The organism is Bacillus sp. AFS037270, from assembly GCF_002585305.1.
The window spans coordinates 1-57,671 of record NZ_NUNF01000006.1 but is presented as its reverse complement, the minus strand read 5'-3'; the positions used below and the strand labels follow the sequence as shown (position 1 = coordinate 57,671).

46 protein-coding genes (1 of these 46 running past the window's edge) are annotated in these 57,671 nt (G+C 38.9%); 39 read left to right on the top strand and 7 right to left on the bottom strand.

The features are described 5' to 3' along the window. From COD92_RS02745 to COD92_RS02680, 15 genes are all read left to right on the top strand, one after another. Positions 1–650 carry the end of a class I adenylate-forming enzyme family protein gene (locus COD92_RS02745; protein WP_098528096.1) on the top strand. The gene continues 913 nt to the left of window position 1, outside the view, so the window shows 650 of its 1,563 coding nt (coding positions 914–1,563); the start codon falls outside the window, past its left edge; the stop codon is at positions 648–650. Between the two features lie 15 nt (positions 651–665). Beyond that, positions 666–1,085, top strand: a complete 420-nt coding sequence (locus COD92_RS02740; protein WP_098528097.1) for an acyl-CoA thioesterase — start codon at positions 666–668, stop codon at positions 1,083–1,085. A 2-nt stretch (positions 1,086–1,087) separates the two neighbouring features. Continuing rightward, on the top strand, positions 1,088–2,791 hold the full coding sequence (locus COD92_RS02735; RefSeq protein ID WP_098528098.1) for an acyl-CoA dehydrogenase family protein: 1,704 nt from the start codon (positions 1,088–1,090) through the stop codon (positions 2,789–2,791). Between the two features lie 45 nt (positions 2,792–2,836). Beyond that, entirely contained in the window at positions 2,837–3,964 is a 1,128-nt protein-coding gene (locus COD92_RS02730) for a cupin domain-containing protein (protein WP_098528099.1), read from the top strand. Then, entirely contained in the window at positions 3,964–4,836 is an 873-nt protein-coding gene (locus tag COD92_RS02725; protein ID WP_098528100.1) for a fumarylacetoacetate hydrolase family protein, read from the top strand. The genes COD92_RS02730 and COD92_RS02725 overlap by 1 nt, the downstream gene beginning before the upstream one ends. Before the next feature lie 43 nt (positions 4,837–4,879). Then, positions 4,880–6,109: an FAD-dependent oxidoreductase gene (locus tag COD92_RS02720; RefSeq protein WP_098528101.1), complete on the top strand. Its 1,230-nt coding sequence runs from the start codon at positions 4,880–4,882 to the stop codon at positions 6,107–6,109. 40 nt (positions 6,110–6,149) lie between these two features. Continuing rightward, on the top strand, positions 6,150–6,707 hold the full coding sequence (locus COD92_RS02715) for a hypothetical protein (RefSeq protein ID WP_098528102.1): 558 nt from the start codon (positions 6,150–6,152) through the stop codon (positions 6,705–6,707). 210 nt (positions 6,708–6,917) lie between these two features. After that, complete coding sequence (locus COD92_RS02710) at positions 6,918–8,093, top strand: acetyl-CoA C-acetyltransferase (RefSeq protein WP_098528103.1); 1,176 nt, start codon at positions 6,918–6,920, stop codon at positions 8,091–8,093. A 223-nt stretch (positions 8,094–8,316) separates the two neighbouring features. Further along, complete coding sequence (locus tag COD92_RS02705) at positions 8,317–9,543, top strand: GGDEF domain-containing protein (RefSeq protein WP_098528104.1); 1,227 nt, start codon at positions 8,317–8,319, stop codon at positions 9,541–9,543. Between the two features lie 320 nt (positions 9,544–9,863). Then, a complete protein-coding gene (locus COD92_RS02700; protein ID WP_098528105.1) occupies positions 9,864–11,072 on the top strand; it encodes a multi antimicrobial extrusion protein MatE in 1,209 nt (402 codons plus the stop codon). Between the two features lie 120 nt (positions 11,073–11,192). After that, on the top strand, positions 11,193–12,629 hold the full coding sequence (uxaC, locus tag COD92_RS02695) for a glucuronate isomerase (protein ID WP_098528106.1): 1,437 nt from the start codon (positions 11,193–11,195) through the stop codon (positions 12,627–12,629). Between the two features lie 157 nt (positions 12,630–12,786). Next, positions 12,787–14,253, top strand: coding sequence for a tagaturonate reductase (locus tag COD92_RS32615; RefSeq protein WP_098528107.1), 1,467 nt, complete (start codon positions 12,787–12,789; stop codon positions 14,251–14,253). A gap of 12 nt (positions 14,254–14,265) precedes the next feature. After that, the gene (locus tag COD92_RS32610; RefSeq protein ID WP_098528108.1) at positions 14,266–15,759 is read left to right on the top strand and encodes a UxaA family hydrolase; all 1,494 of its coding nucleotides are present in this window, start codon (positions 14,266–14,268) and stop codon (positions 15,757–15,759) included. A 308-nt stretch (positions 15,760–16,067) separates the two neighbouring features. Beyond that, the gene (locus COD92_RS02685) at positions 16,068–19,265 is read left to right on the top strand and encodes a glycosyl hydrolase (protein ID WP_176550385.1); all 3,198 of its coding nucleotides are present in this window, start codon (positions 16,068–16,070) and stop codon (positions 19,263–19,265) included. Positions 19,266–19,393: 128 nt separating this feature from the next. After that, entirely contained in the window at positions 19,394–20,200 is an 807-nt protein-coding gene (locus COD92_RS02680) for a polysaccharide deacetylase family protein (RefSeq protein ID WP_098528111.1), read from the top strand. Between the two features lie 46 nt (positions 20,201–20,246). Here COD92_RS02680 and COD92_RS31750 read toward each other — a convergent pair whose 3' ends face one another. Beyond that, positions 20,247–20,414: a hypothetical protein gene (locus COD92_RS31750; protein ID WP_176541082.1), complete on the bottom strand. Its 168-nt coding sequence runs from the start codon at positions 20,412–20,414 to the stop codon at positions 20,247–20,249. Between the two features lie 38 nt (positions 20,415–20,452). After that, on the bottom strand, positions 20,453–20,965 hold the full coding sequence (locus COD92_RS02675; RefSeq protein WP_098528112.1) for a DUF3231 family protein: 513 nt from the start codon (positions 20,963–20,965) through the stop codon (positions 20,453–20,455). A gap of 279 nt (positions 20,966–21,244) precedes the next feature. Between COD92_RS02675 and ltaS the strand changes: the two genes are divergently transcribed. From ltaS to COD92_RS02655, 4 genes are all read left to right on the top strand, one after another. Next, a complete protein-coding gene (gene ltaS, locus COD92_RS02670) occupies positions 21,245–23,212 on the top strand; it encodes a lipoteichoic acid synthase (protein ID WP_098528113.1) in 1,968 nt (655 codons plus the stop codon). 126 nt (positions 23,213–23,338) lie between these two features. After that, on the top strand, positions 23,339–25,366 hold the full coding sequence (locus tag COD92_RS02665) for a YhgE/Pip domain-containing protein (RefSeq protein ID WP_098528114.1): 2,028 nt from the start codon (positions 23,339–23,341) through the stop codon (positions 25,364–25,366). Positions 25,367–25,515: 149 nt separating this feature from the next. Further along, entirely contained in the window at positions 25,516–27,393 is a 1,878-nt protein-coding gene (htpG, locus tag COD92_RS02660) for a molecular chaperone HtpG (RefSeq protein WP_098528115.1), read from the top strand. Between the two features lie 167 nt (positions 27,394–27,560). Continuing rightward, positions 27,561–28,445, top strand: a complete 885-nt coding sequence (locus COD92_RS02655; protein ID WP_098528116.1) for a YitT family protein — start codon at positions 27,561–27,563, stop codon at positions 28,443–28,445. Between the two features lie 61 nt (positions 28,446–28,506). On the opposite strand, the gene COD92_RS02650 is transcribed toward COD92_RS02655, so the two are convergent. Further along, the gene (locus tag COD92_RS02650) at positions 28,507–29,751 is read right to left on the bottom strand and encodes an MFS transporter (protein ID WP_098528117.1); all 1,245 of its coding nucleotides are present in this window, start codon (positions 29,749–29,751) and stop codon (positions 28,507–28,509) included. Positions 29,752–30,033: 282 nt separating this feature from the next. Here COD92_RS02650 and COD92_RS02645 point away from each other — a divergent pair, with 282 nt between their 5' ends. The 3 genes from COD92_RS02645 to COD92_RS02635 all read left to right on the top strand — a co-directional run bounded on the left by COD92_RS02645 (position 30,034) and on the right by COD92_RS02635 (position 33,806). Then, the gene (locus COD92_RS02645) at positions 30,034–30,462 is read left to right on the top strand and encodes a MarR family winged helix-turn-helix transcriptional regulator (RefSeq protein ID WP_098528118.1); all 429 of its coding nucleotides are present in this window, start codon (positions 30,034–30,036) and stop codon (positions 30,460–30,462) included. Between the two features lie 451 nt (positions 30,463–30,913). Further along, positions 30,914–32,332 (top strand): aspartate ammonia-lyase, encoded by a 1,419-nt coding sequence (gene aspA / locus COD92_RS02640; RefSeq protein WP_098528119.1) that lies wholly within the window; start codon positions 30,914–30,916, stop codon positions 32,330–32,332. Between the two features lie 148 nt (positions 32,333–32,480). After that, complete coding sequence (locus COD92_RS02635) at positions 32,481–33,806, top strand: GntT/GntP/DsdX family permease (RefSeq protein ID WP_098528120.1); 1,326 nt, start codon at positions 32,481–32,483, stop codon at positions 33,804–33,806. A 103-nt stretch (positions 33,807–33,909) separates the two neighbouring features. Here the strand turns inward: COD92_RS02635 and COD92_RS02630 are convergent, their stop codons facing one another. Further along, positions 33,910–34,257: a hypothetical protein gene (locus tag COD92_RS02630; RefSeq protein WP_098528121.1), complete on the bottom strand. Its 348-nt coding sequence runs from the start codon at positions 34,255–34,257 to the stop codon at positions 33,910–33,912. Between the two features lie 302 nt (positions 34,258–34,559). Between COD92_RS02630 and COD92_RS02625 the strand changes: the two genes are divergently transcribed. Next, positions 34,560–35,552 carry a VanW family protein gene (locus tag COD92_RS02625; RefSeq protein ID WP_098528122.1) on the top strand — a complete coding sequence of 331 codons (993 nt, stop codon included), beginning with the start codon at positions 34,560–34,562 and terminating at the stop codon, positions 35,550–35,552. A gap of 65 nt (positions 35,553–35,617) precedes the next feature. Here the strand turns inward: COD92_RS02625 and COD92_RS02620 are convergent, their stop codons facing one another. Continuing rightward, the gene (locus COD92_RS02620; RefSeq protein WP_098528139.1) at positions 35,618–35,824 is read right to left on the bottom strand and encodes a DnaJ-like cysteine-rich domain-containing protein; all 207 of its coding nucleotides are present in this window, start codon (positions 35,822–35,824) and stop codon (positions 35,618–35,620) included. A gap of 253 nt (positions 35,825–36,077) precedes the next feature. Further along, a complete protein-coding gene (locus COD92_RS02615) occupies positions 36,078–37,496 on the bottom strand; it encodes a sigma-54 interaction domain-containing protein (RefSeq protein WP_098528123.1) in 1,419 nt (472 codons plus the stop codon). Positions 37,497–37,705: 209 nt separating this feature from the next. Here COD92_RS02615 and pruA point away from each other — a divergent pair, with 209 nt between their 5' ends. The 11 genes from pruA to COD92_RS02565 all read left to right on the top strand — a co-directional run bounded on the left by pruA (position 37,706) and on the right by COD92_RS02565 (position 48,886). Beyond that, a complete protein-coding gene (gene pruA / locus COD92_RS02610; RefSeq protein WP_098528124.1) occupies positions 37,706–39,250 on the top strand; it encodes an L-glutamate gamma-semialdehyde dehydrogenase in 1,545 nt (514 codons plus the stop codon). Positions 39,251–39,309: 59 nt separating this feature from the next. Continuing rightward, a complete protein-coding gene (locus COD92_RS02605) occupies positions 39,310–40,509 on the top strand; it encodes an ornithine--oxo-acid transaminase (RefSeq protein WP_098528125.1) in 1,200 nt (399 codons plus the stop codon). Between the two features lie 61 nt (positions 40,510–40,570). Further along, positions 40,571–41,836 (top strand): Glu/Leu/Phe/Val family dehydrogenase, encoded by a 1,266-nt coding sequence (locus COD92_RS02600; RefSeq protein ID WP_098528140.1) that lies wholly within the window; start codon positions 40,571–40,573, stop codon positions 41,834–41,836. A 52-nt stretch (positions 41,837–41,888) separates the two neighbouring features. Then, positions 41,889–42,143, top strand: a complete 255-nt coding sequence (locus tag COD92_RS02595; RefSeq protein ID WP_098528126.1) for a biotin/lipoyl attachment domain-containing protein — start codon at positions 41,889–41,891, stop codon at positions 42,141–42,143. A gap of 321 nt (positions 42,144–42,464) precedes the next feature. After that, a complete protein-coding gene (locus COD92_RS02590) occupies positions 42,465–43,907 on the top strand; it encodes an amino acid permease (RefSeq protein WP_098528127.1) in 1,443 nt (480 codons plus the stop codon). Positions 43,908–44,000: 93 nt separating this feature from the next. Further along, the gene (locus COD92_RS31745) at positions 44,001–44,174 is read left to right on the top strand and encodes a hypothetical protein (RefSeq protein WP_176541083.1); all 174 of its coding nucleotides are present in this window, start codon (positions 44,001–44,003) and stop codon (positions 44,172–44,174) included. A 205-nt stretch (positions 44,175–44,379) separates the two neighbouring features. After that, complete coding sequence (locus tag COD92_RS02585; RefSeq protein WP_098995872.1) at positions 44,380–44,727, top strand: PadR family transcriptional regulator; 348 nt, start codon at positions 44,380–44,382, stop codon at positions 44,725–44,727. Continuing rightward, entirely contained in the window at positions 44,708–45,346 is a 639-nt protein-coding gene (locus COD92_RS02580) for an HAAS signaling domain-containing protein (RefSeq protein ID WP_098528129.1), read from the top strand. Before COD92_RS02585 ends, COD92_RS02580 begins: the two co-directional genes overlap by 20 nt. A 72-nt stretch (positions 45,347–45,418) precedes the next feature. After that, positions 45,419–46,879 (top strand): DUF4153 domain-containing protein, encoded by a 1,461-nt coding sequence (locus COD92_RS02575; protein WP_098528130.1) that lies wholly within the window; start codon positions 45,419–45,421, stop codon positions 46,877–46,879. Positions 46,880–47,003: 124 nt separating this feature from the next. Next, positions 47,004–47,879, top strand: coding sequence for an ABC transporter permease subunit (locus COD92_RS02570; RefSeq protein ID WP_176541084.1), 876 nt, complete (start codon positions 47,004–47,006; stop codon positions 47,877–47,879). Further along, positions 47,876–48,886, top strand: a complete 1,011-nt coding sequence (locus COD92_RS02565; protein WP_098528132.1) for an ABC transporter permease — start codon at positions 47,876–47,878, stop codon at positions 48,884–48,886. The genes COD92_RS02570 and COD92_RS02565 overlap by 4 nt, the downstream gene beginning before the upstream one ends. An 82-nt stretch (positions 48,887–48,968) precedes the next feature. Here COD92_RS02565 and COD92_RS02560 read toward each other — a convergent pair whose 3' ends face one another. Continuing rightward, entirely contained in the window at positions 48,969–49,763 is a 795-nt protein-coding gene (locus tag COD92_RS02560; protein ID WP_098528133.1) for a TIGR00266 family protein, read from the bottom strand. A 503-nt stretch (positions 49,764–50,266) separates the two neighbouring features. Between COD92_RS02560 and COD92_RS02555 the strand changes: the two genes are divergently transcribed. From COD92_RS02555 to COD92_RS02535, 5 genes are all read left to right on the top strand, one after another. Beyond that, positions 50,267–52,012 (top strand): SulP family inorganic anion transporter, encoded by a 1,746-nt coding sequence (locus COD92_RS02555; RefSeq protein WP_098528134.1) that lies wholly within the window; start codon positions 50,267–50,269, stop codon positions 52,010–52,012. Positions 52,013–52,031: 19 nt separating this feature from the next. Next, positions 52,032–52,388, top strand: coding sequence for an ArsR/SmtB family transcription factor (locus tag COD92_RS02550; RefSeq protein ID WP_098528135.1), 357 nt, complete (start codon positions 52,032–52,034; stop codon positions 52,386–52,388). Between the two features lie 408 nt (positions 52,389–52,796). Then, positions 52,797–52,997: a cold-shock protein gene (locus tag COD92_RS02545; RefSeq protein ID WP_007083969.1), complete on the top strand. Its 201-nt coding sequence runs from the start codon at positions 52,797–52,799 to the stop codon at positions 52,995–52,997. 283 nt (positions 52,998–53,280) lie between these two features. Further along, positions 53,281–54,426, top strand: a complete 1,146-nt coding sequence (locus COD92_RS02540; RefSeq protein WP_098528136.1) for an exonuclease SbcCD subunit D — start codon at positions 53,281–53,283, stop codon at positions 54,424–54,426. After that, positions 54,423–57,560, top strand: a complete 3,138-nt coding sequence (locus COD92_RS02535; RefSeq protein WP_098528137.1) for an AAA family ATPase — start codon at positions 54,423–54,425, stop codon at positions 57,558–57,560. The genes COD92_RS02540 and COD92_RS02535 overlap by 4 nt, the downstream gene beginning before the upstream one ends. Positions 57,561–57,671: the final 111 nt, after the last annotated feature.

The window sequence follows — 57,671 nt, the reverse complement described above, 5'->3', positions numbered from 1 at the left end:
TTAACCTTTGCCAATCGTTCGGTATTACTGAGACAGTTTCGGTAACACTTACCCCTTATAGTGATAATGAAAAAAATATTACAGAAACACTTGGAAAACCACTTCCAGGAGTAGAGTTAAGTATCGTTGATGATAATCGCCAAGCCTTACCAGCTGGTGAAAAAGGGGAAATTGCGATTAAGAGCTTTGGTACGATGAAAGGCTACTATAAACTCCCAGAGCAAACAGTTGCAGTAATCGATCACGAGGGTTGGTATTATACTGGCGATTTAGGCACACTTGATGACCAGGGTTATTTGAAATTTATAGGCAGAAAAAAAGAATTGATTATCCGAGGCGGGTTCAACATTTATCCTCAAGAAATTGAAGCTGTCCTTGCCAAAAATCCAAAAGTGGTTGATTCCGCAGTAATTGGCATCCCAGATGAAACGTTAGGAGAAATTGTTTGTGCCGTTGTTCAGCTGAAAAGCGGGGAACTAAGCAGTGAAGAAGAGATTAAAGCCTATTTAAAAGAGCAGATCGCCATTTACAAAGTCCCTGGAAAGGTTATTTTTACCGATAAATTTCCTGTTACAGCCAGTGGCAAGATTATGAAACTAAAACTTCGCGAGGAGATCAGTAATAAAGTGAGTAAAATCATTCAAAACTGAAAGGAGCAAAGAAAAATGAAAACAGAATATCCGTTCCGAGTATGCTGGGGAGATACGGACGCTGCCGGAATTGTATTTTATCCCAACTTCTATAAATGGATGGATGATGCAACACATGATTATTTAGCCCAAATCGGCTATCCATCTTCTAAGCTCTTTACTGAGCACAAGATCGGTGTACCGTTATTGGAGGCAAACTGTGTTTTCAAAAGACCGCTCTTATTTGAAGACCAAGTCATCGTGCAAAGCTTTGTTGAAGAACTCCGTAATAAAGTCTTTAAAATTAAACATGTATTTATAAAAGAAGACCAAATCGTGGCCGAAGGATATGAAGTGCGTGCTTGGACTTCTTTTGAAGGAAAACCTAAAGCGCATCCAATCCCGGATTTTATTCGTGAAAAGATGATTTCCAAAGTAGGAACCGTGGAGGGGTAACAATGCTTATTGAAAAAAAGGCAAATTATCATTTCTTATATAGTGAATCATCACATGCTGACACCTTCACCCCTGAGGATTTTGAGGATGAGCATAAAATGATTGCAGAGATGACAAGTAAATTTGTAATGAATGAAGTCTATCCAAAACTAGAGAAGATTGAAAAACAAGAATTTGCCGAAACAGTTACTCTTATTAGAGAAGCCGGTGAACTTGGTCTTATTGGGGCAGATATCCCGGTTGATGATGGCGGACTGGAGTTAGGAAAGGTAAGTGCTACTATTATTGCTGAAAATATGGCAGTTGGTCGTTCTTTTTCGATCACATTTGGCGGTCAAACAGGTATTGGGGCATTACCAATCGCCTATTTTGGGAGTCCTAGTCAAAAAAATAAGTACCTGCCTGATATTTTAAGCGGGGAAAAAATTGCTGCCTATGCCTTAACTGAGCCTTCTTCTGGGACAGATGCGATGAGTGCAAAAACCACTGCTGTGTTAACGGAGTGCGGTAAGTATTATCGATTAAATGGAGAAAAGCAGTGGATCACGAATTCAGCATTTGCGGATATATTTATCGTTTATGCGAAGGTAGATGGAACAAAATTTACGGCTTTTATTGTGGAAAAAGACTATCAAGGTGTATCCACCAGTTTGGAAGAAAAGAAGATGGGGTTGAAAGGTTCGTCTACTCGTTCATTAATCCTGGAAAATGTTCTAGTTCCAGTTGAAAATGTAATCGGTGACGTGGGCCGGGGACATATTATTGCTTTTAACGTGTTAAACATTGGCCGCCACAAGATTTCAGCTACATCGCTTGGTACGGCTAAACGGGCGATTGAACTTGCGGTTAAGTATGCCAATGAACGAAAGCAATTTGGCCAGTCGCTTTCTAATTTTAATTTAATTAAAAGCAAAATTGCTGACATGGTCATTAAAACATATGTTAATGAAAGCGCTGTCTACCGAACAGCAGGATTAATGCAGGATGGTTTCGAGGAAATGAAGCAAAGTGGGAATGATTTTGGAGCAACCATTGCCCGTTATGCAGTCGAATGTTCAATTAACAAGGTGATGTCGACAGAATTCCTTGATCAAATCGTTGATGAAGCTGTTCAAATTCACGGCGGTTATGGATATATGGCCGAATATGAAATTGAAACACTTTATCGTGATTCTAGAATTAATCGTATCTTTGAGGGGACGAATGAGATTAATAGAATCCTTATAGCCACAACCGTGTTGAAAAACCATGTCGAAGCAAGTGAAGAGGAAGAATTGGAAACTGGTTTGCTTCAACGTGAGAAGCAGGTTCTTCAACTAATGAAAAAATTATTCCATGCAGCAATTGAATCAATTAAAAAGAATTCCCTTAGTGATTTTAATACAGAACAAGAAATTGCCGCTTTCTTGGCCGATTTGGTTATTGGTATTTATGGAATTGAAAGTGCGGTTTTACGGACGGAAAAATCTATACTGAACACAGGTGAAGAGCAAAATCGGCAGAAGCTTGATTGTACGAGGGTTTATACACATGAGGCTTCCCAGAAACTCGCATTAACAGCGTTAAATATGATCAATCACTTTGGTGATGAAGGTATTTTTTCACGTATTGCTAGTCTATTAATTATGAGCAGTTCAGAAAATATAATTTTCGTCAAACGTAGAATTGCCGAATGTGTGATTGAGAAAGAGCGATACCATTGTTAGATTCACTAATTCACTTGACGGCTGTATCAGAATGGAGAGGAATGTATGTCTAAAAATGACGTTTCGATAAGTGCTAGTCTAAAACCTTACTATGATGGTATGAAGAAAAATCACTTAGGACCACTATGGTATGACCTAGGCCATATGGTAACCAGAGAACCGGTTCATGAAGTAGAACCTTATTTATGGAAGTGGAAAGTTATCCGTGAATACGTCTTAAAAGCTGGAGAACTTTTAAAACCTGGAAAAGATGCAGAACGCAGAGTTGTTTATTTACAGAATCCCAGCCTCTTAAAGCATGGCCTTGTCGGATATGGGACTCACACCTTATATGCTGGTATTCAGTTGCTGTTGCCGGGGGAAAGTGCACCTTCACACCATCATTCCCAGTCTGCGATCCGTTTTATAATCGAGGGCAGCGGGGCTTATACAGCCGTAAATGGGGAAAAAACATATATGGATCGCGGTGATATGGTCTTGACTCCTGCGTGGACATGGCATGAGCACAAACACGAAGGAACGGAGCCGGTATTTTGGCTGGATGGATTAGATGTGGGTCTTGTAAAGACATTAGCAGCTTCCTTTTTTGAACCATATGAAGAAGAGTCCTATCCTATGGAAGTTCCTGAAAACTATTCTACTAAACAATTTTCCATGGGTGCTTTTAAAAAGCTAAACGAGACGAAAAGTCCGGGATACCCATCTCCAATTTATGGATATAAGTTTGAAAGAGTGAAATTTTTGCTTGATAAGATGAAGGAAAACGATAGTGACCCGTTCGATGGATATGCCATTGAATACATTAATCCACTAACGGGAGGATCGGCTGATTCTCGAATTGGAACAATGATGCAAAAGCTTAAGCCTGGCATGCAAACTATGGCTCATCGTCATGTACATAGTGCTATCTATCATGTTCTTGAAGGGAACGGCTATACCGTAATTGATGGTCAAAAGTTTGAATGGGAGAAAGGGGATTTCTTTATCCTACCGCCATGGAGCTTTCATGAGCATGTGAATACGGGAGAAGAAGATGTTTATTTGTTTTCTTTTAATGACAAACCCGTGATGGAGAAATTGGAATTGGAGTACAGTGAGCCATTTAAGAAAAACGACGGACATCAAATCATTGAAAAAGTTTTCGTGCCAGACAGCGAGGAGGGGGACTATTAATGAAAATTGCCATTTTTAATGAAGATGTCCTAGGCGTAGTAAAAGGGGATTCAGTCGTAGATGTTTCCAATTTAGCAGGCTGGAATGCCGGGAGTCCACGTGAATCCTTTCTCCGGCTTATTGATGACTTTGATGAAATAAAAGTGAGGATAGAGAGGGATATCGAAACGTGCCCTTCCTATCTTCTCTCAAACGTCACATTGAAATCACCAGTACCCGGGACAGGCAAGATTTGGGCAGCACCCGTCAATTATCGAAACCATCAAAAAGAAATGAATGAGTTGTTTAATAACGCCCCTAGAACAATAGAAGAACTTGGTTTGTTTTTAAAATCACCAGATTCCCTATCAGGTCCCAATGATCCTATCGTTTTACCTTTTAAGGATCGCAGAACGGACCATGAGGCAGAGTTAGGTTATGTTATCGGGAAAAAAGCGAAAAATATATCCTCATCTGAAGCGAAGGATTATATTTTCGGTTATTTTGCCTTACTTGATATATCTATAAGAGGCAACGAGGAAAGAACGTGGCGTAAATCATTCGATACCTTTACTCCGATTGGGCCATGGATTGTGACCTCCGATGAAATTGTAAATCCCAATGATTTAGACATGAAGCTCTGGGTAAATGATGAATTGCGTCAGGAGGGGAATACCAAGTATTTAATTTACGACTGCTTTAAGTGTTTTGAATTAGCCAATCAAGATATGACACTACAACCAGGGGACATAATCGCAACAGGAACCCCTGCAGGAGTAGGACCGATTGAATCGGGTGATACAGTACGGATTAAAATTGAAAGGGTTGGCGAATTTAGCGTAGATGTTAGATATTCGGACAAATACTTGAAAGAGTATGAGACTAGTAAATAATTTATTAATAAATCTATTTTCATAAAAGGGAGCGCCGAAAACTATGGAAAAGAGAAGAAAATATGACGTTATCGTTGTGGGGGCCGGGCCAGTTGGTCTTGTTGCAGGTCTTGCATTAAAACAAAAAGGGATTTCTTCCGTTGTGATTGAAGCCGATCCATTCGGACGGCCGCGTCCAGGAAGCAGAGCCATTTACTTACACAATGCCACCTTGAAGCATTTAGAGGAGACTTCAAAAGGTCTTGGCTTCACACTTGCTCGGGACGGAATTATCTGGCCAGTCGTTCGGACTTTATATAAAGGAAAAGAAGTATATGTACGTAATTATGGAATTACCAATAATAATGATTCAACTGAATTGCCGCATTTCACGTCGCTTCATCAGGATGAAATTGAGAAACACATCTATAATGCCTGTATTGATGCTGGTGTAGAAATAATTTGGGATTCTCCGGTTAAGGAATTAGATATCAACGATAATGGTACCATTTTGAAAATAGCCTCAGGTGAAACATTTGAAGCTCAATACATTATTGGATGTGATGGAGCCCGTTCGGTTGTAAGAGAACAAGCAGGTCTAGTATTTGAAGGACCACGTACGGAAGATACATTCCTTGTTCTAGACGTTAAGGAAGATGAGGAAAATCCAATGCCGCTTGAGCGTACTTTCCATTATCAACATCCCGCAACCGGTGGTAGAAATGTAATGTTTGTTCCGTTCAAAGGAGGATGGCGTGTTGACCTTCAGTTATTAGAGGGAGACAATCCAGACGATTTTACTAGTATGGAAGGAGTGAAACAATGGCTGCCAAAAGTGATGGATCCTAAATATGCAGAACATGTTACCTGGGTCTCTACCTATCGTTTCCATCAGGTAGTGGCAAGTTCATTGACAGATACTAAGCGGAGAGTACTTCTGGCTGGTGAAGCAGCTCATTTATTTGCTCCTTTTGGTGCCCGCGGATTAAACTCCGGTGTTCCAGATGCTATTAAGGCAGTATCAGGAATTGAGAAGGCACTTCAAGCCATTACGGAAGAAGAACGAAGAGATGCCATATACTTAGCAGCAAGGGAACGACGCATTGCTGCCAATTGGAATCGTGATTGCTCAACAACCGCATTACACCATCTTCAAGGAAATTCTTCGGAAATGAATCTAAAACGGGAGCTTGCTGCTTCGCTCGTATCAGTTGTGCCGAGGCTGGGCCGTTGGTTAGAGGAAGGTCCGTATGGTCCAAAATTTGGTCCTCCAGAATTAACTACGAAATACTAAGCTCAAATGCTATGAAACTACCTGAAAGGAGCAAGATGAAATGGCTTTGGCCCAATTATTTAATGAAAGTAAATATGGCCTAACGGTCCGTTCAGTCAATGAATTAATAGAAAGATTGACATCGATCAACTGGTATTCAAAAGCAGGTGAATATTCCCCTGATGTTGAAGGAAAACTAGCACAGTTTATGAGTGCTCTTGGGGTTCATGACTATGATATCAAATGGATTTCCATAGAGCAGGTACCTGAAACAATCAAAACACTTTCATTTGAAGGCAGTGCCCTTTGGGAGGTACTAAAGGAATTACCGGAACAATGGAAAAAGAAAATTGACAGCCTTGAGAATGAAAGACTTCTAAATGAGGTTGTTGATAGAGTGCCTGAAGCAGTTTTTCATAGTGCATACAAACAAGCTTTTATGACTTTTAAGGATGAGGATACAATTAAATTCCTAGTTGGTCATGCCATGTATATAAGTATTTTAGCCTGTACTGCTGAATTAGCTGGAGATCATCAAGCTCTATCATTTCTAATAGAACTTTTAGAGGAAGGACATCTGCCATTAGGTCCTAAAGGGAACACATTCTATCTATTATAAAAATAAGAAGCTGTCGTCTATAAACTAGATTGACAGCTTTTATTTTTTAAAAAGCAAAACCAGCAAAATGTAGGAAGAAAGATACCCTTTTTCGTATGAACTGAGGATAACAATATGAAAGGTAAGTATTTACAATAAAGATAGAATCATTGATAAAAAGAATAGCACTTAATAAAACATGAAAGCGCTTTTGAGGAGGAGTTGGATTACATGAGTAATATTGTTTTAGTTGATGGGGCACGGACAGCCTTTACAGAAATTTCCGGAACGTTTAGAGGAATCTCGGCGACCGATTTAGGTGTAGAAGCAGCCCGCGGTGCGATCCAAAAAGCAAAGATTAATCCGGAAGAGATTGATCAAGTGGTGTTTGCAAATGTTCAACAATCTAGTAAAGATGCCCATCTGCTAGCACGTCATGTTGGCTTAAAGGCGGGATTACCTGTTCACGTTCCTGCGTTAACGATTAATCGTTTATGCGGCAGTGGCGTAGAAGCCATTTTAACTGCAGCTCGTTACATCCTAACAGGTGAAGCAAACGCTGTACTGGCCGGAGGGACAGAAAGCATGAGTAACGTTCCACATGTAATCCCAGGTATGAGATGGGGAAGCGGATTAGGCGGTCCTGTAATTGAAGACTGGGTCTGGGATGGTTTATACGATACGGTTGGTGACGTTACCATGTCTGACACGGCGGAAAATCTGGCTAAAAAATATAACATTTCTCGTGAAGAGGTTGATCGGCACGCATTATCGAGTCATGAACGGGCACTCGCAGCGATTGAAAAAGGGTATTTGAATGAAGAAATAGTTCCTGTTACCGTAAAGGAAAGAAAAGGAAGTAGAGTCGTTGACCAAGATGAACATGTGCGCAAAACAAGTATGGAGAAGCTGGCTAAACTAAAACCTCGTTTTATCGAGAATGGGGTTGTAACCCCTGGAAACGCAAGCGGGATGGTTGATGGTGCAGCAGCTGTTATTGTGACTTCCAGTGAATTTGCAGCTGAAAAAGGGTTGAAGCCTATCGCAAGACTCGTAGCGTGGAGTGTTGTAGGGGTGGATCCTAAATATATGGGGATTGGACCGGTTCCGGCTATTCAAACGGCTCTCCAAAAAGCAGGTTTAAAACTGGAAGATTTGGATTTAATTGAAATTAATGAAGCTTTCTCCGCGCAGTATCTAGCTTGCCAAAAAGAGTTAGGTTTTGATCCGGAGATCGGTAATGTGAATGGCGGTGCCATTGCTCTTGGGCATCCACTTGCAGCGAGCGGTACAAGGATTACCCTTTCACTTGTCTATGAATTACAGAGGCGCGGTGGAAAATACGGGGCATCTGCTGTTTGTATTGGTGGAGGACAAGGAATCGCTTCTATTTGGGAGAGATTATAAGAAGGTAAAGACTTAAGTTCATTCCCCCAGCGGAATGAACTTTTAATATTTTAGGAAAAGTTCCGATTCCTTCATGCCCAAGAGGAAATGGACAATATTGGGTTTAAATAATGATTAACTATGTCTAAATATTTTGTTAATATATATAATGGACGATTTTTAACTAATAAATGCTGTTTATGAAATAGGTACTTAAAGTAGATGGAGGGAGGGCAAATATAATTTGAGTAAAGATAAAATTTATATCATACTATTATTTTTAATTTCATTGTTAGGGTCATTTCTCCCACAAAGTCACATGATTGGAGAGACGATCTTTTTCAAAGCTTTATTCATCTATTGGATATTTACGGTCCTTTCCTTCCATTTACGAACAATAAGTAAAAAAGGTAATGTTACTGTTGATTATGGGCTTAATTACAGTTTATCGTTTATCTTAATATTTGGGCCAGCTGGTTTAATAATATTTGAATCCCTATTTCGCATTACGGCTTATTTTTATAAAAAAGTAACCAAGACGGATGACCCCGATGAGTTTCTACACATTTTTTATAACATCGGTTCTTTTGTATTGCAAAATACCATCACATTTTTCGTTTACATCATCCTAAACAAACCCTTTTCTTACCTTCCATTTGGATTTTGGATATTAATGTTTATCTTGGTGATTTTAAATGCTATTTTATCAGATACTTTCTTAACCATTATTTTTTATCTGATGAAAGAAATTAGAACCAAAAAAGAACTGATTAGCTTTATAAAAAGTCGAAGTATTCTTGATCTCCTTAGGATTTCTTTTATCAATGGAATGTTATTTCTATTAATTAAAGAAGGGCTATGGGAAATGGTACTTGGCCTTTTTATTATCAATTATTTAGTTGGTCATTCCTTTATTTCAAAGGCACAATTAATCCAGCATAAAGCTGAGCGGGATCAATTTGAACAAATGGCGTATTCCGACTTTTTAACGGGTGTCCATAATCGGGCCTATATGGATAAGAAGATGAAAGAATTAAAAAAATGCGGTGAATGGATTGGAATTGTTGTAGGGGATATCGATAATTTTAAAAGAATAAATGATAATTATAATCATGCTGTGGGAGATGAAGTCATCAGACATTTCGCTAATACTCTAAAAAGATATATGGAAAAGGATGATTATCTATTTAGGAGCGGCGGCGAAGAGTTTACTATGTTTTTACGAAAAAAAACATATGATGAAACAAAACTATTGTTAAGTAAAATCCTTTTGGACATTGAGAATAGTACGCTTAATCCCGAATTTAATGGTGATATCACTAAGATTAAGTATACCTCTTCTATGGGTCTCTATTTTTATAAGTCAAATGAGAATGTGTCAATGGAAAAAGGATATATATATGCAGACCAATTAATGCTTCAATCTAAGACTAATGGCCGAAATCGATTAACTTCTCAAAAAAATTGCTGAATAAACTCTACAGAGAATAAGAGGCTAGCCAAATAATTTGTTAAGTCCTCTTTATTTTGATATATGTTAATTAAATAGCACTATAAACAACTCTACAGGTACTCTCCAGTTGAATTTCAAAAGTTAAAATAAGCATATATTGGAGTGATTCGTGGTAAAAATAATTAACCGAAAAATCTGGTGAGAGTTAAAGATGGGAGGGAACGAAAACGGAAAATTCTACGAAGGATTATGGCTTTACCAAAATTTTAATATTCTTTATTCCATTAGCTATATCTGCCAGCCTAACAGCCGTCTCTCATGTCATTATTAATGGAACGTTGAGCAGAGCACACCATGCGGAAATCATCATTGCCAATTATGCCATTGCCTTATCTCTTTTCAGCATTTTGGAAAGACCGGCAATTGTTTTCAGACAAACCACTTCGGCCTTAGCAAAGGGGAGTACAGCATTTTTTAATATCGCAGCCTTCTTTGTAAAGATATCTTTTTTCATTTCTGCCTTATGTGCTTTGATTGGTTTCACAAAACTTGGGGATTGGGTGTTTATTTATGGGTTTCATGCGGATGCCGATTCACTGACTTCTTTAAAGATAACCTTTCTTGTCCTTGCAGTGGTGATCTTTTTTTCAGGACTGCGCGGATTGTACCAAGGAGTGATCATTAACCAATTAGAGACGAAATGGGTAACACTTGGCGTTATCATTAGACTTATGGGTATGTTTGGTCTTGCCATCTGCTTTATCCACTTCGGCCTTGCCAACACAAGTGTGGCCGGAGCAATCATCTTTTTGGCTGGAATGGCGATTGAATGTTTGGTCAGTGTCTGGCGTGGCCACACGATTGTACGAGGAAAATGTAAGTCTGAGAAGCCTGGAAACCCTTTAAAACAAAAAGAAATTAGCTCCTTCTATTTTCCCTTGGTTTTTTACATGTCGTTTCAGACGATCTTAATTCCGATCATCTATTCGTTCCTAGGCAAGATTCAAGATGTTCACCTCGGTATTGCATCATTTGCCTTGGCCTTTAGTATTACCAATTTAGTAATTAGCTTTTTTATGTATACCCATCAAGTTGTCCTGCAATTTTACAAACATAATAAACCAGCTGTAATCAAATGCGTGATTGTTTTTAGTATTGTCCCGTCACTATTCCTTGGTGCCCTTTGTTTCACACCGGCAGGGCCTTGGTTTATGAGTAACGTAATGGGGGCAGATGTGACACTGGCTGCTGAAAGCCTTGATGTTTTAAAGTTTTTCTTAATCAAAACCGCTGTCTTTCCATGGGTGGATTATTTCGGCGGAATTCTTATGCTTCAGAAAAGCACAAAATCTCTTCTAAAACCACAAATTTGCAACATGGCAGCCGTAATTCTGGTGATTATCCCAGTGGTCTACTTACATCCTGAATTAAATGGAAAAGCAGGTGCAATTGCAGCGTCAGTAGGCGAATTAATCGGATTGGCAGCTGTATTCCTAGTTGTTTCACATAGACAGAAGTATGAACTACAAGAACAAAAGGCGGTATAATTTTATTTAATATAATGTTAACGTTAACAAAAAATATTTACTAGTTTCATATATTCTGTTAGACTAAACTTATAATTAATTGTTAACGTTAACAAATATTATTCAAAGGATGGGTTCGTTATGGAAAAGTTTATGGGTTCTAATTTTTTATTGAAAAATGAAACCGCTGTCTCCTTATATCATGATTATGCAAAGGAAATGCCAATCATTGATTACCACTGTCATTTAAGTCCAAAGGAAATCTACGAAAATAAAAAATTTAAAAATATTACGGAGGCATGGCTTTATGGTGATCATTATAAATGGAGAGTCATGCGGGCAAATGGGATCTCCGAGGAGTACATAACCGGAAGTGCCAGCGATTACGAAAAATTTCTAGCATGGGCAAGAACCATCCCAATGACAATTGGCAATCCATTATATAATTGGACGCATTTAGAATTGCAGCGTTTTTTCGGTATTTATGACGTATTAAACGAGCAAAGTGCACCAGTCATTTGGGAGAAAGTAAATGCTCTACTGAACGGGGAAAACTTTAGTGTCCGAGATTTAATCGTCAAGTCGAATGTGAGGGTGATTTGTACAACTGATGATCCAGTTGATAGTTTGGAATACCACACTTTACTAAAAGGAGAGAAGGACTTCCCGGTTAGTGTAGTCCCAGGCTTCAGACCAGATAAGGGACTTGAAATAAACCGTGAAGGCTTCCCGGAATGGGTCGAAAAGCTAGAACAGGCTTCTGAAATTGAAATTAATAATTATGAAGATTATCTTGCTGCACTTGAAGCCCGTGTCCAGTTTTTCCATAGTGCAGGGGGCACTGTTTCTGATCATGCCCTAGATTCCGTCGTGTATGAAGATGCATCTTTTGAAGAGGTTGCCCAGATTTTTGCTAATCGATTAAATGGTAACGCCGGTACGTTATTAGACGAGAGAAAATTCAAGACTTACACACTGATCTTTCTTGGAAAACTATACGCGGACCTTGGCTGGGCGATGCAATTCCATATAAATGCTCATAGAAATAATAACACGAAAATGTTAAATGAGCTGGGACCAGATACAGGGTACGATAGCATGAATGACGATCAAATTGCCAAACCGCTAGTCAAAATTCTTGACTCTTTGGAGCAGGATAACAAGCTTCCAAAGACAATTCTTTATTCGTTGAATCCGGGTGATAACTATGTTATTTCTAGTATAATCAACAGTTTCCAAGATGGAAAAACTCCTGGAAAAATTCAATTTGGTACCGCTTGGTGGTTCAATGATACAAAGGACGGTATGCTGGCTCAAATGAAAGCTTTGTCTAATGTTGGTCTTTTCAGCAGGTTCATTGGCATGCTGACAGATTCCAGAAGCTTTTTATCCTACACAAGACATGAATATTTCCGGAGGCTGGTCTGCAACTTGATTGGGGAATGGGTAGAGGATGGCGAAGTGCCTTATGATCTAGAATTGCTTGGTAAGATTGTTCAGGGAATCTCCTATTATAACGCCAAAGAATATTTTAATTTTACGGAAGTAACAACAGCTGATTGCCTTCCTTTAAATTAATATTATTGAACATAATGGTTGAAGCTGAAGAGCAAAAAAGATAGGGAAGCTTCAACCATTATGTATTAAACATTTACCACTCCCTTTGTAGAGGCAGGGGTTGTAAAATGTTGTTCACGTGTGCATTAATACTTATATAGTTTAACAGGGGTGGAGTATGCAAAGATTAAATCGAACGACTTATAAAGATTACAATACCTATCCAGAAAAAATCCTCCAATTTGGGGAAGGAAATTTTTTAAGAGGTTTTGTTGACTGGCAGATTCAGGTGCTAAATGAGAAAACTGACTTCAATGGTAGTGTCGTTGTTGTCCAGCCAAGAGGTTCAGAAAAGATTGACAGGATAAACCGTCAAGATGGACTATTCACCCTTTATTTACAGGGACTCAAAGATGGAAAGCCTGTCAATGAACATATGGTCATAGACTCCATAAGCAGGGGAATTAACCTGTTTACGGATTACCAGGACTATTTAAAACTTGCTGCGAGCGATGAACTTCGGTTTATCATTAGCAATACCACAGAGGCAGGCATTGTTTTTGATCCTGATGATAAGTTAGAAGACCGGCCTCAGAGGAGTTTTCCAGGAAAATTAACAGCCTTTTTATATCACCGTTTCCTAGCATTTGACGGAGATGTAAATCGTGGGTGTATCTTGATTCCCTGCGAATTGATTGAAAATAATGGCGGAAAGCTGAAGGAAGTGGTCCTAAAGTATGCGAGTCACTGGAATTTAGATAGTGAATTCACAGCTTGGATCGATCAGGCCAATACCTTTTGTTCAAGCCTGGTTGACCGGATCGTCCCTGGTTACCCAACGGACTCGATTGAGGAAAAAACGGCTGAAATAGGGTTTCAGGATGAATTGATGGTAGTTGGAGAACAGTATCATCTTTGGGCGATAGAGGGACCGGACTCTTTAAAACAGGAACTTCCTGTTGCAGGAACGGGTTTAAACACTTTAATTGTTGACGACTTAACTCCATTTCGCACGCGAAAAGTGAGAATTCTAAACGGTGCTCATACGGCGATGACCCCTGTGGCCTATTTATCTGGCTTAGATACGGTTGAAGAGGCAGTCAATGATCCTGAAATAGGATTATTTATTAAAGAACTGATCGCAGAGGAAATTATACCAACGTTTGAAGGCGATTTGGAAGAACTTACACTCTATGCAGGTGATGTACTTAACCGCTTTGCTAATCCTTTTATTAAGCATTATTTAATGAGTATTTCTTTAAATTCGATTTCAAAATTTAAGACTAGAAATTTACCGGCTTTGCTTGATTATGTGGCAAAGAATGAGTCACTGCCAAAACGGATGGTCTTCTCTTTAAGCAGTTTAATTTATTTTTATCATGGCAAGCGGGGAGAGGAACCAATTCAATTGCAGGATCAACCTGAAATAGTGCAATTTTTCCAAGCAATCTGGCAGCAAAATGAGGATTATCTAGTAGAAGCGAAGGAATTAGCAGAAAAAGTTTTAAGTGAACAAAAGCTTTGGGAAATGGACCTGGCTTCGATTCCAGGTTTGGTGGATGCTGTTTCCACTAACCTTCTTCAAATGGAACAAAAGGGTGTTAGAAAAGCTCTTAAAGAACTTTATGGAACATTGATTAGGTAAGGTGGGGTAAAAATGAGAGATTATCTGCAAATCCATGAGAAAGATAATATCATTCTTGCTTTAAAAGATTTAAAGAGGGATGAACAGCTGAATGTAAACGGGATTACTGTTCGGTTAAAGGAAGATATTTACAGGGGGCATAAAGTCGCTATCTATGACATTCAGGAGAACGAGAATATCGTCAAATACGGTTATCCAATCGGTCATGCTGTCGCACAAATCATTGCTGGAGAACATGTCCATACACATAACACGAAAACTAACTTGTCTGGTACAGAGGAATACCAATACAATCCAAATCAAACTGAAGTTTCTAATAGGCTTGAGGAACGGACCTTCAAGGGATATCGCCGGGCAAATGGAGCCGTTGGGATTCGTAATGAGCTGTGGATTGTTCCGACAGTAGGCTGTGTAAACGGTATTGCGGAAAAAATTATCAAACGTTTTGAAAAGCATGTAGGTGATATCAGCCCATTCGATAATGTTCTTGTTCTGAAACATAGTTATGGCTGCTCTCAATTAGGTGATGACCATGAAAATACGAAACAGATTCTCTTAAATGCAGTGAATCATCCAAATGCAGGCGGAGTCCTAGTTCTAGGTCTTGGTTGTGAAAACAATGAACTGCCGGAGTTTAAAAGATCTCTTGGGGATGTAAATGAGGACAGGATTAAATTTCTTGTCTCCCAGGCAGTTACCGATGAAATCGAAGAAGGATTCAAGCTTGTCATGGAAATCTATGAAAAGGCAAAAAAAGATAAAAGGGAGGATATTCCTTTATCTGAATTGAAAATTGGTTTAAAATGCGGTGGTTCGGATGGGTTTTCTGGCATTACGGCCAATCCTCTTTTGGGCAGGTTCTCTGATTATTTAATCGCCCAAGGGGGGACGACTGTCCTGACGGAAGTACCGGAAATGTTTGGGGCTGAAACGATCTTAATGGAACGTGCCGCAAATGAAGAGGTATTTCACAAAGTAGTCGATTTAATAAATGATTTTAAGGGATATTTCCTGAAGCATAATCAGCCTGTCTATGAAAACCCATCACCAGGGAATAAGGCAGGAGGAATTACCACCCTTGAGGACAAATCACTTGGCTGTACACAGAAGGCAGGGACTTCAACTGTGGTGGATGTCTTGAAATATGGTGAGGTTCTAAAGACAAAAGGATTAAATCTTCTCAGTGCACCGGGAAATGACTTGATCGCTTCAACAGCACTCGCTGCGGCAGGCTGCCATATGGTTTTGTTTACAACAGGGCGGGGGACACCGTTTGGTACTTTTGTACCAACAATGAAGATTTCTACTAATACGCAAATCTATGAAACAAAACCACATTGGATTGATTTCAATGCCGGAATTTTACTTGAAGATGAGGTTTCGTCAGAACAGGTGTTAAAGGATTTTGTTAAATATATAATCGAAGTGGCAAGCGGGGAGTTCGTTAATAATGAGAAGAACGACTTTAGAGAGATTTCTATTTTCAAAAGTGGCGTAACTTTATAGAAAATGAAAAAGGACAGTAAAAAGAAACTGTCCTTTTTGCTGTGAGCTTTACCTTTTTTTGTTAAAGTTGTACTTTTTTGATTGTTTATAAAAATAGCCTTAATCAAACATGGCAAAAAAATCCTAAACGGTGAGAGATGTATATTAAAAAAGTGTTATTGTTGTAAACCCTTTCTTTCTTTAAAGTTAAATATGAAGTCAATTATTTTTTTTAAGTGATAAAGTTTATGGAATTTATATTTGGTGGATCTGGCGGAAGATTTGAAATCATTGCCAGAACACAAAATTGAAAAGTGGAGATGAAGTCGTTGTTTAATCAAGAAACTTTTAAAAATCCTCCTTCTTCTTACCGAATTCACCCCTTTTGGTTTTGGAATGGAGACATGGAAGACTCAGAAATCACCCGCCAAATAACGGAAATGGCTGACAAAGGGGTGGGAGGCTTTTTTATTTGCCCGCGGCAAGGTCTTACCGTTCCTTATCTTTCAGAGGAATGGTTTCAGAAAGTAAAGTTCGCTGCAGAGACGGCTAAAAGCCTCGATATGGATGTCTGGCTATATGATGAATATCCTTACCCAAGTGGAATGGCAGGCGGAGAGGTAACCTTAATTCATCCTGAGGCCAAGCATTATACACTCGTACATAAAAGTGAAAACTTGCATGAAAAGCAAACATGCAGTATCCAGCTCCCATGGGGTCGTGTCTTATTCGCAAAAGCGGTTCCCCTTGATGCAGTGACAGGCCAAAAATTATGGGATGAATCTATCAATGTAGAAGCATATATCGGTAACTTTCAATCAGAACCGGTGTTTCAAAAAGTCGGCTTAACGGCCTACAACCAAAAACGCTTTTTTACTTACAATACAGTTAAAACCCTAAGGTGGACAGCACCACAAGGCAAATGGGAGATTCATTGTTTCGTAGAAGAAGAAATCGATGATTTTAAATATTATGGAACATTTGTAGACCCTTGTAACCGCGAAGCGATTAAAACATTTATCGAGCTGACACATGAACGATATGCTGCAAGTCTGGGGGAAGAGTTTGGAGGAACGGTAAAAGGTATTTTTACAGATGAGACCGGCTTGCTAGGCAAGCTGCCTTGGTCACCGCAATTGCCTGCCTTTTTCAAGCAGCAAAACGGGTACGAAATAACCGATTACCTCCATGCTTTAATTGAACCTGAGGGAGAGCATACAGCCAAAGTTCGTTATGACTACTTCCAAGCCATTCATCTATTATTAAGAAACTCCTATCATAAACAGATTCATGATTGGTGCGAAGAGAACGGGGTGCAGTATGTGGCTGAGGTGCCATCTGTCCGCATGAGCAATCAAGTGTATAGTCATATCCCTGGCGGGGATAGTGCACACGAGAAGCTGGGACGGTCCTTAAAATGGATTCTTGAACGCTACACCACTAGTTTTCGCGCGAATCCGAAAATGGTTAGTTCGCTTGGTAACCAATTGTCGAGAGAGCGTGCTTTGATTGAATGCTTTCATAGTGTCGGCTGGTCCATGACACTGCAGGATGCGAAGTGGATGCTTGACCGCTTAGCAGCATTTGGGATCAACTTTTATAATTTTCATGCCTTTTTCTACACACTTGATGGTCTGACAAAACATGATGCCCCTCCATCGCAATTTTTACAGAATCCTTATTGGGAGCATTTCCGTAAGTTAGGAGATTATGCAGGAAGACTTAGCTATGTAATGAGCTGTGGCATTCCTGTTCGACAGATTGCACTACTTGATCCAACAACAAGTCTTTGGACACAGATGGGGAATCCTTTCCATGATTTTCATTATAGTGGTGAAAATGAGGTGGAAAATGAGAAACTCAATCGTTTAAAGGAAGATTGGACCAGAATATGCAAGCAGCTGCTTCTAAATCACAAAGAGTATGACCATTTAGACACTGAAATTCTCATGACTGCAGAGGTGACAGATGGAAAAATAAACATTGGTCATGCCAGCTACTCTGTTCTAGTGTTACCTCCGATTACTAATCTTGAACAAGCTGCATGGAAGAAAATTAACACGTTCCTCGATCAAGGCGGTGTAGTGATTGCCAACGGATTGCTTCCATACGAATGGATTGATGGGGATACATCGTTTGAGAAGGATATTTTAGAAACATTTGGATTGAAGGACACCACTTATTGGAATTATTGGGGCGGAGAAGACAAGCTTTATAAACAGATTAGTAAAGGTCAACAAAATGCCTACTATCTCTCTTCATGCGAATTATTACAGAATATACTAAATGAGCATGCGCTAGATGAAGTCAAGTTTAAGACGGGAAACGGAAAGCAAAGCTTCTTATTGGAAAAACGGAAGGTCTCAGATCAATCAACATTAGTTTTTATTACCAACCAGGAAGAAGGCGGCCACAATGGGGCCCTTTCAGTTTCCTATCCATGTGAATTTCAGCGATTGGATTTAGAAACAGGAGAAATAGTTCAACTGCAAGCTACACCATCTGAACAAGAATGGAACCTTCCGCTGTATTTCGAATCCTATCAAAGCAGTCTTATCTTGATTAACCGTGTAGTGGAACCTGTTCTAGTCGAGAATGAGCCGGTGTCATGGAAATGGGAGGTTAGTACGGCAAATAATTGGGAGGTGGAGGCTTTAAGGGATAATACAGTTCGATTCGATTCGTTTGAGTTAATTCTCAATCCCGAGCAAAATGGTGATCAAACTTCTGGCCCTATTGTCCAAGTCAAAACGTTTATCGATCAGTGTTCAGATCTCAATGATCAGCAAGGTCTGCCAATCACTTTTCATCAAGTTTTTGGGACCCCGATGAAAATGGCGATGAAATATCCTATTTCCTGTATCTATCAAAAGGAATTCATCGTTGATACGATTCCAAACCGTTGTTCCATATTGATGGATAGGGGAGCTATATCCGGTGAATATCGAATCTTTATAAATGATCATCTTGTGAAGGACCTGGTTCAAAACTTCTTCTATGACCATCGTAATTTAATGGAAGATGTTCAATCATATCTAAAGCAAGGGAAAAACGTGCTAAGGATTGAAGTGAAGGTGGAGCATGATTGGGATGGGATTGTTGATGCTATTTATTTAGCAGGAGACTTTGGCGTTTTCTTAAACAATCAGCACCAGCCGATATTAAATAATCCGCCAGCATCTTCAACTATCCATCAAGGGCCGTACAATGGATATCCGTTCTATGCCGGCACAATTTCATTTTCGCAAAAAATCCATTTAGATCAGCTGCCTGACACGGAAGAGTTTATTCTATGTTTTACGGATTTGGATAAACATATCCATGATTGTATCGAGGTTTTGGTCAATGGAAGGTCCTTGGGAGTGAAGGCATGGACACCTTATCAATGGGAAGGGGACTCGCAAATTCTTCATCTAGGAGAGAATGAGCTTGAAGTAAGGATTACGAATACTCTAATCGGCCTTTTGGAAGGGAAGTATTTTGATTATCAAGAACATCAATTGCGAGAGGTTACTAGTTTGAAGTAATTGGAGAGGATTGTATTGTCATCAGTGGAAGAACTTTTCGATAAAATGTTTAATACAAAAAATTAATTGCTAGGCTGGGAGTTTGAAACTATCAAAAATATTTCTACTATTATATAGAGGTGATAAATATGCCGAAAGTAATCATGACATTTCCTAAAGGGAAGCACAAAGTATTAACGATGAGCTATGACGATGGCAGATCAGCAGATAGAAAACTTGTTGAAATCTTTAATCGTTATGGGATAAAGGGAACTTTTCATTTGAATTCAGGGTTAATGGGAATGGGGGATCGAATACCGAAAGAGGAAGTTCTCCGCCTATATGAAGGACATGAAGTATCCACTCATACCGTCACTCATCCGACGATTGCCAGGTCGCCAAAAGAACAATTAATCGAAGAGATAATGGATGATCGTAAAAACTTAGAAAATATTGTAGGTTATACTGTCAGGGGATTATCTTATCCAAATGGCTCCTACAATCAACTTATTAAAGTAATGCTTCCATTCTTAGGAATCGAATACGCCAGGACGGTACATAGTACAGGCAATTTTTCCATACCGGATGATTTTATGGAATGGAATCCAACCTGCCACCATAATCGAAACTTATTAAAACTAGCTGAGGAATTTGTCCAGCTCCATAAAAAACAATATTTGTATATGATGTATGTTTGGGGTCATAGCTATGAATTTGATCAGGATCAAAACTGGAATTTAATCGAAAACTTTTGTGAATATATTGGTAATCGTAGTGATATTTGGTATGCTTCCAATCTTGAGATTGTAGATTATATAAAGGCATTCCAAAATTTAAAATTCTCTGCCAATAGTCATTTTGTTTATAATCCCTCTGTTCTTTCTGTCTGGTTAAGTGTGGACGAACAAATTGTCGAGGTTAAAGCAGGGGAACAAATGAATCTAGTGAAAAACTAGTGAAATTGAAACCAGTCAAACCATCGACTGGTTTCTTTTTTTAAACCTACATATTGGTATTGTTAGTTTCATTTTTTAATTCTTCTTTGGCAATTTGTTCCATACTGTTACCGCCGTAATCGGGAACATTACCTGCGTGCTCACGATGATATTCAGAACCGGATCCTTCTGGACTGTTGATTGAATTCTGATTCTTATTATTTTGTGCAGCCACTGCATTCACCTCCTGGCTATCCTACAAAATGATAACTTTTAGCAGTCGTGATGTTTATTAAGATGAAGCGGTGGTGGGATTAGCCAGCCTTTTTCTTTATTTAGACGCAAGATCTTCGCACCAAGTGCAGCTTTTTGTGTATGGAATTGTCCATACATCATTGCGACATCTTCCCTAATAGACATTCCAATAACTTGACTGCATGCAACTAACCCTGCAGCCGTATCAACTGCAAGGGTAGCAGCAATCGCTGGGTCGGGAATTCTAGCACCAATTGGAATATCTTCTAAACAAGCCTCAGGCGGGTCAGGCATTGCTGGAGGAAGGCCGACGCCGTTTTCCTTTAAGAGCCCCTCAATTTGCTTTTTTTGCTGTTCGCCTGTCTCAATAACTTCTACTAGTAATTTTTTTAAGTCCTCATCACCGGCATGATTTAACATGGTTTTATAACCGGAGATCATATTGTTGCCAGCTAATTGTGATGCCCAAATATCAAAAACTTCGCCATAATGCAATGGCTCTTCTTTTGGATTTCCACTTAATATTCCCATCGTTACCCTCCTTATCGTATTAGAAAAATGGTTCAGGATGAGTGCCTCCTTTCCTGAAGTGCACAAAGATAGTTTTCCTACACTTATAAGAATTAATCCTTTAATTATTATGGAATGAATATGACAGGAACTTTGATACAAATATACATTTTCAAAGTTTGTTCATTAATTGTTCATATTTACCTGTTAAGATAGATGTTAGTGAATTTGGGTTGAATCTTCTATTTAAATGTCAAATCTTTTTTGTCATAATATTGCACTATGAGGTGATGAGAAACAATGAATAAACTACTACACAAGGGTCAAAGTATTTTTAATAAATATATTGGCTTTTTCTTTTTGTCTGTACTTCTATTATGGTTGAAAACCTATTTTGTCCAATTAACCCAGTTTCAATTAGGGATTGAAAATACATTACAAAAATTTCTCCTGTTCTTTAACCCATTAGGTTCTTCCTTAATTTTCTTAGGAATTTCAGCCTTTTTTAAAGGAAGAAAAAAATATACTGTGATGATGATTATTTATTTTCTATTATCTTTTCTACTATATGCAAACGTCCTTTTTTACCGTTTTTTCAACGACTTCATCACTTTACCGACCTTAACACAGACACAAAATTTTGGTGACGTAAGTGGAAGTGTGCTCACTTTATTAAGACCTTATGACATTCTTTTCTTTGTTGATTTTATTGTATTGGTGGCACTTCTTGCTTTTCGTTTTGTTAAGATTGAGGTTAAAGATATAAAGCGTAGGAAAATCTCGGTATTATACTCTTTAGCACTTGTTATATCTTGTGTAAACTTGTCGCTGGCAGAATTAGACCGTCCACAATTACTCACTAGAGGATTTGACCGAAATTATATCGTGAAATACCTTGGTATGTACAATTACACCATTTACGATGCCGTTAAAAGTACACATGCTTCCGCACAACGAGTAATGGCGAGCAGCGATGATATTACAGATGTTATTAACTATACGAAATCTAATTATGCTGAACCGAACCCCGCTACCTTTGGGGCAGGTAAGGGTATGAATGTGATTTACTTACACCTTGAATCCTTCCAAAACTTTTTGATCAATTATAAGTTAAATGGGGAAGAGGTTACACCGTTTTTAAACTCATTGATAAAAGACCAAAATACAATGTATTTTGATAACTTTTTTCATCAAACAGGTCAGGGAAAAACATCTGATGCAGAATTTATGCTCGAGAATTCTTTGTTTGGCTTACCAGAGGGATCTGTTTTTACAACGAAAGGGTTAAACACCTTTCAAGCTGCACCTGCCATTTTAGGGCAGAATGGCTATACTTCAGCTGTTTTCCATGGGAATTCTGGAAGTTTCTGGAATCGTAATGAAATTTATAAATCGCTTGGTTTTGACAAGTTCTTTGATGCCAACTATTATAAGATTAATTCTGCTGATGAGGCCGAATATGGTTTAATGGATAAACCGTTCTATCAGCAATCCATCCCACTATTGGAATCATTGCCGCAGCCGTTCTATACTAAATTTATTACGGTTGCTAACCACTATCCATATGCGATGAATCAAAAGGATGCAACCATCGCACCTGCTACAACAGGTGATAGTTCTGTGGATGGATATTTCCAAACAGCACGTTATGCGGACGAAGCGTTAAGACAATTTTTTGACTACCTTAAGAAGTCTGGTCTATATAATAATTCCATTATTATTATGTATGGTGATCATTACGGTATCTCTGAAAATCATAATAAAGCGATGGCGCAAATACTTGGAAAAGAAATTACACCTTTTGATAATGCTGGATTACAACGTGTACCATTGTTTATCCGTGTCCCAGGCATGCAAGGTGGGGTGAACCATGAGTATGGCGGTCAAGTTGACCTTCTTCCAACGCTTCTTCACCTATTGGGAATTGATACAAAAGATTATGTTCAATTCGGTACGGATTTACTGTCTAAACAACATGATAGTTTAGTGGCATTCCGAAACGGTGACTATGTGAGCCCGACGATTTACTCGGTTGATGGTAAATATTATGATTCAACTACAGGATTAAAGCTAGAAACGGACAAGTTGCCTGAAGCCAAGAAATATAAACAATTGGTTCAGGAAAAACTTACTTTTTCGGATAAAGTAGTCAATGGCGATTTATTACGTTTCTATACTCCGAAAAACTTTACTCCTGTTGACCGAACAAAGTATGATTATAATCCTACTCATCAGAATAGTAATGAACAAACAAATGATAGCAATTAGAAGGCTGCCGATTTAAGGCAGTCTTTTTTTTGCCGCCATTAAATTAATTGCCCCGGTATTCCTTGAATCTGGATACTCTAATAGTGAAAAGCTATAAGATGAAACTTCTCAGGGGGTGAGGGAATAATGGGAATTTGGAGAATTTATATAAATGATTGGAAAAATATTCGTCAGGTGCCGATCGTTATTTTGTTAGTGGGAGCACTCACGCTCCTTCCATCCGCTTATGCTTGGATTAACATTAAAGCGATGTGGGATCCATACAGCAATACATCTGGAATTAAAGTGGCAGTTGCCAATGAAGATGAAGGGACCGAAATTCGAGGGAAAAAGATAAACGTAGGAAATGAAATTGTACAAAATTTAAAAAATAACAAGAAACTCGGCTGGATATTTGTTAATCGCTCTACCGCGGAGGACGGCGTCGAAAAAGGTAATTATTATGCTTATCTAATCATCCCAAGAGACTTTTCAAAGAAACTAACCAGCATACTTGAAATTAATTCAACAAAGCCGCAAATTCTATTCGGTGTAAATGAAAAAATTAATGCTGTTGCCCCGAAAATTGCCAGCTCTGGAGCATCGGCCGTAACAGCTCAAATTAGTCAGGCCTTTGTGAAAACAGTTGGAGATGCTATTTTTTCAGGTTTCTATAAAGCAGGAATTGAGTTAGAGAAAGCATTGCCATCCATACATAATATGGAGGACCAAATCTTTACATTAGAAAAGGCCTTGCCGCAGATTGAGGCTATGGGAAAGAAAACAATTGAGCTCGAGGGAAAGCTGCCCCAAATTAAAGAAAAGGGACAGAAGATAATAGAATTGGAACAAAGGATTCCCGAGATTAACCAGGCAGGCAGCAGTATTTTAAAAGTAGAAGCTAATCTGCCACTCATCCATGAAGCCGGCAATAAGGTATTGGCACTTCAACAAAAAATGGCCGATATGAATCGCATAAATGAAATTGTAACCCAAATTGGAGAGCAATTATCTGAAATTGAGGCAAATATTAACCAATCAATCAATCGTTCTGGACAGACAGGAGCTCAAGGTGAAACTAGTGAAAATCAGGCACAGTTAACACAGCTTCATGAGGAACTTGTACGTATTCATAATTCCATTCAACAGGCTCGGGGTGACCTAGAGCAAAAGGTATCAGAAGGAGAATCGATTGTTAACTCCTCTGCTAATTTTATTAAAAATGATCTTCCGACAATTGAGGGGAAAATTCATAAAGCGGCTAATTTTGTTCGAACTGATCTGCCTACATTAGAGGCTGACATTCGAAATGCTGCTAATCTGGTTAGAACAAGGCTTCCTCAATTAGAAACAGCTGTCCATAAAGCTGCTGATTTTGCAAGAAATGACTTGCCAAGCTTTGAAGTGCAGATCAGAAGTACAGCTGCTAAACTGCGAAGATTAAAAGGCAGTGTGGATGTGAATGATCTAATTCAATTTTTAAAACATGACCCGCAAACAGAAAGTAACTTTTTATCCAATCCGGTTTTATTAAAAACAAAAAGGATATTTCCTATCCCTAATTACGGTTCAGCGATGACCCCATTTTATACGATGCTAGCACTTTGGGTAGGGGCAACATTCCTGATCGCCTCACTTCGAGTAGATGTGGAGGACAACAATCATCAGTTTAAGAGCTATCAGGTTTACTTTGGAAGACTGCTTACCTTTCTGACCATAGGGATCCTTCAAGCTGTAGTTGTTTCACTTGGTGATATATATATCATTCATACTTATGCCGCTGATAAACTATGGTTGGTTCTCTTTAGTGTCTTTATTGGGATTGTTTTTGTAATCATCACGTTTACTTTATGTTCTGTTTTCGGCACAATTGGAAAAGGGTTAGCAATTATTCTTTTGGTGCTACAAATTTCAAGTTCCGGTGCCACTTTTCCTGTAAGTACTACTTCAGCCTTTTTTCAAAGGATATATCCTTTTATGCCGTTTACATATGCGGTTAGTTTGCTGCGCGAAACGGTAGGAGGAATGGTTGAAGAAGTGGTGGTAAGAGATGTGATTTACTTGCTAATCTTTGTGGCTGCCAGCTTTCTTTTAGCACTTATCTTGAAAGAACCTCTGAGTAAACGAATCCAAAAGACTGCAGAGTTGGCAAGGTCTTCAAAAATTATTCAATAAGCAACCTACTTTTGTAATAATCCAGCATCCGTTAGGGTGCTGTTTTTTCTTGACAAAAAACAAATAAATGTGTTATTAAAATAATTGTTAGCACTCGGTGGATAAGAGTGCTAAAATATAAGTATATTTTGCAAAAAGGAGAGGTCTTGATGGAAACAAAGCAGTTTAAAGCAGAATCCAAACGATTACTGGATATGATGATCAACTCTATTTACACACACCGGGAGATTTTCTTAAGAGAGTTATTGTCAAATGCAAGCGATGCGATCGATAAAATTTATTATAAAGCCTTAACAGATGATACATTAACCTTTAACCAAGATAGTTACTACATAAAAGTCACTGCTGATAAGGACAATAGATTATTGATTATCACCGATACCGGCATTGGGATGACGAAGGAAGATCTTGAAAATAACCTTGGTACAATTGCGAAAAGCGGTTCGTTAGCTTTTAAAAAGGAAAATGAACTTAAAGACGGTTACGATATTATTGGACAATTCGGGGTTGGCTTTTATTCAGCATTCATGGTGGCAGATGAAGTATCAGTGATTAGTAAGGCTCTAGGTAGTGATGAAGCCTTCAAATGGGAATCTAAAGGAGCGGAAGGCTATACCATCACTCCATGTGAAAAGGATTCAGTCGGTACGGAGATTACGTTGAAAATAAAAGAAAATACCGAAGATGAGAACTATGATGAGTATCTTGAAGAATATCGATTAAGGTCTATCATCAAAAAATATTCGGATTTTATTCGCTATCCTATTAAAATGGATGTAACAGAACGTAAGCTCAAAGAGGGCAGTGAGAACGACTTTGAGGAAGTCGTCGAAGAACAAACCATTAATAGTATGGTTCCTATTTGGAGAAAGAATAAGAAGGATTTAACCACAGAAGACTATGAACATTTTTACTCAGAAAAACGCTACGGTTTTGACAAACCGCTAAAACATATTCATATTAGCGTTGACGGTGCTATTAGATATAATGCCATTCTTTATATCCCTGAAAACATCCCGTTCGATTATTACACACAGGAATATGAGAAGGGGTTAGAGTTATATTCAAATGGCGTGTTAATCATGAATAAATGCGCTGATTTGCTGCCTGACTATTTTAGTTTCGTTAAGGGAATGGTGGATTCTGAAGATCTTTCATTAAATATCTCAAGAGAGATGCTTCAGCATGATCGTCAATTAAAGCTTATCGCCAAAAATATTAATAAAAAAATCAAAAGTGAATTATTGTCGATCATAAAAAATGAACGAGAAAAGTACGAAGAGTTCTTTAAAGCATTTGGCAGACAACTAAAATATGGTGTTTACAGTGATTATGGAACCCATAAAGAAGAACTCCAGGATTTATTAATGTTCTACTCATCTAAGGAGAAAAAATTGGTCACTCTTGACGAGTACGTATCAAGAATGCCGGAGGACCAAAAATATATTTACTATGCAACTGGTGAATCGATTGAACGAATTGATAAACTGCCGCAAACGGAATTAGTTGCAGATAAAGGGTATGAAATTCTATATTTCACCGATGAGATTGATGAGTTTGCAATAAGAATGCTAATCTTATATAAAGAAAAAGAGTTTAAATCAGTTTCCAGCGGTGATTTAGGATTTGAAGCGGATGAAAATCAAGATACGGCTGCAGAGGAACAAGACAATAAAGAACTGTTTGACTTTATGAAAAATGTTCTAAACAACAAGGTTAAAGATGTAAAAGTATCGAAACGACTTAAAACTCATCCTGTATGTTTATCTACTGATGGGGCAGTATCGATCGAAATGGAAAAAATCCTGAATGCTATGCCAAATAGTCAAAATGTGAAAGCAGACAAGATCCTAGAAATTAATGTCCAACACGAGGTGTTTGCATCATTAAAAGATGCCTTTGAAAAGGACAAAGACAAGTTAACCTTATATACAAACTTGTTATATAATCAAGCATTGCTGATTGAAGGTTTACCAATCGAAGACCCAGTCGAATTTACAAATCAACTATGCAAAGTAATGGTATAAAAAAGGAGGGATTGCAGAAGGCTGCAATCCCTTTTTTACTAAAAAATATGAACTCTAGTTCAATTTTTGTGGAAAATATGATATAATCATATAAAGAACATATTTATGGTAATTCCTAATAGATTGGATGATTATATGGCAAAATAAAATTAATAAGGAGTGGTTGAATGACAGAATTAATGAAGGAAAATCTAAAGCATCGAAAACTTCCGCTAACAAGGATAATTGTGAGAATTATTATGATCACTATCGGAGCCATTCTTATGGCGACAGGACTAGAAATATTCTTAGTTCCGAACCATGTTATTGATGGGGGAATCACCGGTATCTCCATCATGCTTGCACATATTACCGGATGGAAATTGGGACTCTTTCTATTTCTATTGAACCTGCCTTTTGTGTATATGGGCTACAAACAAATGGGAAAAACCTTTGCTTTTTCAACCATTTATGGAATTATCGTTTTATCCATTTTTACTTCCTTTTTTCACCCTATTCCCCCTTTTACAGAAGATATCCTCCTGGCAACCCTATTTGGCGGAATGATTTTAGGCATTGGAGTGGGTCTGGTCATCCGTAATGGCGGGGCATTAGATGGCACAGAAATATTAGCTCTTGTCATTAATAAAAAGGTTCCTTTTTCGGTTGGACAAATTATTATGTTTATGAACATATTTATATTGGGGGCAGCAGGATTTGTCTTTTCTTGGGACCGTGCCATGTATTCCCTTTTAGCATATGTAATTGCATCGAAAGCAATTGATACGGTTGTCCAAGGACTCGAAGAAACTAAATCCGTCTGGATTATTAGTGACAATGCAAAAGAGATTGGAGATGCCGTTAATGACCGTTTAGGACGGGGAGTCACCTACTTAAACGGTGAAGGCGCTTATACAGGGGATAATAAGAAAGTCATTTTCAGTATCATTTCCCGAATAGAAGAATCCAAACTGACGACCATTGTCGAGGAAATTGATCCTACAGCGTTTTTAGCCATTGCTGACATAGCGGAAGTTAGAGGCGGCCGTTTTAAGAAACGCGATATTCACTGACTTATTACGCAATGGGTAAAGCAAAAGGATCCGTCACCAAGACAGATCCCACCCGTTACACTTAATGACCTAGTTCAACATCATCAACATGGTTAATGTGCTTTCTGTTTATTAAAATGAACAGAACAGAGAGAAGGACAAAAATACCTCCGACTATAAAAGGAATTGAAGAATTATAAATTTCTGCAAGCTTACCCGCCATAAATGGTGCAATCGCACCGCCAATAAAGCGAAGGAAGCTGTAAGCGGCCGACGCTGTTGAGCGTTGTACCGGTGCAGCATTCATAACAGCGGTGGTAATGAGTGTATTATTATTACCTAATAATGCACCTGCCGCTATTACACAAGTAATGATAACTGCTTGTGAAGATGTCCATGTTCCCATGATAAAAAGAAGAATACCGAACATGACTAGCATCGCACACATGGTTTTAATAGTTCCAAACTTTTGCTGTAGTTTAGGAGCCATAAAAACAGAGGTAATCGCCAGTAAGATACCCCAGCCCAGGAATACAAATCCAAGCCCATGTTCATCCAATCCCATGACAAACGGGGCATAAGCGAGTAGCGTAAAAAAACCAAAATTATAAAGGGCAGCCGTGATCCCGAAAACCAATAACGAACGGTGTTTTAAGGCACGGAAAGGATCTGCAAGTGATGTTTTCGCCTGGCTCTTTTGATCCTGTTTAGCCTTGGGCATTAATACAATTAAACCAATAAAGGCTATTATCATCAGTGATGCAACGCCAAGAAACGGTCCTCTCCAGGACATCGCCCCTAACCATCCTCCAAGAAGCGGGCCTACAGAAATTCCTAGTCCAATCGCAGCTTCATACAGAATGATGGCTTTGGCCGTTCCACTATTGGATAACGACACAATGGCTGCAAGAGCAGTGGCAACAAATAAAGCATTTCCTAAACCCCAGCCTCCACGAAGACTGACAAGCGCCCAAATCCCATTTGAAAAGCCTCCAAGTGCAGAGAAGACCGCAATGATGACAATCCCTGAAAGAAGGGTCCACTTGATTCCCAGTCTAGAGGAAATCATTCCGGTAATAAGCATTGCCACTGCCATTACCGCATTATAGCTGGTGAACAATAGGGTAACTTGACTATGTGAGGCATGTAATTGTTCTGCAATGGCAGGTAAAATGGGGTCAACAAGGCCTAAACCCATGAATGCAATGATGCTGGCAAAAAATACTGCCCACACTGCTTTTGGTTGTGTTAATAAAGATGCCTGTAACTCTGGATTTGAAGTGTTTTTGCTTGAGGTTGACGCAATCGATTGCGGTGTTGATGCCATTTACATTACTCCTTTTCTTTGTATATTTGTTCCATCCATCGTTCGTCTGCTTGAGAAAATTCATCAATAAAGTAACGGAATATTTTTGAGAACTCGTTTCTCGAAATATTTCGTACGAATACCCCTTAAGGACAAATAGTTGTATGATGAAACTATATGATTGTATTATACAACTATTTTTCACTACGTCAATGATGTTTTCATATGCACGACGAAAATAAAAAATTAATTATCTTATGATATGATAATGTGTAGGAATATTGAATACTGTGAGGTTATAAAATGAATAAAAATGCCCTAGAAATGATCGAACTTGAATTAGCGATCCTGCTTCGCCGAACGACATCTGATAATAACCATAAAAAAGTTGGGAGTCTTGACCGATCTGCCTATCTGCTGCTTCGCCGAATTGCTATGAAAGGGGCAGTAGGCGTAAAGGTCTTAGCGGGTGAATTCCAATTAGATATATCAACAGTAAGCAGACAAGCAGCTGCTTTAGAGCAGAAGGGCTTCTTGTATAAGATACCTGATCCGTTAGATGGGAGGGCATATACCTTTCAAATTACCGAGTTAGGGAAAAAGGAATTATGTGAACATATGCAGGCTCGGATGGACCGAATAACAGAATTACTAAAAGATTGGCCTGAAGAGGAGTGCCGGGTTTTTGGTGAGTTGCTTAGAAAATTCAATTATTCGTTTTTAGAAGGATAAAACGATGGTGAAAGGCTATTAAATATGGATAGAGGTAACCGGTAAGTTGTGAATAAGAACTTACCGGTTACCTCATTTTTTTATTTTAAACCTCTCTTTCATATAAATATCCTTGTTTTAAAATTTACAATATTGAAATAATATTGAGATGATTATAACATGAATACGTTAGTAATATAAGATTTTATAAAATAAAGATTTTGACAAAATTCTACACGGTTATCAAAAATCCACGTAAATTCATCGGTTATTTAGTTGGACATAAAGACAAAATTACTGTTTATTTTGCAAATAAAATAAAAAAGATATATCGTGGTACGAAATATTATTATATCGACAGAATAATTAGAGATTGATGCAAGAATTAAAGCGGAACTAGAGACATAGCCCATTTTTACTGTTATTATTTTTTTGTATCGATAGTTGTTTATAAAAAAGGAGACAGAAAGCAATGATTACAAACAGAACCGAACAAGATTTCTTAGGAAAAAAAGAAATCCCAAAGGACGCCTATTATGGTATTCAAACACTTAGAGCGGTTGAGAATTTCCCTATCACAGGGTACTCCATTCATGAAGAATTGATTAAAGCATTGGCAATGGTAAAAAAGGCAGCAGCAATAGCAAATATGAATACAAAGAGATTATATTCCGGGCTTGGTGATGTCATTTGTCAAGCTGCCGATGAAGTGATGGCAGGAAAGTGGAACGACCAATTTATTGTTGATCCAATTCAAGGTGGAGCCGGGACGTCCATGAACATGAATGCAAATGAAGTAATCGCCAATCGGGCGCTTGAATTGCTTGGTCATGACAAAGGAGCTTATATTCATTTAAGTCCGAATACACATGTCAATATGTCGCAATCGACGAATGATGTTTTCCCGACAGCCATTCATATCGCTGCACTAAAATTACTTGAAAAATTACTCGTGACCATGAATGATATGCTTGCCGTTTTTAAGGAGAAGGCAAAACAATTTGAAAACGTTATCAAAATGGGGCGGACCCATTTACAGGATGCAGTTCCCATCCGACTTGGTCAAGAATTTGAAGCTTACTCTCGTGTTCTTGAACGTGATCTTAAGCGGATTTCAAACTCTAGAAATCATTTATATGAAGTGAATATGGGTGCCACAGCAGTTGGGACGGGCTTAAATGCGGACCCTCAATATATTATTGATGTGGTTAAACAGCTTGCCGACATTAGTGGATTGCCATTAGTTAACGCCGAGCATCTCGTGGATGCAACCCAAAACACGGATGCCTATACAGAGGTTTCGGCTGCATTAAAAGTTTGTATGATGAATATGTCAAAAATAGCCAATGATCTGCGCTTAATGGCATCTGGCCCGAGGGCCGGTCTAGCAGAAATAAGTTTGCCAGCCCGCCAGCCCGGATCTTCGATTATGCCAGGAAAAGTAAATCCAGTCATGCCGGAGCTCATTAACCAAATTGCCTTTCAGGTTATTGGAAATGATCATACCATCTGTCTTGCTTCCGAAGCTGGTCAACTGGAACTGAATGTGATGGAGCCGGTATTAGTGTTTAATTTACTGCAATCAATCAGTATTATGAACAATGGATTCCGTTCCTTTACCGATTATTGCTTGAAGGGAATCGAAGCCAACGAGGCCCGTTTAAAGGATTACGTTGAAAGAAGTGTCGGTATTATTACGGCAGTCAATCCGCATTTGGGGTATGAAGTAGCAGCTAGGATTGCTAGAGAAGCCATCGTCAGTGGCAAATCCGTTCGCGAATTATGTTTGCAGCATGATGTGCTTACAGAAGAAGAATTAGATCTTATATTAAATATATTCGAAATGACCAAACCAGGAATTGCTGGAGCAGCACTTTTAGATAGAGACTAAAAATATAAGCCCTCATCCCGATGTTTTAATTACGGATGAGGGCTTTTCTGTTTTACAGACTAAAACAGGAAAATTCGAATGTAAATGTAACAAATGCTAACAATAAGGGAGATATATACAACTAATTTGTAAAGGATGGTGTTGGTTGATGGATACCTTTTTATTGCTGATGACACTCGTTTCGATTGTCATCGTTGTTCTAGGAGTATCATGGTTTAAGTGGCATGCGTTTATCAGCTTGCTTGTGGCTAGTTTGTTTTTAGCGTTAGTATCAGGGCTATCGCTGGATAAAATTGTTGCAGCCTATGAAACGGGTGTAGGCGGGGTCCTTGGACATTTAATCGGGATTTTAGCTCTAGGAACCATTTTAGGTAAAATGATGGCAGACTCTGGAGCGGGCATGCAGATTGCTGAATATTTTATTCGCGTTTTTGGTGTTAATAAATTACCATGGGCCATGATGCTGTCAGGTTTTATTATTGGTATTCCCGTATTTTTTGAAGTGGGAATTTTAATTCTATTACCTTTAGTTATTTCGATTCACAAATCATCTAAACAAAATATTTTATTAATTGCCTTGCCGTGTATCGCAGGATTATCAATCGTTCATGGACTGGTTCCGCCGCATCCTGGGGCATTGGCAGCCATCAGTATCTACAAGGCAAATCTAGGGAAAGTCCTTTTATATTCGTTAATTATTGCGATTCCAGCCGTTATTATTGCTGGTCCATTGTTTGCAATGTGGGTTAACAAAAGAGTTGTACCACAAGGAGAACCTGAGTTGATTCGAATAAGTAAGGAAGCTAAATCATTACCAGGTACAGGTATTTCTTTTTTCATTATTCTGTTGCCAGTGTTACTAATGATTCTATCAGCGGTTGCTCCTTACTTAAAATTAACTGCGGGGATAACGAAATTTCTCATTTTCATTGGAAGTCCAATTATTGCCCTCTTGATCTCTGTCTTTGTTGCTTATTATTTCCTTGGGCTACGGCGAGGGATGGGGAAAGAAGTTATTAAAAAATTGACAGAGGAATGTTTATTGCCAGTTGGTTCCATCGCTTTAATCATTGGGGCTGGTGGTGGGTTTAAACAAATACTAATCGAAAGTGGAGTAGGGGATACAATCGCACGGATGGCAGAGAATTTATCGCTATCACCACTTGTATTGGCCTTTTTAATTGCTGGTTTAATTCGAATTGCTACAGGATCCGCTACAGTAGCCTTAACCACTGCCGCTGGAATTGTTTCGCCAGTGGTAGCTGGGATGACAGACGTGAATCTTGAATTGCTGGTTATCGCGACGGGCGCAGGATCGTTAATGTTTTCACACGTTAACGACGCCGGTTTCTGGATGGTTAAAGAATATTTAGGTTTAAGTGTTCCGGAAACCTTTAAAACGTGGACAGTCTTAGAAACCATTCTTTCTTTCGTGGCGTTTGGGGGAGCGTTGCTGTTGAATATGTTTTTTTAGAAAGACAACTTAAAAAGGTGCCAACTACTATAGTAATGTTGGTGCTTTTTTGATAAAAAAGAAAAAAGGGCACCAGCGCCCTTTTTTCTTTTATAGAAGATAATTATTTTTGCTCCTTTTCCTTCTTTTTATCAGGTTTGCGCTCACTTAAGGAACGATAAATTTGTGTATACATACTGCCTTGTTCAATATTCTCAAGGAAAAATGGACCAATCAGCTCTATGTATTCTTCGTCTTCGAACATTTTTTTATTTTGTAATTCCATTTCTGCTAATCCTTCATAGATCGATAGGAGGGCGTAGGTATGATCCTCTCCGGATATCGGTGTGAGAATCTCGACCTTGTGATCATAATTTTCAGTTCTGAACTTTTTAATTTCCCTTAAATTTTCAATACCATCTTTAAACTTATCTTGTTTAATGACAAACGTCTGATGAACATAAACAGACATTTAAGCACCTCCAAAAAATGAACAAAATCTTGATATTACTATTTACCTATCGCCTGTTTTTATTCAAACTTTTTAGTGCAAAATATTTATTTTTATGTTAATTCATCAGAAAAAGTACTTTTATTATTAGGATAAAGTGATAAAATGAACCCATGATTTGTTAATCTATTACAGAAAAATGGAAATATTATTGGGATAATTAGGATAAAATATGAAACTATTTTCGGTAATAATCGTCAAATCATATAGTAATAGATTAAGTGGAAAATTCAAATTAAATCACGAGGAAAAGATGGGGGAAAATGAGCAGGTTTAATAGAATAATCACGATCTTATTGGCGGGCTGTTTATTGGGGTTAGCAGGATGTAGAGAGCAGACAACAAACGAAAAGGAAGCAATTGCAGCAGGGCAGCAAAAAAACACAACAGAGAAACAACTGAAAGCAGAGAACAAAAAGAAAGTTGAAAAACCGGTTTTTGTCAATCTTATCGACCCGAATACCAAAAGTGTTGTAAAAACCTTTAAACCAAAGGATATAGGATTTGGGACAGACGATGAAAAATATAAAGCCGAATTAGCCTTATTAACAAGGGAATTGGCCAGGGGGACAAAAGATACCCCAGGTTATGATAAAAGAATGATTCTCGATAAGCTTGATGAGAATGGACAAGTGATTAAAGGTACACCGCAAACAATCCTTGAGGAGAAAGAACTAACAGAAAAAATCATTCAGGCCTCTTTAAAAGGCGGCGACGTCGAAATTCCGTTGTATGTTACAGCTAGCGGTTACAAGCCGGAGGAGGCTGCGCAATTGGGGGAAGTAGTCGTTGCTTCTTATACTACCTACTTTAGTAGTGGAATGGCCGGCAGGTCTAAAAATATCGCGTTATCGGCAAAGGCGATTAATAATGTCATTCTTGGCACCGGAGACTCCTTCTCCTTTAACACCACCGTAGGACCAAGTGATGCAGAGCATGGCTATCAACCTGCACCGGAAGCTCTTGATGGCAAGTTAGTGGAAGGAATAGGCGGCGGTATTTGTCAAACCTCTTCCACACTTTATAACGCCATTGATAAACTAGCTGTCAGTTATATTGAAAGGAATCATCACTCTCTGCATGTAGGATATGTGCCGACAGGAAGAGATGCAACCGTGTCTTACGGAGGGCTAGATTTTCGGTTTAAAAATACGACTGGCGTTCCTCTGCTGTTAAAAACGGTAGTAAGAAAAGGATCTATCACTGTGGAAATAAGAACAGCAAAGGTATACAAAGATCAAGTAAAAAAACATTAAACAGAAAAATTCCCTGCAATGGTCCGCATGCAGGGAATTTTTGTTAGGAATTTCCTCTTTGTCATTTACCTCATTTCTTCCCAATCTGCATAATGGCCGCTGCCTTGGCACCCTGGGCATTCAAATGAATTAAAGTAGGCAAACTCATTATAAGGGTACACTGTATACCCTCTACCCTCACAATCAGGGCATTTGCCTTGGTCCTTCATATTAGAGACATGATTTTGATATCTTGCCTCTTTCCATTGATTAAATGAGTTGAGTAGTCCCATTTTCTTCACCTCATCGTTTTTCATAGTATGGGGGAAAAATGGAATATTTATGCTTGCATGTTTTCTTATTAAAAAGGGGAACTTTACTAAGTTGTTGATATATATCATTTTGCTCCTGCTATAATATATGAGAAAGCTCCCCAAAAAGTGATTACTCTGACGCAGAGCTTGTACTAAATTCCAAAAAAATTAAAAAAGAACGAACTTTGGACTATATAGATGCCAAATGTACGTTCTATCTTTTTCCTTATTGCTATAAAGAATTTACCTCAAAGTTTAATTTCTTTAATCGATACTGTAAGCTTTGACGACTTAATCCTAGTAACTTCGCTGTTTTGGAAATATTAAAATCATTTTTCTTGAGGACATGCTCAATATAAGTTTTTTCAAATAATTCCAGTTGTTCTTTTAATGGTACCGTAACATCTCCCGTTTCTTTCATAAAAGTATCAACAGTTGAAAGGGGCATCATTCTTTCTTTCATCTGCATTTTATTGCGATACTGGTAGGGTAAATGGCGGTACATGATGAAATCTTCGCCGTCCATCATGATGTTCATGGCTGCTTCTATAATATGCTCAAGTTCTCGTACATTTCCATGCCAATCATATTCGAAGAAAGAAAGTTTGACCTCCTCCGATAACCCTTTTACTTGCATTTGAAACCGTTCATTGTATTTTTCAATAAATTGTTCCACTAATAATGGGATATCTTCTTTACGATCTTTTAAAGGCGGCACAAAGATGGTTACTACTCCTAGTCGATAATACAAGTCTTTTCGCATCCGATTATTGGCAACCGCGTCAATCGGATCTTCATTCATATTCGCAATCACTCTGACATCAACGGTCGTGTCCTTTGTATCCCCAATCCTTCTGATTGTTTTTTCCTGAAGGACTCGCAGCAATTTTGCTTGAAGATTTAAATTCAAGGAGTTAATTTCATCAAGCAGCAATGTACCGCCATTCGCTTGTTCAAATAATCCAGGGGTATCCGTAGCCCCTGTGAACGCTCCGCGTTTTGTCCCGAACAGAAGACTCTCAATTAAATTATCTGGTAAGGCCGCACAATTTTGTGAAATAAAAGGTCCTGATAACCGCTCGCTGCCGTTGTGAATGCTTTGTGCAAAAAGTTCTTTCCCTGTACCGGTGTCACCAACAATCAATACATAGGATGAGGTTCTGGTCGCACGTCTAGCCGTTTTGATTACTTCCTTTATTGCTGGGCTGTTGCCGATAATATGATCAAAAGTATACTTAGAAGTTCCTTTTTTCATGTTGCCTTTGATTAACTTTTCCAGCTTCGTAACATCATTAGCAATTTCCACCGCACCCCGAAGTTCATGATCAGAATAGATCGGAATTGTGTTGTTAATGGTAGTAATTTCTCTTCCCTTATTATTAAAATAGGTTTGTTTTACGTTACTAGTTTCTTTTCCTTCTTGGAGCGCTTTTACTAGAGTACTAGATTGGTCGTCTTTAAACATAAACACGTCCAATAAATTTTTATCCATGACATCCTGAAAATCCATTGATTCAATTTGCATCATTTTTTTATTATAAATGATCGTTTTACCTGTTTCATCGACTGCATGGACTCCTACATCGATCTCGTCCAAGATCCTCTTATACATCCCATTTAAATAGACTAAGTCATTCTTTGATTTTTCCATTGTGTTATACTCCTTGTTTTTCCTCTATGCATCTATTAAATCAAAGAAAACGTTTTAACGCAAAATAATTTTGCTATTCTATTTAAAAAATTAAATTTTGCGCAAAAATAATTGGCTCTTACTACCGTAAAAAAGCTATTAAACTGCAAAATTAAAGTTGGCACGGAACTTGCATTATATTTTTACGTAAAACAAAAGGGGGAAAAACAATGTATCCATACTCACATGAACCATTTACTAATTTTACGGAAGAAAAAAATATACAGGCTTTTAAAGAAGCACTTGCCTTTGTCGAAAGCGAACTCGGAAAACACTACCCAGTTATCATTGACGGCGAATCCATCACAACAGAAGAAAAAATCCAATCAATCAATCCAGCCAATAAAGAAGAGGTTATTGGCAGTGTTTCAATGGCAAATCAAGAACTTGCTGAAAAAGCAATGCAAGCTGCCTTAGCAGCATTTGAAACTTGGAAAACATGGAGCCCAGAACATCGTGCCAATATCCTATTCCGTGCAGCCGCAATTCTCCGTCGCCGTAAACATGTATTCTCTAGCTATCTAGTAAAAGAAGCAGGGAAGCCATGGAAGGAAGCAGACGCAGATACTGCTGAAGCAATTGATTTTATCGAGTATTATGCTAGACAAATGTTAAGCATTAAAGAGGGTGTACCTGTAAAAAGCCGTGCAGGAGAATATAATCAATTCAACTACATTCCGCTTGGAGTGGGAATCATCATTTCACCATTTAACTTCCCGCTTGCAATTATGGCAGGTACAACGGTTGCAGCAATTGTGTCTGGAAACACGGTTCTATTAAAACCGGCTAATTCCACACCAATCGTGGCTGCAAAATTTGTGGAACTGATGCATGAAGCTGGACTGCCAAAAGGAGTTCTAAACTTTGTACCTGGCAGCGGTGCTCAAATTGGTGATTATTTAGTAGATCATCCGAAAACTCGATTTGTATCGTTTACAGGTTCGCGCGAAGTAGGCTGCCGTATTTATGAACGTGCTGCAAAAGTAAATCCAGGACAAATTTGGTTAAAACGTGTGATTGCCGAGATGGGTGGTAAAGACACCGTTGTGGTCGATAACGAAGCGGATTTGGATCTTGCTGCAGCCTCAATCGTCTACTCAGCATTTGGGTACTCCGGTCAAAAATGTTCAGCTGGATCCCGCGCTGTTGTTCACCAAGATGTGTATGATGTTGTGCTTGAAAAGGCGGTAGCGCTAACAAAAACACTTACGATTGGTAATCCAGAATTACAAGATACTTACATGGGACCAGTTATTGACGAAAGATCATTCAAAAAGATCATGAGCTATATTGAAATTGGAAAAGAAGAAGGCAGATTAATGACAGGCGGCGAAGGGGATGACTCCAAGGGTTATTTTATTCAACCAACTATATTCGCTGACTTGGATGAGGATGCCCGCCTTATGAAGGAAGAAATTTTTGGACCAGTGGTAACCTTCTGTAAGGCGCGTGACTTTGATCATTTGATGAAAATTGCCAACAACACTGATTATGGTTTAACAGGAGCACTTATTTCAAATAACCGCGAGAACATTGAAAGAGCAAGACAAGAATTCCACGTAGGAAATCTTTATTTTAATCGTACATGTACGGGTGCTATTGTAGGCTATCAGCCATTTGGCGGATTCAATATGTCTGGAACCGATTCAAAAGCAGGGGGACCGGATTATTTATTGCTTCATATGCAGGCGAAAACAACATCAGAAATGCTTTAAGATTGTAAGGGGTGGGGGGCATACAATGGTCTTCCCTAAGAATAAAGGGGGAAACGAACATGAAGGTTACGACAAAAACAACGGAAATTATTGAACAAACAAATAAATTTGGTGCAAATAACTATCATCCACTGCCAATCGTTATTGCGAAAGCAGAAGGTGTTTGGGTGGAAAGTCCAGAAGGCAATCGCTATATGGATATGCTGAGCGCCTATTCTGCTGTAAACCAGGGGCACCGCCATCCGAAAATTATTCAGGCGTTGAAAGATCAAGCAGATAAAGTAACGCTGACATCACGTGCCTTTCATAATGACCAGCTCGGTCCATGGTATGAAAAAATTTGTAAACTAACAAATAAAGATATGGCACTTCCAATGAATACTGGTGCTGAAGCAGTCGAAACCGCTCTTAAAGCGGCACGACGCTGGGGTTATGATGTAAAAGGTATTGCTGAAAATCAAGCTGAAATCATTGCCTGCACAGGGAATTTCCATGGCAGGACTATGGGAGCTGTGTCGTTATCATCAGATCCAGAGTACAAACGTGGATTTGGTCCAATGCTTCCTGGCATTAAATTAATTCCATATGGTGATCTAGAGGCATTAACGGCAGCGATTACACCCAATACAGCAGCATTTTTAATGGAGCCTATTCAGGGGGAAGCAGGAATCCTATTACCTCCTGAAGGATTCTTAAAACAAGCTTCTGAATTGTGTAAAGAAAATAATGTATTATTTATTGCTGACGAAATTCAAGTTGGTTTAGCTCGTACGGGAAAAATGTTTGCCTGTGACTGGGAAGATGTTGAACCAGATATGCTGATATTAGGAAAAGCACTTGGAGGTGGAGTATTCCCAATCTCATGTGTTGTTGCCAACTCGGACGTTTTGGGTGTATTTAATCCAGGTTCTCACGGTTCCACATTTGGAGGAAACCCGCTTGCTTGCGCCGTTTCACTTGCTGCCTTAGATGTTATTGAGGAAGAACATCTAGCAGAACGTTCGCTTGATTTAGGAAAGTATTTCCTTGACCAATTAAAAGCGATTAGCAATCCAATCATTAAAGAAATCCGCGGAAAAGGCTTGTTTATTGGAGTGGAATTAACCGAAGAAGCAAGACCCTATTGCGAACAATTAAAAGAAGCAGGGTTATTATGTAAAGAAACCCATGATACTGTTATTCGATTTGCACCTCCACTCATTATTACGAAACAGGAAATTGATTGGGCTATTGAAAAAATTCAAACCGTTTTATCATAAAAATATAACTCTAGCATAATAAGGGGTGGCGTAGATGCCTGCGAATCAATTGGTTGATGAAATGTCAAAGGAACAACAGAAGGAACAAGAGTCGTTAAATTTATTTTATTCCACACAAACAGTGATCCGAAAAGCATTAAATAAGTTAGGGTATACAAACGAAATGTATGAGCTCTTAAAGGATCCGCTTCGTTTATTGACGGTTCGAATTCCTGTCAGAATGGATGATGGTACGGTTAAAGTTTTTACAGGCTACCGTTCACAGCATAATGATGCTGTAGGGCCAACAAAGGGCGGCGTCCGCTTTCATCCAGAGGTGGATGAAGAAGAGGTTAAGGCATTATCGATTTGGATGAGTCTAAAGTGTGGTATTACCGATCTTCCATATGGCGGTGGTAAAGGTGGAATTATTTGTGATCCAAGGCAAATGTCTTTTAGAGAACTAGAAAGACTCAGCCGTGGCTATGTACGGGCGGTCAGCCAAATTGTTGGGCCTTCGAAAGATATTCCTGCACCGGACGTCTATACTAATTCGCAAATCATGGCGTGGATGATGGATGAATACAGTCGTTTACGCGAGTTTGACTCACCAGGTTTTATTACCGGAAAACCCTTAGTCCTTGGAGGTTCAAAAGGCCGTGAAACAGCCACAGCAGCTGGCGTAACAATCTGTATTGAAGAAGCTTTAAAGAAAAAGGGTAAGGAATTAAAAGGTGCCCGTGTGGTCATTCAAGGCTTTGGGAATGCTGGTAGTTATCTAGCTAAATTTATGCATGATGCAGGTGCAAAGGTGATAGCTGTTTCTGACGTATATGGCGGTATTTACGATCCAAATGGTCTTGACATTGATTACTTGCTTGATAGAAGAGACAGCTTTGGGACATTCTCGCAATTATTTACCGAAACCATCACCAATCAAGAACTTTTGGAAATAGATTGTGACATTCTAGTACCTGCGGCTATTTCCAACCAGATTACAGCGCAAAATGCTGCCAATATTAAGGCTTCGATTGTGGTGGAAGCTGCCAATGGGCCAACTACGCTTGAGGCTACAACGATCTTAACGGAACGTGGTGTCTTGCTTGTTCCGGATATTTTGGCAAGTGCTGGCGGAGTAACAGTTTCATATTTTGAATGGGTTCAAAATAATCAGGGCTATTACTGGTCTGAAGAAGAAGTAGAAGAAAAGCTTGCAAAGGTGATGAAGAAATCCTTTGAAACTATTTATGAAACTGCTAAGTCACATCAAGTAGATATGCGTTTAGCAGCATATATGGTAGGGATCAGAAAAGTAGCTGAAGCCTCCAGCTTCCGAGGCTGGGTTTAGAATAATCATTTCGTCATGCTGATACGAAATCATAAAATGAGGAGTGAACAACTTGCCAAGGATTGAAGAAACTGTTTACAGTCCATGTTCTGGTACCGTTGAAAAAGTTCTAACCAAAAAAGACAATCATGTATATGAATGGGAGAGATTGTTTTTAATTAAAGCCAATAACGGTAAGATTGAAGAGATTTCGATTGGCATTAGCGGACATGTCACTTCATTGAATGTGAAGGACGGACAAAAGATCGACACTGAAACTGCCCTGGCAGTCATAAAAGACGATTGGATTATAACTGGCAGTGAATGAGCAGGTAATCCCCTTTCCATTAGATGGAAAGGGGATTTTTGCATATAAGAACGCAAAATTATTTTTAAATAATGCCAAAAAAATTGGCACACAGTTCAAAAAGTGTTCACATATAAGCGTTTTCAGTTTTGGCACAAAACTTGCAATATAATGATTGGAATAGTGAAAAAATTAAAAAGATTTAGCCGCTGGTAATAATAAAAGCGGCAGAGATCTTTTTATCAACGGGGGATTTTCCTGTTGAATGTTTCCTTTCCAAAAGGGAAATGGGATGGAAAAATATTGTAAGCGCATTCTTATTAGCAAAAAGGGGGAAACTTAATGAATTTACAAGAAAACAAGACATCACATGAATTAAAAAGAACAATGAAGTCTAGGCATTTGTTCATGATTTCTTTAGGAGGGGTTATTGGATCAGGACTATTCTTGGGTTCTGGTTATACGATAAGCCAGGCTGGTCCAACGGGTGCAATTCTTTCCTATATTGTCGGCGGCTTTATCATGTTTTTAACCATGCTTTGCTTAGGGGAATTATCGGTCGCAATGCCGGTTTCGGGATCTTTTCAAACCTATACCACAAAATTTATAGGCCCAGGTACAGGTTTTGCACTGGGCTGGCTGTATTGGTTAGGATGGTCCGTTACCGTTGCATTGGAATTACTTTCTGCCGGTCAGCTCATGCAAAGATGGTTCCCGGATTCACCTGTTTGGATATGGTGCGCGATATTTGCTATTGTTCTATTCTCTCTTAATGCACTATCTGCCCGTGCATTTGGTGAAACAGAATTCTGGTTTTCAAGTATTAAAATTTTTGCTATCTTAGCATTCATTGTCCTTGGCGGCGCGGCTATGTTTGGTGTAATCAGTTTGAAAGGCGGGCAGCCAGCTCCATTCTTAACAAATTTTACAGCTCATGGTCTGCTGCCACATGGATTTACAGCTCTCTTGATTACTATGATTACCGTAAACTTTTCGTTTCAAGGTACTGAACTAATTGGGATTGCAGCAGGGGAGAGCGAAGAACCTGAGAAAACCATTCCAAAATCGATAAAACAAACCGTCTGGCGTACGTTGTTCTTCTTCGTTTTAGCCATATTTGTTTTAGCAAGCTTAATCCCAATGAAACAAGCAGGGGTTATCGAAAGTCCTTTTGTTGTCGTGTTTGACAGCATCGGAATTCCGTATGCAGCAGATATCATGAACTTTGTTATCTTAACTGCGTTACTATCTGTAGCTAACTCTGGTTTATACGCTGCTACTCGGATGTTATATGCAATGTCAAAAGAGAAGATGGCAAGTCCTAGGCTGGCACAAGTCAACAAGCAAGGAGTTCCGTTTAACGCGCTTGTCTTAACCATTGGGATTGCACTATTATCTTTATTATCTGGCTTTTTTGCAGAGGAAACAGTTTTTGTTTGGCTGCTATCGGTTGCCGGACTTGGTGCGCAGGTTGGCTGGATTTCCATTACTGCTTCACAAATAGCTTTCCGCAGGAAATTTATTCGTGAAGGCGGTAAAGTGGAGGATTTAAAATTTAAGACACCACTTTTTCCTATTTTGCCGATTATTGGCTTAACCTTAAACTGTCTTGTGCTGGCAAGTTTAGCATTTGATTCTGAGCAGCGTCTGGCGCTTTATTTAGGAGTTCCTTTTGTCGTGATTTGTTATTTAATCTACCATTTTAGAATCAAGAAAAATCGTGAAATGGATGGCTTAGCTGAACAAGAATTAAATTTAAATGAAAATAAAAAAATGATTATTTAAACCAACCAAAAACGCTTGGATTCGTCCAAGCGTTTATTGTTTTTTGGATAAGAGTATGTAAAACAATGGATACTAAAATGGAGGTGATATAATATGAAAGATTGGAATGAACAGGCTGCCCCAAATAATAATTTAGCGGCGAATACGTTAAAAACAGGTGAATTTGTAGGGAAAGTACCAGATCATGAATTTTCTGAGGAATTGTCCGATGGCGGCGAGCGGGATCAAATCATCCAAAGACAGAAAAAGAACTTAAAAATGAAATAATGATTTGACAGGTGACGATTATTTCGTCACTTTTATTTTTTGTTGTGTTAAAGGTAATTGTTGTTTTTAGTCAGGTTGATTGGAGTGGAAATCAACATCAAGTTTAACAGATTATTTTATTTAAAAAATTGAGAAACAATCTTTACAACGAATCAAATTAACTGTAGAATTTCTATGTACCTAAAAATTCTAGGTAGGTGAGAAAATGTTTAATCGTGAATTGGTAAAAGGAAGCACTTCGTTAATTCTTCTAGAATTATTAAATGAGCGTGATATGTATGGCTATGAATTAGTAAAAGAGTTAGAGCAGCGCAGTGACAATGGTTTAAGTGTAAAAGAAGGAACCCTATATCCTGCCCTGCATAAGCTCGAAAAGCAGGAATACATCGAATGCTACTGGGTTGAGCAGGAAAAGGGACCAGCACGCAAATACTATCGGATCACTGATGCCGGCAAAGAATTGTTGGGAGAAAAAACGCGTGAATGGCAGGATTTTGTTCAAGTGATGAACAAGGTAATAGGGAGATCGAAGCATGGAACGGCCGAAGAGTGATTTTCTAAAACAATTAAATAATGGACTTGGCAGCCATCAAGATAAGGAGAATATTCTCCTAGAATATGAATCCCATATTGATGAAATCCTACTGGAATCTTCAGATTGTTCAACGGAAGATGAAGTGTTGGAACGAATTGTTTCAAGACTTGGAAGCCCTGCGGAAATTGCAGCCATGTGGAAGGAAGAGTTGTCCGTTACTCCAAGTAATATGAAGTGGCTGTTTATTTTGCTGAACATCGTCTTTTTTGGCAGTGGAAGTATCTTAACACTCGCACATAATCTTTATGACTGGAGCTGGTTATCGGCCCTTTGGGGTCATTTAACATCGCTTCCAACCTTAATTGCCTTTTTATACTTATTTTTCTGGGCATTACTTGGGTATGAAATTGGCAAGGGTTTTGGTCATGGCGGAAGGACACTTTTAAGAAAAACTTTTTTATTATCATTGATTCCTAATTTATTACTGATGATTTTAACTGTATTTGAAATTATTCCGCATGCATGGTTTGCCCCGTTGCTGACCAAAACCTTTATTATTGCTTGTATCATTTTTACAATTATTCTTTATCCGGTGAGCTGGCTAGGATATCGCTGGGGCAGGAAAGCTTCGATATAAGCAGTTTTTTTTGCTTATATACCTAGTAAATCTATATATATAGATATTCTATATTAAGGAGAGGGATATACGATGGAAATTAATGTTAACAAAAAAGATTGGCTCTTTCTAGGTTTATGCTTGTTGCTCGGGATTTTAGCAGAGGAATCCTTTTTTAGAGGATTAATCGGAATTTCTTATCTAGTGTTCATTATGGCTTTTTATGCAGTATTTTTTTGGCGCTGCCGGACTATTTCTTTTGCACATCAACGCTTTGGCTATCTTGTTGTGATTTGTATTTGGTTATTATCGGCAGGTTATGTATTGAATGAAAATATCCTTTTTTATATCTTAAATATCATTGGAATTCCGGCCCTAGTTATATTTCATCTCGTAGCAGTAACTAGCCCGAAGAATTTCCGCTGGAACCAGTTCGCGTTTATTCCCTATATTTTTTCAAGGCTTCTTAACGCTATAAAATATAATATAGCTTTTACCGCATCACTTGGTAAATTAGCAAAAAGGGGTGCCGATGATAATAAGTTAATAGTTTGGAAAAAGATATTGATTGGTGTGGTCATTTCATTACCGGTGCTGGCAGTGGTTTTGCGGCTGTTGACGACCGCTGATCGCCAGTTTGCGTTGATGGTAGGCGGGATTCCTGATCTGTTTCGAATCGTTGATGCCGAAGGGGTTATGAGAATAATTGTAGTTTTTATCTGTATGGCTGCATTCTTTGGTCTGATGCAAGTACTATATATAAAACAAATGAAAGTCATAAAGCTACAGGATTGGCAGGCATCGGTAAAGCTTGATACGGTTATTTCGGTGACTGTTCTGGTCTTGATTAATCTGGTCTATATCCTATTTACAATTGTTCAATTTAGGTATTTCTTCAGTGGCAGCCTGCAAGGGGATTATACTTACGCAGAGTATGCCAGAAAAGGTTTTTTTGAACTGCTGTTTGTAACGTTAATTAATTTATCGATTACAATTGTTGTTCTTTCATTAGGAGAAAGCGGAAAGAATGGTGTCAAGAGGTTGAGGCAGGTCTTACTTACAATCCTTGTACTATCGAGCGGGGTTCTGCTCACATCGGCTTTTATACGTTTAAGTATGTATGAGGAAGCATATGGCTTTACCTTTACAAGAGTTTTATCCCATTCGTTTATGATATTTCTCGTTGTGATTTTTACCTATACATTAGTCAAGATCTGGGTGGAAAAACTGTCACTGTTTCATTTTTATTTTATCACCGCATTAATTTACTACACGACAATAAACGTAATTGATTTGGATCGTATTGTGGTGAAAGAAAATATTACTCGATATGAGGAAACTGGTAAAATTGATGCTAATTACCTTGGTAGTTTATCAGCAACTGGGGTGTTAGGATTAATTGAGTTATATGAACGAGGCGAAAACATTCCTCATTTAAAAACGATTTTACGGGACAAACAAAAGGAAGTACGAGCGGAAAGTCATACTTGGCAATCGTATAATCTAAAAAGAGAACGAGCTTCCCAAAAATTAAACAATCTTCAATTTAAATAGTCTCATGGCATGCATGTAATGTGCATGCTTTTTTAAATTGAAAATATTGGGAAAAGTAGGTTACAATGAAGCATGAGATTTATCAAATAGTAATTAAAGAAATAATATAGAAATGGGGGAAGAAATGAAGGTATTACTACGTTTTTTAATCAGGATTGTGTTAATTCTAGTAAGCTTCCTTTTTGTCTTTAATTTACCCTCCTTACTAGGAATAGGGAAAGATAGAGTGCAGTTAAATGTACATACTTTTTGGAGTTATGTAAGTTCCGATTTTCAGTCGCTTATAACCGTAAATAATCCAGAATATTGGGAGTTTCTGCAAACGGTGGATTTAGCTGAAAGTTATCGGTATACTATGGCGATTTTATTACTAAGTCTACTCTTGGTAACTATACTATCCGTAGGTATTGCCGTTGTTGTGATTGTTTCTCCTCCAAAATTAAGAAACCTATTAAAAACAATCATTAATTTTTTCGAAGGCGTCCCTGATTTGCTTATTATTTTCTTATTTATGTTTTTGGTTGTGACCCTTTATAAGACAACAGGTTTAAAGTTTTTACAACTTTACGGAGTATTTGGCAAAAAACCCTATTTTGTGCCTATCATGACAGTTTCTTTTTTACCGTTTTTCTTAATGTTACAGTTCCTATTAAAAGTTATTTCAGATGAAGAAGGTCAGCCCTATGTGGAATATGCCAGAGCAAAAGGAATTGGGCAGGTCAGAGTGCTGATTGTACATATCTTTCGTCATATTTTCCCGCTCGCTATCTTCCAGTTAAGGACAATTGTCTGGGTATTATTATCAAATATTTATTTAGTAGAATCTATTTTTAACATCAATGGGTTTAATCAACAGTTATTAAATATAATTTCCTTCGGTGGAAATATAACTACCCTTGTGATCTTTTTGTTAATGCTAACCATACCATTACTGACGATTGAGTCGATTGGATGGTTATTATCAAGAACAGTTAAAGGGAAGGAGGAAGCAAGTATATGAAAAAATATCAGAAAACCATTCTTGGTTCCATCTTCCTGACAGTCCTTTTAATTTTGAGTTTTTTGTATCCTTATTATGGTCCAAAGGATTTTAATCACATGGTGATCATTACAAATGAACAAGGAGAGGTTATTGGCAGAGCACCGTTTCCTCCGTCTGAAAAACATTTGCTGGGAACAGACCGAAATGGGGAAGATTTGAACTGGCTGTTATTATATGGTGCAAAATTTACTCTTATCACAGCATTTGGTGTTGCCTTCATTAGGGTTTTGTTCGGTGGATTTCTGGGGCTTTTTATCTCGCTATGGGTTCCTTTTTTAAAAAGCTATGTACAAGATCTTTTTATTATTTTTCGCTACATACCTTCGATCCTTCTTGGCTTTATTTTGATGATGCCAATTGTCGGAGATTTTAATGATGTTGCCATTTCTTCGATTGTTACCTATCAGATTATTATTTTAGTTTTTATTGGTATTCCTTCCGTGACGATGTTTGCTGCAGATGTAACGGATGATTTATTAAAAACTACTTATGTTCAAAGCTCCTATTTAATGGGGGCAGGTAAACTGCATATCATCAGACGGCAATTGTGGCCGCATATCCGCTCATATGGGATTCTTTTTACGGTTCAGCAGATTATTAGCACACTGCACATTACCATGCAGCTCGGCCTTTTTGGAATGTTCCTTGGCGGCCGCAATCGGGCTGGAATTATGGGGTATGATGAACCGCCAAAGCCGGCTACTTTATCCAATGAGTGGGCAGGTTTAATTGGTCAGAATTTTAATGAGTTCATCCGGGCACCTTGGACCATACTAACACCGATTATTGCCTATTTTGTGGTAATTTTTGTGGTAAATATGATTAAAAAAGAATTAGAGGAAAATTTAAATGGGCGGGAGGTTTTGAAAAGGACTCTGAAAAGGAAAATTGTCAGACAGGATCCTATGAAAAGCCTATCAGGCGCCGACTTTCAGTTTGTTGACAGGAGAAATGTTGAGGGATAAAGATGTCACATTCAACCGTAATATCATTATCCAAATAACCGCAAAAAAGCAGGGTCTTGATTCGACCCTGCCCAAAATCTAATTAATCCCCATTAAACATATCAAAGATTCCACGTGCAATACTGCCTTCATCCTTCGCACCGCCGCGTGATGGTGCTGCTGCAAATACTCTGCTTGCAAGTCTGCTGAATGGCAGTGATTGAATCCAGACAGAACCAGGTCCTCTTAGTGTTGCAAAGAACAAGCCTTCGCCCCCGAATAAGGCCGTCTTAACCCCTTTAACAAACTCAATATCGTATTGAACACTGCTGGTCATCGCGACTAAACAACCAGTGTCAACTTTTAGCGATTGGCCTGGGAGGAGCTCCTTGCGGATAATTGTACCTCCTGCGTGTACAAAACATAGGCCATCGCCTTCGAGCTTTTGCATAATGAATCCCTCACCGCCGAAGAAGCCGACTCCGACTTTTCGCTGGAACTCAATACCAACCTGGACCCCTTTCGCAGCAGCTAGAAAGGCATCCTTTTGACAAATAATTTTTCCGCCGAGTTCACTTAAATCCATTGGGATAATCTTGCCAGGGTAGGGGGAGGCAAATGAGACATGCTTTTTGCCGGCACCAGTATTGGTAAAGGTGGTCATAAACAGACTCTCGCCAGTAATAATCCGTTTGCCGGCACTAAATAACTTCCCCATTAAGCCGCCGCCAGCACCACCGCTGGAACCGTCTCCAAAAATAGTCTCCATATGTATGTCATCTTCCATCATCATAAAGCTTCCAGCTTCTGCCACAACAGTTTCCTTCGGATCAAGCTCGACCTCAACAAACTGCATATCATCTCCATAAATCTTATAATCGATTTCGTGGTTATTCATTCGAATCCCTCCACTTTTTTCAAAATATTAGCCTATGTATATTATAAGAAATTTAGGAAGAAAGTGCTAATTTTAATTGAATAAAAGGGCATTGTAATTTGAGCAGTGTCTAGCTCTAGCGCACAGCGGCTAGTCGACTTCGCTCTACTCCCTACGATAAGTCAACATCGGAAAAGCTAACGGTCTCCGTGTTTCCTTTATCTCAGTCGAAGCACTCCAGTCTATACGCCGCTAACCGTGCGTTGCCGCTTTTCCATTAAAAAAGACGCCTGTATATACAGGCGTCTCTGCGTATTGAGGCGAAAAACCACACTCCACATAGTGTGCTCCATAAAGGAATGTTTCTCGGCTTACACAACTCAGCTCATCGCTTAATCATTATAACACTATAATACATAGGAAAACAAGAAAAACTTTTTTTGTTAAATACTTGAATGTCAGTTAGTATTACTATATATTCAAATAATCAGATATACTAAAATAAAATGATAAGAAGGGTTACTATGTTTATTTACAAAAGATTCCATCCTTACTCTCTAGGCAGTTTTCGAAAAGACCTGCTTTCAGGTTTAATTGTCGGTGTCATCGCCATTCCATTGGGCATGGCGTTTGCGATTGCTTCGGGGGTGAAGCCGGAGTATGGAATCTACACAACGATTGTGGCGGGAATCCTGATCTCCTTACTTGGGGGTTCTAAATATCAAATTGGCGGACCAACTGGCGCCTTTATTCCGATATTATTTGGGATTGTTATGACGTATGGTTATGAAAATCTTCTTATCGCTGGATTTATGGCGGGGATTATTTTAACGCTAATGGGGATCTTCCGCTTAGGTTCCCTAATTAAATGGATCCCACGGCCGGTAACGATTGGTTTTACAGCAGGGATAGCTGTAACCATTTTTACAGGACAAATTGCTAGTTTCCTTGGATTAACAGGAATAAAGAAGCATGAAGAATTTATTCTAAACCTAAAGGAAATTTTTGTTCATCTAAACTCAATTAATCTATTCAGTTTGCTCACAGCAGGGATTTGTTTAATGATGATGTTACTAACACCAAAGGTTGCTCCTAAAATTCCTGGACCGCTAATTGGATTATTGGTTTCCACACTTGTGGCTACAATTTGTTATCCTGGACACGTAGCGACAATTGGAACAGCATACGGAGAAATACCAAGTACATTACCGCGGTTACATGTACCATCTGTTAATCTTGAGGTTATTTTGAAGCTTTTAAAACCGGCATTAGTGATTGCCATGCTTGGTGGAATTGAATCACTTCTTTCTGCGGTTGTAGCAGACGGAATGACCAGCAGCCGTCATAATAGTAACAAAGAGTTGATTGGTCAAGGGATTGCAAACATGATAACCCCGCTATTTGGCGGGATCCCGGCTACAGGGGCATTAGCCCGAACAGCGACAAATATTAAAAATGGAGCCGTTTCTCCTTTCGCCGGTATTACCCATGGGATCGTGGTCTTACTAGTATTATTGTTCTTTGCACCCAAGGCTTCTTATATACCGCTTGCTAGTATGGCCCCAATCTTAATGGTTGTTGCCTGGAATATGAGTGAACGAAAGGTATTTGCACATATTGCCAAAACAAGATCAACAGATTCAATCGTGCTTTTGGTTACTTTTTTCCTTACCGTATTTGTGAACTTAACAACAGCCGTTGAAATTGGGTTAGTGATGTCTGCGATACTATTTGTGAAACGAATGAGTGATGTGACTACGACGGCGAAGGCGCTGCCTAATCCACAGCATCGACAAGGAAAAGTAGAAACATCAATGGTTACTGATACCCACGATTGCCCGCAAATTAGTATTTTTAATGTGGAGGGACCGTTATTCTTTGGTGCAGCTCAAACATTTGAGAAAACGATTATGGAAACCATTAACTATCGCCCTAAAATCCTTCTCTTGCGGATGAGCAAGGTTCCGTTAATGGATACAACTGGGGAAGCCATCCTTGCAAGTATTGTGAAACATTTTTCCAAAAGTGGTATAGTGTTGATATCAGGATTGAATCCCCAGCCGGAGAGTGTTCTTAAAAAAACAGGTTTAGTGGATGTCATTGGGCAGGACCATTTTTTTGAACATACAGGGGATGCCATTCAATATGGATTAACACAAATAAATGAAAATAAATGCTTGGGCTGTAAACATTTTGCCTTTAGGGAGTGTAAACAACTGTCAGCACAAGAGGTTCTTGAAAATAGGGCAAAGTTAACAGCCACCTTTTAACAAATGAGGAAGTGATGATTTGAATTTGGAAATGCAGCAATTTAAAGCGGAATTTTTTAAAGCACTGGCCCATCCATTAAGAATCCGCATTTTGGAACTGCTGGCCGAAGGGGATAAAAATGTTAATGAGATTCAAACCCTTGTTGGCAGTGAAGGTTCTGCTGTTTCACAGCAGCTGACTATTTTACGTGCAAAAAATATTGTTTCAGGCACAAAGGAAGGCAATAAGGTTATCTATACATTGAAGGATCCAATGATAATTGAACTGCTAGCCGTTGCCCGTCAGATTTTTAATAATCATTTAGTAGATACCATTACCATACTCGATAAGTTTAAAGAAGAGGAAGAAGAAGTCCTGCCACAGCCGAAGAATTAATGTCTTCGGCTTTTTTATTATGAAAGCCTACTTCAAATTTTAAGAAATTCTAAAATTGCCAACAATTGAAGGCATAGAGCGATCATGCTTTTCCAATCCGCCCAATTATTTTTCCGCAAATTACGACAAAACTGTTTTGGGATATCTTTTGGGAATGTAGAATGTAAATGAGAGAAATAGAGAATTGTAGAATGGTGTATTTATATGTCAAAACTACCATTCTTGACATAATTTCTTAAAAATGATAAATTTTAAACAGCCGTTGCACACGAGATTAGATTTATGTTATAAGCTTGTTCAAAGTATTAACCGATGTTTGGATGAGGAAATGAAAGTAAAGCTATCACGTTGTAATTTGGTGAATTTTACACATGGCTTAAGTGTAAGCCCATAGGAGGATTTTTTTACATGAAAAACGGTAAAGTAAAATGGTTTAACTCAGAAAAAGGTTTCGGATTCATCGAAGCTGAAGACGGAAATGACGTATTCGTTCATTATTCTGCAATCCAAACTGAAGGTTTCAAAACTTTAGAAGAAGGTCAAGAAGTTTCTTTCGAAGTAGTAGAAGGAGCTCGTGGACCACAAGCTGCTAACGTAACTAAAAAGTAATTCTACTAAAACTACCATTACAACAGCCTGGACAAAAGTCTCAGGCTGTTTTTTATGTTCTAGAAATAGATATATAATCATCATCGAATCTGTTCAACAACGTCCAGCTTCAGCGCCTAGAGGCTCAGAGGTCTACAGCCAATCCGTCAAGAAGGCTCGTCTTATGCCTGTCGCCTCTGGTCAAGGCGCTTCCGCTTTTATTCATATACAAGTGATTTCCAGACTCATTCCAATTGGTATTTTGCTATAATAGTAGTATTCGAATATGCATGAGGTGACCCAAATGAAATTTATTCACACTGCTGATTGGCATTTAGGTAAACTAGTACACGGTGTCTATATGACAGAGAATCAACGTGCAGCACTGGAACAATTTGTATCAATCGTGGAAGAAGAGAAGCCGGACGCCGTTGTCATTGCAGGAGACCTGTATGACCGATCAGTGCCGCCAACCGATGCGGTTGAGTTATTAGATGAAATCCTTTTTAAAATCAATGTTGAACTAAAAACACCTGTTGTAGCCATTGCTGGGAACCATGATAGTGCGGAGCGTCTCTCGTTCGGCAGCTCATGGTATAAACATAGCCAATTCTACTTAACTGGCAAACTTACAAATAACTTCAAGCCTGTCCAGATTAATGGCGTTAATTTTTATCTGGTTCCCTATGCTGAGCCAGGTGTTGTCCGCCAGCTGGTTGAGGATGATTCCATCCACTCCCACCAGGAAGCAATGAAGGCCCTGATTGGAAAAATAGAAGAGAACCTCAATCCGAATCAACCGAATGTTTTAGTGGGACATGCCTTTGTTCTAGGCGGCCAAACCTCAGATTCTGAACGAATTTTATCTGTGGGCGGCTCAGGCTGTGTTGGTGCAGAATTATTTGCCCCATTCTCCTATACGGCTCTTGGGCACCTGCATAGTCCTGATGCAATTAATCATGAAAAAGTGAAGTATTCAGGCTCCCTCTTAAAATATTCTTTTTCGGAAGCAAAACAAAGAAAGTCCATTTCAATCATTGAAATGGATGAAAAGGGGAATTTTAGCCACCGTTATCGCTCGTTAACACCCAAACATGACATGCGCGAGATTGAAGGGCACATAGAAGAATTACTTGACCCTAACTTTTATGGAAATGAACAAGTGGAAGATTATTTAAAAATTACACTGCTGGATGAGGGGGCACTACTTGATCCAATTAATAAATTGCGTCAGGTCTACCCAAATGTCCTTCATTTGGAAAAGAAGATTAACCTCACTGACAGCAAGAGAAAACAATCCTACATTGCCCTAAAAAGCGAGAAAAAGTCCGAAATCGATTTGTTTGAACAATTTTACACAGACATGACCACCTCTGATTTTACAACAGAGAAAAGAGATGTTATGACAGAAATCATTCAAAAGGTTTTACGAGAGGAGGGGGTTAGATGAAACCTTTAAAATTAACCATGCAGGCGTTTGGTCCTTATGCAGGCAGAGAAGAGATTGATTTTAACCAGCTTGGCAACCGAACAATGTTTGTTATCTCCGGAAAAACAGGTGCAGGGAAGACAACCATCTTTGATGCGATTAGTTATGCTATCTATGGTAAAGCCAGTGGGGAAGACCGTAATGGGCCCGAACTCCGCAGTCAATTCGCAACAGAAGAGTTGTTAACAGAGGTTTCACTAGATTTTTCCCTCCGCAACAAAGTTTATTCGATTACGCGCTCACCGCAGCAGCTTAAGAAAAAAGACAGAGGCGATGGTTTTACCACTATTGGGGCGAAAGCAGAATTATATATGTGGGACGCAGATGGCGAGAAAAAATTGTTAGCATCAAAAACAAATGATGTGGAAGAAAAAATTAAAGAAATCATGTTGATTGATGCTAATCAATTTCGGCAAATCTTAATGATTCCACAGGGAGAATTTCGAAAGCTGCTAACGTCAGACAGTAAGGATAAGGAAGTCATCCTCCAGCGGCTATTCCACACACAGCTTTATAAACTAATCGAAGATAAGCTGAAAGAGGAAGCAACGGAGCTGAAAAAGACAGTTGAAGACCAAGAAAAGACACGAAATGAAGCCTTACGGCGAATCCAAGCCCTTACAAATGATGAGCTCGGGCAAGCTCTAGAAAATGATCCTGCGAATCACACTGTCATTTTACCGCTTTTACAAGCTGAAATTACGGGCATGGAGGAAAAACTTGAACAATTAACCAATCAACTATCAGACAAGATTCAGGAGCAAGACAAACTGAAGGGGCAGCTTTTTGAAGCAGAAAGGATCCTAAAACAGCTGCAAACAAAAGAGGAGTTAAAAGGGAAAAAAACGCAATTACTTGCTCAAGAGCACATATACACCGAGAAAGAAATCCAGGTTCAACGGGCACAAAAAGCTGCACTATTAGCGAAACAAGAGGAGCTTTGCCACCGGTTAAAAAGGGAGTCAGACCAGCTTCAGGAAAATGTTAACATGATTGTTGGCGAAATAGAAAAACTGAACGGACTTTACCAGCAATATGAACAACAGCTTCAAAGGGAGCTTGAGCGTGAAGGTGAGCGGCAGTCTGCCCTCGATGAAGTGAATCGATTGGTGAATATGAAAGATGATGTATACTCCTTCACGGTATTATTAAATGAGACAAAGCAAAAGGAAAACGAGCTTAAAGCGGCAAAAGAAAAGCAATCGAATAATGAACAAAGACTTCAGAAATTGGAAGAACGGATCCAAACGTTAAAGGTCCATAAAGAAGAAATCGAAACAGGGAAGTTAACTTTTTTAGAAAATGAGAGTAAGCTTGAAAAACTGAAAGTCGATTTGACCCGACTTGAAAAGTTTGAAACACTGTATGCACGTCATCAAAAGGCGGAACAAAAATTAATTGCAATTACCGGCCGTTTCGAAAATACGGTGGCACAATATCGTGATGCAAAATCCCTTGTCGAAGAGATGGAGAAAAAATGGATCCATGGGCAGGCTGCGATTTTAGCCGCTAACCTTCATACTGGCGAAGCATGTCCTGTTTGCGGCTCCCTAAACCACCCTGCTCCAGCGATTGAACAAGAAAATAGTATTCCAACCGAAGAGGATCTGAAAGCAGCAAAGGAACAAGCTCTACAGTGGGAAAAGGAAAAATCAAAAGTAGAAGCGAATTTTTATCAGTGTCAATCGGAAGAACGATCACAGCAGGAAGCGGTTCAGGAAATTCTTAACGAAATACGAGTCGACCGTCCAGAATTTTCAGTTGAAGAGTTAGCACATGTAAAAATCGAGGCGACTTTGGCTAAAAATGAGCTTGTACAACTTCAAAACAAGCTGGAGGAGCAAATTAAATTACTTGATCGCCTTAAGTCAGAGATTGAGTCTAGAGAGACTGAAAGAACAGCAGTACAATCTGGAATTCAGCAGCTGTCTGCATTGGTGAGTGATTTAACGGTTCAGTTTACTGAAAAGAAAACGGATCTTACTAGGATGATGAAGGTGATTCCTGAAAATCTTCGCTCCGAAGCAGAATATGAGAAGACATTGACATCCTGTCGAAATCGTTACGATATGTTAGTGAAACAGCTTGAAGAGGCACAGAAACGCCTCCAAGTTGTGAATGAAAAGCTTTCGAGTGAAACAGCTAGATTACAAGATGCTGAGAAACATCAAGTAGCAAAACAGCAGGAGCTCGAGACAGAACGAGGTATCTTCTTAGCTAAATTATCCGAACAAGGTTTTGAAAAATACGGGATCTACGCTGCTTCTAAAAAGAATGAGGGAGAAATTCAAGATCTTCAGGATGAAATCCGCAGCTATCGTGAGGAGTTACGCTCTGTTTCCGACCGGTTAAAGGAAATAACCGAGCTCTTAGCCGATGTGAAAACTCCTGATGTTGAGGGTATTAAGCTGGAGTTGTCGAAATTTATGACTGAAATTGATAGGCTGACTCATGAACGAACAGATTTATTTGTTAAAAAACGGGACAACGAAGAAATTTATCGCCGTGTCGAGAGTCTTAATAACGAGGTAAAGGCATTGGAGGAACGTTTCAGCATTATCGGTGATCTTTCTGATATCGCTAGAGGACAGAATCATTTACGGATTACCTTTGAACGGTATGTTCTTGCGGCCTTCTTAGATGATATTTTACGAGAAGCAAATGTCCGGTTGAGAAAGATGACCTCTGGACGATATATGTTACAGCGGAAGACAGACCGGTCAAAAGGAAATGCCCAGAGTGGATTGGAATTACTGGTGTTTGACCAATATACCGGACAGGAGCGCCATGTTAAAACGTTATCGGGCGGAGAAAGTTTTAAAGCGTCGCTTTCGTTAGCATTGGGACTAGCAGATGTAGTGCAAAATTATGCAGGCGGTGTTTCATTGGAGACGATGTTTATCGATGAAGGTTTTGGAACACTTGACCCAGAATCACTTGACCAAGCGATTGAGGCACTAATGGATATCCAAAGCAGCGGCCGGTTGGTGGGAATTATCTCACACGTGCCAGAGCTAAAAGAGAGGATAGATGTGAGACTTGAGGTTATCGCCGGGCAGACCGGCAGCCGGACAGAGTTTATGTTCTCAAATTAATTTGACAAAGCAGTGGGTTTCCTTTAATAGGGAATCTCACTGCTTTTTGTTTTCGAATTCTGTATGTGCCCGCGAGTCGTGAAAAATAGTAGGAAGGGTCAAAATAAAGGG

What these genes read in the sequence shown, in the direction of transcription:
- COD92_RS02740 (WP_098528097.1), top strand. Translation starts at nt 666, where the DNA reads ATGAAAACAGAATATCCGTTCCGAGTATGCTGGGGAGATACGGACGCT.
- COD92_RS02735 (WP_098528098.1), top strand. Translation starts at nt 1,088, where the DNA reads ATGCTTATTGAAAAAAAGGCAAATTATCATTTCTTATATAGTGAATCA.
- COD92_RS02730 (WP_098528099.1), top strand. Translation starts at nt 2,837, where the DNA reads ATGTCTAAAAATGACGTTTCGATAAGTGCTAGTCTAAAACCTTACTAT.
- COD92_RS02725 (WP_098528100.1), top strand. Translation starts at nt 3,964, where the DNA reads ATGAAAATTGCCATTTTTAATGAAGATGTCCTAGGCGTAGTAAAAGGG.
- COD92_RS02720 (WP_098528101.1), top strand. Translation starts at nt 4,880, where the DNA reads ATGGAAAAGAGAAGAAAATATGACGTTATCGTTGTGGGGGCCGGGCCA.
- COD92_RS02715 (WP_098528102.1), top strand. Translation starts at nt 6,150, where the DNA reads ATGGCTTTGGCCCAATTATTTAATGAAAGTAAATATGGCCTAACGGTC.
- COD92_RS02710 (WP_098528103.1), top strand. Translation starts at nt 6,918, where the DNA reads ATGAGTAATATTGTTTTAGTTGATGGGGCACGGACAGCCTTTACAGAA.
- uxaC (WP_098528106.1), top strand. Translation starts at nt 11,193, where the DNA reads ATGGAAAAGTTTATGGGTTCTAATTTTTTATTGAAAAATGAAACCGCT.
- COD92_RS32615 (WP_098528107.1), top strand. Translation starts at nt 12,787, where the DNA reads ATGCAAAGATTAAATCGAACGACTTATAAAGATTACAATACCTATCCA.
- COD92_RS32610 (WP_098528108.1), top strand. Translation starts at nt 14,266, where the DNA reads ATGAGAGATTATCTGCAAATCCATGAGAAAGATAATATCATTCTTGCT.
- COD92_RS02680 (WP_098528111.1), top strand. Translation starts at nt 19,394, where the DNA reads ATGCCGAAAGTAATCATGACATTTCCTAAAGGGAAGCACAAAGTATTA.
- COD92_RS02675 (WP_098528112.1), bottom strand. Translation starts at nt 20,965, where the DNA reads ATGGGAATATTAAGTGGAAATCCAAAAGAAGAGCCATTGCATTATGGC.
- ltaS (WP_098528113.1), top strand. Translation starts at nt 21,245, where the DNA reads ATGAATAAACTACTACACAAGGGTCAAAGTATTTTTAATAAATATATT.
- COD92_RS02665 (WP_098528114.1), top strand. Translation starts at nt 23,339, where the DNA reads ATGGGAATTTGGAGAATTTATATAAATGATTGGAAAAATATTCGTCAG.
- htpG (WP_098528115.1), top strand. Translation starts at nt 25,516, where the DNA reads ATGGAAACAAAGCAGTTTAAAGCAGAATCCAAACGATTACTGGATATG.
- COD92_RS02655 (WP_098528116.1), top strand. Translation starts at nt 27,561, where the DNA reads ATGACAGAATTAATGAAGGAAAATCTAAAGCATCGAAAACTTCCGCTA.
- COD92_RS02650 (WP_098528117.1), bottom strand. Translation starts at nt 29,751, where the DNA reads ATGGCATCAACACCGCAATCGATTGCGTCAACCTCAAGCAAAAACACT.
- COD92_RS02645 (WP_098528118.1), top strand. Translation starts at nt 30,034, where the DNA reads ATGAATAAAAATGCCCTAGAAATGATCGAACTTGAATTAGCGATCCTG.
- aspA (WP_098528119.1), top strand. Translation starts at nt 30,914, where the DNA reads ATGATTACAAACAGAACCGAACAAGATTTCTTAGGAAAAAAAGAAATC.
- COD92_RS02635 (WP_098528120.1), top strand. Translation starts at nt 32,481, where the DNA reads ATGGATACCTTTTTATTGCTGATGACACTCGTTTCGATTGTCATCGTT.
- COD92_RS02630 (WP_098528121.1), bottom strand. Translation starts at nt 34,257, where the DNA reads ATGTCTGTTTATGTTCATCAGACGTTTGTCATTAAACAAGATAAGTTT.
- COD92_RS02625 (WP_098528122.1), top strand. Translation starts at nt 34,560, where the DNA reads ATGAGCAGGTTTAATAGAATAATCACGATCTTATTGGCGGGCTGTTTA.
- COD92_RS02620 (WP_098528139.1), bottom strand. Translation starts at nt 35,824, where the DNA reads ATGGGACTACTCAACTCATTTAATCAATGGAAAGAGGCAAGATATCAA.
- COD92_RS02615 (WP_098528123.1), bottom strand. Translation starts at nt 37,496, where the DNA reads ATGGAAAAATCAAAGAATGACTTAGTCTATTTAAATGGGATGTATAAG.
- pruA (WP_098528124.1), top strand. Translation starts at nt 37,706, where the DNA reads ATGTATCCATACTCACATGAACCATTTACTAATTTTACGGAAGAAAAA.
- COD92_RS02605 (WP_098528125.1), top strand. Translation starts at nt 39,310, where the DNA reads ATGAAGGTTACGACAAAAACAACGGAAATTATTGAACAAACAAATAAA.
- COD92_RS02600 (WP_098528140.1), top strand. Translation starts at nt 40,571, where the DNA reads ATGTCAAAGGAACAACAGAAGGAACAAGAGTCGTTAAATTTATTTTAT.
- COD92_RS02590 (WP_098528127.1), top strand. Translation starts at nt 42,465, where the DNA reads ATGAATTTACAAGAAAACAAGACATCACATGAATTAAAAAGAACAATG.
- COD92_RS31745 (WP_176541083.1), top strand. Translation starts at nt 44,001, where the DNA reads ATGAAAGATTGGAATGAACAGGCTGCCCCAAATAATAATTTAGCGGCG.
- COD92_RS02585 (WP_098995872.1), top strand. Translation starts at nt 44,380, where the DNA reads ATGTTTAATCGTGAATTGGTAAAAGGAAGCACTTCGTTAATTCTTCTA.
- COD92_RS02580 (WP_098528129.1), top strand. Translation starts at nt 44,708, where the DNA reads ATGGAACGGCCGAAGAGTGATTTTCTAAAACAATTAAATAATGGACTT.
- COD92_RS02575 (WP_098528130.1), top strand. Translation starts at nt 45,419, where the DNA reads ATGGAAATTAATGTTAACAAAAAAGATTGGCTCTTTCTAGGTTTATGC.
- COD92_RS02570 (WP_176541084.1), top strand. Translation starts at nt 47,004, where the DNA reads ATGAAGGTATTACTACGTTTTTTAATCAGGATTGTGTTAATTCTAGTA.
- COD92_RS02565 (WP_098528132.1), top strand. Translation starts at nt 47,876, where the DNA reads ATGAAAAAATATCAGAAAACCATTCTTGGTTCCATCTTCCTGACAGTC.
- COD92_RS02560 (WP_098528133.1), bottom strand. Translation starts at nt 49,763, where the DNA reads ATGAATAACCACGAAATCGATTATAAGATTTATGGAGATGATATGCAG.
- COD92_RS02555 (WP_098528134.1), top strand. Translation starts at nt 50,267, where the DNA reads ATGTTTATTTACAAAAGATTCCATCCTTACTCTCTAGGCAGTTTTCGA.
- COD92_RS02545 (WP_007083969.1), top strand. Translation starts at nt 52,797, where the DNA reads ATGAAAAACGGTAAAGTAAAATGGTTTAACTCAGAAAAAGGTTTCGGA.
- COD92_RS02540 (WP_098528136.1), top strand. Translation starts at nt 53,281, where the DNA reads ATGAAATTTATTCACACTGCTGATTGGCATTTAGGTAAACTAGTACAC.
- COD92_RS02535 (WP_098528137.1), top strand. Translation starts at nt 54,423, where the DNA reads ATGAAACCTTTAAAATTAACCATGCAGGCGTTTGGTCCTTATGCAGGC.